This window comes from Rhizobium sp. A37_96 (assembly GCF_053521765.1).
The window spans coordinates 1-51,104 of record NZ_JBNWDS010000023.1; the positions used below are offsets into that span (position 1 = coordinate 1).

The 51,104-nt window shown below is 61.0% G+C and carries 48 protein-coding genes; 25 read left to right on the forward strand and 23 right to left on the reverse strand.

From position 1 onward, the window contains the following. The 7 genes from ACQZ6J_RS31125 to ACQZ6J_RS31155 all read right to left on the reverse strand — a co-directional run. Window positions 1-360: alcohol dehydrogenase catalytic domain-containing protein (locus ACQZ6J_RS31125; protein WP_449086854.1), on the reverse strand; the 360-nt coding region annotated here is incomplete at its 3' end. 48 nt (window positions 361-408) lie between these two features. Continuing rightward, window positions 409-564: a hypothetical protein gene (locus ACQZ6J_RS31130; protein WP_449086855.1), complete on the reverse strand. Its 156-nt coding sequence runs from the start codon at window positions 562-564 to the stop codon at window positions 409-411. 34 nt (window positions 565-598) lie between these two features. Next, a complete protein-coding gene (locus ACQZ6J_RS31135; protein WP_163994499.1) occupies window positions 599-1,285 on the reverse strand; it encodes an ABC transporter permease in 687 nt (228 codons plus the stop codon). 4 nt (window positions 1,286-1,289) lie between these two features. After that, window positions 1,290-1,997: an ABC transporter permease gene (locus tag ACQZ6J_RS31140; RefSeq protein WP_449086856.1), complete on the reverse strand. Its 708-nt coding sequence runs from the start codon at window positions 1,995-1,997 to the stop codon at window positions 1,290-1,292. 162 nt (window positions 1,998-2,159) lie between these two features. After that, window positions 2,160-2,957 (reverse strand): transporter substrate-binding domain-containing protein, encoded by a 798-nt coding sequence (locus ACQZ6J_RS31145; RefSeq protein WP_163994502.1) that lies wholly within the window; start codon window positions 2,955-2,957, stop codon window positions 2,160-2,162. 82 nt (window positions 2,958-3,039) lie between these two features. Further along, a complete protein-coding gene (locus ACQZ6J_RS31150) occupies window positions 3,040-5,004 on the reverse strand; it encodes a DUF2817 domain-containing protein (protein WP_449086857.1) in 1,965 nt (654 codons plus the stop codon). 151 nt (window positions 5,005-5,155) lie between these two features. After that, the gene (locus ACQZ6J_RS31155; RefSeq protein ID WP_449086858.1) at window positions 5,156-6,196 is read right to left on the reverse strand and encodes an aromatic ring-hydroxylating dioxygenase subunit alpha; all 1,041 of its coding nucleotides are present in this window, start codon (window positions 6,194-6,196) and stop codon (window positions 5,156-5,158) included. A 118-nt stretch (window positions 6,197-6,314) separates the two neighbouring features. Here ACQZ6J_RS31155 and ACQZ6J_RS31160 point away from each other — a divergent pair, with 118 nt between their 5' ends. Further along, a complete protein-coding gene (locus ACQZ6J_RS31160; RefSeq protein ID WP_449086859.1) occupies window positions 6,315-7,241 on the forward strand; it encodes a LysR family transcriptional regulator in 927 nt (308 codons plus the stop codon). 148 nt (window positions 7,242-7,389) lie between these two features. On the opposite strand, the gene ACQZ6J_RS31165 is transcribed toward ACQZ6J_RS31160, so the two are convergent. The 9 genes from ACQZ6J_RS31165 to ACQZ6J_RS31205 form a co-directional block, all read right to left on the reverse strand. Next, window positions 7,390-9,009, reverse strand: a complete 1,620-nt coding sequence (locus tag ACQZ6J_RS31165) for a GMC family oxidoreductase (protein WP_449086860.1) — start codon at window positions 9,007-9,009, stop codon at window positions 7,390-7,392. Next, window positions 9,006-10,535, reverse strand: a complete 1,530-nt coding sequence (locus ACQZ6J_RS31170) for an FGGY-family carbohydrate kinase (protein ID WP_449086861.1) — start codon at window positions 10,533-10,535, stop codon at window positions 9,006-9,008. Before ACQZ6J_RS31170 ends, ACQZ6J_RS31165 begins: the two co-directional genes overlap by 4 nt. Window positions 10,536-10,568: 33 nt before the next feature. Further along, window positions 10,569-11,411 (reverse strand): class I fructose-bisphosphate aldolase, encoded by an 843-nt coding sequence (locus ACQZ6J_RS31175; protein ID WP_449086862.1) that lies wholly within the window; start codon window positions 11,409-11,411, stop codon window positions 10,569-10,571. Beyond that, entirely contained in the window at window positions 11,384-13,132 is a 1,749-nt protein-coding gene (locus ACQZ6J_RS31180; protein WP_449086863.1) for an FAD-dependent oxidoreductase, read from the reverse strand. The genes ACQZ6J_RS31175 and ACQZ6J_RS31180 overlap by 28 nt, the downstream gene beginning before the upstream one ends. A 12-nt stretch (window positions 13,133-13,144) precedes the next feature. Beyond that, a complete protein-coding gene (locus ACQZ6J_RS31185) occupies window positions 13,145-14,140 on the reverse strand; it encodes an aldo/keto reductase (RefSeq protein WP_449086864.1) in 996 nt (331 codons plus the stop codon). Beyond that, window positions 14,137-15,141: a sugar-binding transcriptional regulator gene (locus ACQZ6J_RS31190; RefSeq protein ID WP_449086865.1), complete on the reverse strand. Its 1,005-nt coding sequence runs from the start codon at window positions 15,139-15,141 to the stop codon at window positions 14,137-14,139. Before ACQZ6J_RS31190 ends, ACQZ6J_RS31185 begins: the two co-directional genes overlap by 4 nt. 1 nt (window position 15,142) lies before the next feature. Continuing rightward, the gene (locus ACQZ6J_RS31195; RefSeq protein WP_449086866.1) at window positions 15,143-16,132 is read right to left on the reverse strand and encodes an ABC transporter permease; all 990 of its coding nucleotides are present in this window, start codon (window positions 16,130-16,132) and stop codon (window positions 15,143-15,145) included. A gap of 28 nt (window positions 16,133-16,160) precedes the next feature. Continuing rightward, on the reverse strand, window positions 16,161-17,705 hold the full coding sequence (locus tag ACQZ6J_RS31200; RefSeq protein ID WP_449086867.1) for a sugar ABC transporter ATP-binding protein: 1,545 nt from the start codon (window positions 17,703-17,705) through the stop codon (window positions 16,161-16,163). Between the two features lie 71 nt (window positions 17,706-17,776). Beyond that, complete coding sequence (locus ACQZ6J_RS31205; RefSeq protein WP_449086868.1) at window positions 17,777-18,808, reverse strand: substrate-binding domain-containing protein; 1,032 nt, start codon at window positions 18,806-18,808, stop codon at window positions 17,777-17,779. Window positions 18,809-19,231: 423 nt separating this feature from the next. Between ACQZ6J_RS31205 and ACQZ6J_RS31210 the strand changes: the two genes are divergently transcribed. The 3 genes from ACQZ6J_RS31210 (at window position 19,232) to ACQZ6J_RS31220 (ending at window position 22,890) form a co-directional block, all read left to right on the forward strand. Continuing rightward, the gene (locus tag ACQZ6J_RS31210) at window positions 19,232-19,447 is read left to right on the forward strand and encodes a hypothetical protein (RefSeq protein WP_163994529.1); all 216 of its coding nucleotides are present in this window, start codon (window positions 19,232-19,234) and stop codon (window positions 19,445-19,447) included. A 278-nt stretch (window positions 19,448-19,725) separates the two neighbouring features. Then, entirely contained in the window at window positions 19,726-20,439 is a 714-nt protein-coding gene (locus ACQZ6J_RS31215; RefSeq protein WP_163994531.1) for a CBS domain-containing protein, read from the forward strand. 78 nt (window positions 20,440-20,517) lie between these two features. After that, window positions 20,518-22,890: an HAD-IC family P-type ATPase gene (locus ACQZ6J_RS31220; protein WP_449086869.1), complete on the forward strand. Its 2,373-nt coding sequence runs from the start codon at window positions 20,518-20,520 to the stop codon at window positions 22,888-22,890. A gap of 274 nt (window positions 22,891-23,164) precedes the next feature. On the opposite strand, the gene ACQZ6J_RS31225 is transcribed toward ACQZ6J_RS31220, so the two are convergent. After that, a complete protein-coding gene (locus ACQZ6J_RS31225) occupies window positions 23,165-24,067 on the reverse strand; it encodes a LysR family transcriptional regulator (RefSeq protein ID WP_449086870.1) in 903 nt (300 codons plus the stop codon). Window positions 24,068-24,282: 215 nt separating this feature from the next. Here ACQZ6J_RS31225 and ACQZ6J_RS31230 point away from each other — a divergent pair, with 215 nt between their 5' ends. From ACQZ6J_RS31230 to ACQZ6J_RS31240, 3 genes are read left to right on the forward strand one after another with little or no spacing between them, the layout of a single operon-like run. Next, on the forward strand, window positions 24,283-25,398 hold the full coding sequence (locus ACQZ6J_RS31230; protein WP_449086890.1) for an acyl-CoA dehydrogenase: 1,116 nt from the start codon (window positions 24,283-24,285) through the stop codon (window positions 25,396-25,398). An 11-nt stretch (window positions 25,399-25,409) separates the two neighbouring features. Next, window positions 25,410-26,567 carry a CaiB/BaiF CoA transferase family protein gene (locus ACQZ6J_RS31235; protein WP_449086871.1) on the forward strand — a complete coding sequence of 386 codons (1,158 nt, stop codon included), beginning with the start codon at window positions 25,410-25,412 and terminating at the stop codon, window positions 26,565-26,567. After that, on the forward strand, window positions 26,560-28,224 hold the full coding sequence (locus tag ACQZ6J_RS31240; protein ID WP_449084016.1) for a 4Fe-4S dicluster domain-containing protein: 1,665 nt from the start codon (window positions 26,560-26,562) through the stop codon (window positions 28,222-28,224). The genes ACQZ6J_RS31235 and ACQZ6J_RS31240 overlap by 8 nt, the downstream gene beginning before the upstream one ends. Window positions 28,225-28,553: 329 nt before the next feature. On the opposite strand, the gene ACQZ6J_RS31245 is transcribed toward ACQZ6J_RS31240, so the two are convergent. Continuing rightward, window positions 28,554-29,087 (reverse strand): MarR family winged helix-turn-helix transcriptional regulator, encoded by a 534-nt coding sequence (locus ACQZ6J_RS31245; RefSeq protein WP_163991856.1) that lies wholly within the window; start codon window positions 29,085-29,087, stop codon window positions 28,554-28,556. Window positions 29,088-29,389: 302 nt separating this feature from the next. On the opposite strand from ACQZ6J_RS31245, the gene ACQZ6J_RS31250 reads away from it, so the two are divergent. Genes ACQZ6J_RS31250 through ACQZ6J_RS31280 form a run of 7 tightly spaced genes read left to right on the forward strand, consistent with a single transcriptional unit; the run spans window position 29,390 to window position 35,497 of the window. Then, the gene (locus ACQZ6J_RS31250; protein WP_449086872.1) at window positions 29,390-30,562 is read left to right on the forward strand and encodes an ABC transporter substrate-binding protein; all 1,173 of its coding nucleotides are present in this window, start codon (window positions 29,390-29,392) and stop codon (window positions 30,560-30,562) included. 15 nt (window positions 30,563-30,577) lie between these two features. Next, window positions 30,578-31,297, forward strand: coding sequence for an ABC transporter ATP-binding protein (locus ACQZ6J_RS31255; RefSeq protein ID WP_449086873.1), 720 nt, complete (start codon window positions 30,578-30,580; stop codon window positions 31,295-31,297). Further along, a complete protein-coding gene (locus ACQZ6J_RS31260; protein ID WP_163991862.1) occupies window positions 31,294-32,037 on the forward strand; it encodes an ABC transporter ATP-binding protein in 744 nt (247 codons plus the stop codon). Before ACQZ6J_RS31255 ends, ACQZ6J_RS31260 begins: the two co-directional genes overlap by 4 nt. Beyond that, window positions 32,037-32,921 (forward strand): branched-chain amino acid ABC transporter permease, encoded by an 885-nt coding sequence (locus ACQZ6J_RS31265; protein ID WP_163991864.1) that lies wholly within the window; start codon window positions 32,037-32,039, stop codon window positions 32,919-32,921. The genes ACQZ6J_RS31260 and ACQZ6J_RS31265 overlap by 1 nt, the downstream gene beginning before the upstream one ends. After that, the gene (locus ACQZ6J_RS31270) at window positions 32,921-33,982 is read left to right on the forward strand and encodes a branched-chain amino acid ABC transporter permease (protein ID WP_449086874.1); all 1,062 of its coding nucleotides are present in this window, start codon (window positions 32,921-32,923) and stop codon (window positions 33,980-33,982) included. Before ACQZ6J_RS31265 ends, ACQZ6J_RS31270 begins: the two co-directional genes overlap by 1 nt. A 17-nt stretch (window positions 33,983-33,999) precedes the next feature. Next, window positions 34,000-34,899 carry an MBL fold metallo-hydrolase gene (locus tag ACQZ6J_RS31275; protein WP_449086875.1) on the forward strand — a complete coding sequence of 300 codons (900 nt, stop codon included), beginning with the start codon at window positions 34,000-34,002 and terminating at the stop codon, window positions 34,897-34,899. A gap of 10 nt (window positions 34,900-34,909) precedes the next feature. Continuing rightward, window positions 34,910-35,497, forward strand: coding sequence for a cysteine hydrolase family protein (locus ACQZ6J_RS31280; RefSeq protein WP_449086876.1), 588 nt, complete (start codon window positions 34,910-34,912; stop codon window positions 35,495-35,497). Window positions 35,498-35,558: 61 nt separating this feature from the next. Here ACQZ6J_RS31280 and ACQZ6J_RS31285 read toward each other — a convergent pair whose 3' ends face one another. Further along, window positions 35,559-36,668 carry a histidinol-phosphate transaminase gene (locus ACQZ6J_RS31285; RefSeq protein ID WP_449086877.1) on the reverse strand — a complete coding sequence of 370 codons (1,110 nt, stop codon included), beginning with the start codon at window positions 36,666-36,668 and terminating at the stop codon, window positions 35,559-35,561. A 115-nt stretch (window positions 36,669-36,783) separates the two neighbouring features. On the opposite strand from ACQZ6J_RS31285, the gene ACQZ6J_RS31290 reads away from it, so the two are divergent. From ACQZ6J_RS31290 to ACQZ6J_RS31330, 9 genes are all read left to right on the forward strand, one after another. Next, window positions 36,784-37,554 (forward strand): SDR family NAD(P)-dependent oxidoreductase, encoded by a 771-nt coding sequence (locus tag ACQZ6J_RS31290; protein WP_449086878.1) that lies wholly within the window; start codon window positions 36,784-36,786, stop codon window positions 37,552-37,554. Between the two features lie 283 nt (window positions 37,555-37,837). Then, the gene (gene hisD / locus ACQZ6J_RS31295; protein WP_449086879.1) at window positions 37,838-39,166 is read left to right on the forward strand and encodes a histidinol dehydrogenase; all 1,329 of its coding nucleotides are present in this window, start codon (window positions 37,838-37,840) and stop codon (window positions 39,164-39,166) included. A gap of 4 nt (window positions 39,167-39,170) precedes the next feature. Then, a complete protein-coding gene (locus tag ACQZ6J_RS31300; protein ID WP_449086880.1) occupies window positions 39,171-40,172 on the forward strand; it encodes a zinc-dependent alcohol dehydrogenase in 1,002 nt (333 codons plus the stop codon). A gap of 35 nt (window positions 40,173-40,207) precedes the next feature. Then, the gene (gene hutC / locus ACQZ6J_RS31305) at window positions 40,208-40,939 is read left to right on the forward strand and encodes a histidine utilization repressor (protein ID WP_449086891.1); all 732 of its coding nucleotides are present in this window, start codon (window positions 40,208-40,210) and stop codon (window positions 40,937-40,939) included. Between the two features lie 22 nt (window positions 40,940-40,961). Continuing rightward, window positions 40,962-42,251, forward strand: coding sequence for a hypothetical protein (locus tag ACQZ6J_RS31310; protein WP_449086881.1), 1,290 nt, complete (start codon window positions 40,962-40,964; stop codon window positions 42,249-42,251). 4 nt (window positions 42,252-42,255) lie between these two features. Further along, window positions 42,256-43,413: an alpha-hydroxy acid oxidase gene (locus ACQZ6J_RS31315; RefSeq protein ID WP_449086882.1), complete on the forward strand. Its 1,158-nt coding sequence runs from the start codon at window positions 42,256-42,258 to the stop codon at window positions 43,411-43,413. Between the two features lie 128 nt (window positions 43,414-43,541). Further along, window positions 43,542-44,558 carry an ABC transporter substrate-binding protein gene (locus ACQZ6J_RS31320; protein WP_449086883.1) on the forward strand — a complete coding sequence of 339 codons (1,017 nt, stop codon included), beginning with the start codon at window positions 43,542-43,544 and terminating at the stop codon, window positions 44,556-44,558. A 23-nt stretch (window positions 44,559-44,581) separates the two neighbouring features. Then, a complete protein-coding gene (locus ACQZ6J_RS31325; protein WP_449086884.1) occupies window positions 44,582-45,442 on the forward strand; it encodes an ABC transporter permease in 861 nt (286 codons plus the stop codon). A gap of 1 nt (window position 45,443) precedes the next feature. Next, on the forward strand, window positions 45,444-46,226 hold the full coding sequence (locus ACQZ6J_RS31330; protein WP_163991888.1) for an ABC transporter ATP-binding protein: 783 nt from the start codon (window positions 45,444-45,446) through the stop codon (window positions 46,224-46,226). A gap of 59 nt (window positions 46,227-46,285) precedes the next feature. On the opposite strand, the gene ACQZ6J_RS31335 is transcribed toward ACQZ6J_RS31330, so the two are convergent. From ACQZ6J_RS31335 to ACQZ6J_RS31345, 3 genes are all read right to left on the reverse strand, one after another. Beyond that, window positions 46,286-48,247 (reverse strand): N,N-dimethylformamidase beta subunit family domain-containing protein, encoded by a 1,962-nt coding sequence (locus tag ACQZ6J_RS31335; protein ID WP_449086885.1) that lies wholly within the window; start codon window positions 48,245-48,247, stop codon window positions 46,286-46,288. Window positions 48,248-48,375: 128 nt separating this feature from the next. Beyond that, window positions 48,376-48,540 (reverse strand): hypothetical protein, encoded by a 165-nt coding sequence (locus ACQZ6J_RS31340; protein WP_449086886.1) that lies wholly within the window; start codon window positions 48,538-48,540, stop codon window positions 48,376-48,378. Between the two features lie 21 nt (window positions 48,541-48,561). Beyond that, on the reverse strand, window positions 48,562-49,170 hold the full coding sequence (locus ACQZ6J_RS31345; RefSeq protein WP_163991892.1) for a TetR/AcrR family transcriptional regulator: 609 nt from the start codon (window positions 49,168-49,170) through the stop codon (window positions 48,562-48,564). 77 nt (window positions 49,171-49,247) lie between these two features. Between ACQZ6J_RS31345 and ACQZ6J_RS31350 the strand changes: the two genes are divergently transcribed. Further along, window positions 49,248-50,042, forward strand: a complete 795-nt coding sequence (locus ACQZ6J_RS31350) for an inositol monophosphatase family protein (protein ID WP_449086887.1) — start codon at window positions 49,248-49,250, stop codon at window positions 50,040-50,042. A 34-nt stretch (window positions 50,043-50,076) separates the two neighbouring features. Beyond that, window positions 50,077-50,715, forward strand: coding sequence for an NADPH-dependent F420 reductase (locus ACQZ6J_RS31355; RefSeq protein ID WP_449086888.1), 639 nt, complete (start codon window positions 50,077-50,079; stop codon window positions 50,713-50,715). Between the two features lie 104 nt (window positions 50,716-50,819). On the opposite strand, the gene ACQZ6J_RS31360 is transcribed toward ACQZ6J_RS31355, so the two are convergent. Next, on the reverse strand, window positions 50,820-51,104 hold a 285-nt coding region (locus ACQZ6J_RS31360; RefSeq protein WP_449086889.1), incomplete at its 5' end, for an FCD domain-containing protein.

Genomic DNA, 51,104 nt, shown 5'->3' on the forward strand with positions numbered 1-51,104 from the left:
GTCCGGCATCAGGCCCTGGCCCTGGGTCGAGCGGATCGCCGTGCACAGGTTGGTCTTGCGCGACAGGCACGACGGGCATTCGCGGCATTCGGGCGTATAAAGCGGAATGACGTGATCGCCCTTCTTGACCGAGGTGACGCCCGGTCCGACATCGACGACGATGCCGGCGCCCTCATGGCCGAGGATGGCGGGGAAGAGACCTTCCGGATCGGCACCCGACAGCGTGAAATCGTCGGTGTGGCAGATGCCCGTCGCCTTCACCTCGATCAGCACTTCGCCGGCCTTCGGCCCCTCAAGCTGAACCGTCATCACCTCAAGCGGCTTGCCGGCCCGAACGGCAACTGCGGCGCGAACATCCATCTAAGTTTCCTTTCCATTGTTTTTGCAGTGTGCGCAAATATCGTCGCTTCAGGAGCCTATCCGCAGCTCCGGCAGCGCTTCCAAGGGGTCGGCGAGATGACCTTGCTGTTTTATGTTCAAAAGCTCGACACCCGACCCATCCGGCTTCGCTCGGATCTTCGCGTTGGGCTCAGCCACCAGCCGGACGGGGAGGAGAATTTTCATGGGATCTCCCCCATCGGCAATCGGTCGCTTCCGCCTAACGTCCTTCGTGCCGCATCAGGCGCCGCTCCAGTATGCGTACGAAGGTGATGAGCGTCAGATTGACAATGAGATAGATCGCGCCCGCGATCGCGAAGATCTCGAAGATCGCAAAGGTCTGGCTCATCAGGCGCTTTGCGTATCCGGTGATTTCGAGGACGGTGATTGTCGAAGCCAGGCTTGTGCCCTTGATAACCAGAACAAGCTCGTTTCCGTAGGCCGGCAGAGCCTGGCGAATTGCGAGCGGAAACTCGATCCGGCGGAACCGCAACCAGGCAGACATGCCGCCGGCCTTTGCAGCTTCCTTGAGGCCGGCGGGTATCGATATCAATCCGCCACGCAGGATTTCCGATGTATAGGCCGCAGTGTTGAGCGCGAGGCTCATGGCGGCGCAACGCGTCCCATCGCTGACAATCCACCATGCCAGGGCATTGTGCTTGATGAACGACAACTGTCCAAGGCCGTAGTAGAACAGGAACAATTGCACCAGCAACGGCGTCCCGCGGAACAACATGCTGTAATATTTCGCGGCACCCGCGACATATCGGTTCTCTGAAAGCCGCATCAAGGCGAGACCGAGGCCAAGATTGAAGCCGATCGCCACCGATACGACGGTGAGAGTAATGGTGACAAGAAGCCCCTTCGCCAGGACCGGGACAGCGAGCTCGATCAAATCAATGTCCATCGCCTTACTTCCTCGACCTGAGCCTGAGCGCACGCTCGACGGCATCGAAACCCGTTTGGCTCACCAGGGTGATGAGCATATAGACCACGGCAGCGATCAAGAAGAAGATCAGCGGCTGCCGGGTACTTCCCGCTCCGACGAAGGCAGCCCGCATGAGCTCCTGCAGTCCGACGACGGATACAAGAGCAGTATCCTTGATCGTCGTCTGCCAGACATTGTTCATGCCGGGGACCGCGATGCGAAGCATCTGTGGCAGGATTATCCTTCGAAAGATCCGGGTTCCGGGAATACCCAGAGCACGAGCCGCTTCGATGTGTCCTGCCGGAATGGATGCGAGCGCGCCTCGAACGACTTCTGTCGAATAGGCTCCTGATATCGTTGCGATCGCAATGACGGCAATGATGAAGGCATATCCGCTGTCGGCAATGCCCGCGTAGCCGAATGCGGTGGCAATCTCGGTCACGAACTCGACGGAAGAGAAGAAGAGCAGGTAAATGATAAGGAGCTCCGGCACTCCTCGCACGATTGAGGTGTAGACGTCGATCAGCAGCGTCAAGGGAAAGACGCGAGCCCATTTGACGATGCCGCAGGCAGTGCCGATGATTGCACCTGCGATCATACTCAGAGCGCCCACCGCGATCGTTGTCACGGCTCCGAGCATGATGGCTCTGAACCAACCATCCTGCCATATCTGGACGAGACCAATTTCCATCACATCCGCCTTGGGTGTTTGCATTCGCTGCCCGCAACCGGCCCGCATCGGGTCGCCGTGCACAGCATCTCATCGTCGCTGCGCATAGCCGCGCTGCTTCGACCGTAAACTCAACTGAGCAGGTAAACGCCCCGCGCGATGTTCGCGGGGCGCGCCAGGTCCTTAGTTGCAGGGCCGGGAAATATCGATCTTGAACCACTTCACGCTGGCTTTGCCGACCGAGCCGTCGGCCACGAGCTCACACAGCGCTTTGTCGATCTTTGCCTTGAGCGCCGTGTTTTCCTTGGCAATTCCAACACCGATACCCTCGCCCAGCGATGCGTCGAAGCTGCTCTGGATCTTGACATCGACGAACTGAAAGTCCTTGCCGTCTGGCTTGGCAAGAAAGTCCTGCAGCGCCGATGCGTCGGCAAACGCCGCATCGATACGTCCGGTCGCGAGATCGATCTGCATGTTGTCGAGTGTGTCGTAGGTTTTCAGGTTCACGGTTGGCAGCCGCTTTTCGATGAAGCGGGCGTGTGTCGTGCCGGTCTGGACGCCGACTGTCTTGCCGGCAAGGCCCCGCAAGAGAGGATCGATTTCCTTGAGGCCAGCCAGCTCCGACGTTTTCGGCACGACGAACATGTTGGCGAGCTCAGCGTAGCCGACGGAGAAGTTGATCTCCTTCTTTCGTTCCTCCGTGATCGACATTCCGGAGATAATGACATCGAACCGCTTCGCCTTGAGCGCCGGGATGAGGCCATCAAAGGCCTGAACGACGAAATGGCACTCCATGTTCAACTTCGTGCAGAGCAAATTGCCGACGTCGGCGTCAAATCCGGTGACGTTTCCTGCTGCGTCCGCCATGCTCCAGGGAGGGTAGGCGCCCTCGGTGCCGATGGACAGTTTACCCTCGGCTGCAAGGGCGGCGCTGCCGAAGCCGGCCAGCAAAGCTACCAGTGAGAAGACCTTCAGAATCATACGCGTATTCCCCTATTTTCGTTTTATGTTGGTTGCAGTTGTCTTGCGAAGCCGGAGCCTCGCGATTTCCCTCAGCATCTGGTTACAAAGTCCGGGAAAGGAACTGTCGCAGACGTTCCGACTTGGGATTTGTGAACAGTTCTGCGGGCGTACTCTCTTCCTCCACCTTTCCCTGGTGCAGAAAGAGAATCCTGTGGGATACCTCGCGCGCAAATTGCATTTCGTGCGTCACGAGGATCATCGTGTTGCCTTCTTCCGCAAGTTGCCGGATGACGCGAAGCACTTCCCCAACGAGTTCGGGATCGAGGGCCGAGGTCGGTTCATCGAGAAGAATGACCTTCGGTCGCATGGCCAATGTCCGGGCGATCGCGGCACGCTGCTGCTGCCCTCCGGACAACTGTCCGGGATACTGGGCATGCTTCTCCGAGAGGCCCACCTTTTTCAGCAGCTGGTGCGCGTGCTCGATCGCAGCCTTCCGGTCTTCACGCAGGACATGAACCGGCGCCTCGATGATGTTTTCCAGGACCGACATGTGCGGCCAGAGATTGAAATTCTGAAAAACCATGCCGACGCGGGCGCGGATGCGTTCGACCTGGCGCATGTCGGCGGGCGCGGAACGGCCGTCGCCCACGGACTTCATTCGTATTTCCTCGCCATCGACGATGATATGGCCGCCGCTCGGTTGCTCCAGCAGGTTGATGCAACGCAAGAAGGTGCTCTTTCCCGATCCCGAGGAACCGATCATCGATACGACTTCGCCTGGATGAGCGATCAGGCCGACGCCGCTCAGCACCTCATGCGTGCCGAAACTCTTGTGCAGGTCTCGAACCTCGACGGCGGGTCGCTCGTTCCTTTTCGCCGCTATGGTTACGGCGGGCGGCCATCCCGTATCCTGCGTCGCAACAGAAGCCTTTCGGCTCGGCGGCTGGGGGCTCAGCAAATTCAGTTCCTTCAAGGCGCGATCGAAGTATCGCAGGCTCGCCGTCAGACAGGTGCGCTGCCATTCGGGATCGTGGGGAATGAAAGCGAGCTTCAGCGTTTCCTTGATTTTTCGACCCTGAGCGGAATCGATCGAGCCATAGAGATGGAGCCAGTTGTCGGCGTGGACGGCGTCCATCACCACGGAACCTTCAAGGGTTCCGCACTCGACAACGAGAGTCATCACCCGCGCATCGGACAGCGCCTTGAGGACTGCTGCCGACAGATACCCTGTCGCCGTTGCCGCAATGCCGGTTCCGGTCGTAGCCTGCGCGCCTGTCTTGACGACGGAAAGCGCCGGTCCATACAGTTTCCTTCCCCAGTCGAGACCTGGATGTTCCCTCTCGGTTACGGAAAGAAGCGCGGGATAGCCGTAAGGGCCCGCGCCGGTGTGCAGATCGAATACGACGACGTCCGATGCCTGTTGCGCAAATGTGCGGAGAATTTCGTGCAGGGTGCGGTTGGACCAGACCGGGCCATCGCCGCCATAGAACATTCCATCGCGGAACTCGTACTGTCCCGCCTCGACGATAGCGGCAAGCCCGGCGTGCCCCCCGAGAGATTTACGAGCCGTCTCCAACAATTCGTCGGCGCGGTCACGCTCCGGCCCGATCCACTCGGGACAGACGAACGCTTCATGCACCTCCGCATATCGTGCGTTTCCGGGTGCCGTTTGCTCCCAGTCCAGAAAATTGCGGTTGAGATCGACATTGTCTTCGTTGACGCGACGGTTCCAGGCGGTGCCCCACGGATTGATCAGATGCACGAGAAGAACCGCGGTGTCCGCCGGCAACTGCCAGGGACAGTTTGCCGACAGCCATTCGGCCTGACAGCCGGAACCGAACTGCCCCTCCACTCCATGCGTACCGGAAATGATCACGAGCAATCTGGAGGCATTGCGGTCGCCGATATGTGCGACATCGGTATAGAGACGCTCACCGCCGGGACCGTGCAGCGGATGCTCATATTCAAATAGCGTCGCATCCGCCCGTCGCGCCGAGGCCAGGAACCTCTGGCGCAAGACGTTGTAGTCGACAGAAAAAAGCTCAGGCTGCCGTTCATGGCGCATGAGATGAAACTCCCGCTTCGCCAGTGGGCGACGGCCGTTCCGTCCCCCGCTGGAATTTGTTCCCAGGTTTTTTGATGTCCTCTGCGCCATCGCCCCGATGGCCGCAGAGGTGTCTTTATTTTGATCTGCTTAGCGCCACGGGGCGCACGGTTCATTCGGCGGCTTGAACGCGACTTGTATTCTCCGCCTCGATCAGCTGCGCCAGCTTGCGCCGGAAGCGGAGCGGCCCGACATCGATTTTAAGATCCAGATTTGGGGTCTGCTTGTTGGCCATTCCGCGGTGGACCGCCTCGAGTACGACGCGATCCTCCTCGAAGGCTCCGCGAACAGATGTTGCGAAACGCGCCGACACCTCGGCATCGTCGGGCGCGAAGTTGCGCAGCTGGAACCAGTAGTACTTGGTCCGGTTCTCATCGACCGGCGTCATGAAGTTGTAGCTGTCCATGAGGAATGTGCTGGACGGCGGCTCCCTGCCCTCGCCTCCGGTTCCCGATGGAGCGAAGATCGCCTTGATGATTGCGTTGCTCGGATAGCGAACCTCGTAGTGCTGCTTGCGATCCGTCTTGCCCTCGAACTGAAGGAAGGGCGCATAAAAGGGAGCAGGATCCGAATCGATCATCCAGCGCCAGACGGTGACCCCGTCGTCCTTGACGGTCGTCTCCAGTGGCGTCTCTTCGCATGCGGAGCTTGCGAACGAGCTCTGGTGGACCCAGGCGACGTGCGATGGATCGAGAAGATTGTCCGTCATGTACAGATAGTTGCAGTCGAGAACCATCGATTCCCCGCGATTGATACCCCAGGAGGGATCATCGAAGTGCTCGACGTGGAAAATCTCGGCCGGGTCGGCCTTTGCAGCGTCACCCATCCAGAGCCAGACCAGGCCGTATCGCTCCTCGGCGGGATAGGAACGAACGCATGCGACATGCGGTATGCGTTCGGCGCCCGGTACGCGCGTGCAGGTGCCGGAACAGTCGAAGGTGAGGCCGTGATAGCCACACTCCACGTCGTCACCCTTTATCCGGCCCATCGAAAGCGGCAGCTTGCGATGGGGGCATGCATCTTCAAGGGCCGCGAGTTTTCCATCCTGCCGGCGATAGAGGACGATGTTTTCGCCCAACATCGTGACGGGCGTAAGGTCTCGGCCGATATCGTGATCCCAAGCAGCGACATACCATGCGTTTCTCAGAAACATTGCATTCTCCTATCCCTTCAATAGGAGGAGTATTTTCGCTCCCACCCTTGCGTACAAGCTGGCCACCATTGCGTTCTTCTTTAGAAAAACTTAACAATGAGGCAAAGGAGATCCTGAGATGGCTACACCTCCACTGAACGCCCTCCAAGCGTTCGAAGCGGTCGGACGTTGCAGAACGATGAGCATGGCCGCACGGGAGCTTGGCGTCACGCCAAGTGCGGTAAGCCAGCAAGTTCGGAGGCTCGAGGACTGTCTTGGCGTCACCCTGCTGGAACGCATAGGACGACGTGTTGAGATGACCTCATGGGGAATGCTCCTGCATAAGGAGGTCACGAAGGGGTTCGCCCAGCTGGCCTATTCGGTGGATGTTCTGGAGAGGGCTCGAAGCCAGACCGGTATCGTTCTCACCGCCTTGAGTTCGGTCGTCAACAAGTGGATCGGTCGAAAGGTTTTCGAGTGGCAGGCGTTACACCCGGAAGCCAATGTGCGGATAATCGGCAAGGAGGATGAACCGCGCCTGGGCGATGGCCAGAGTGATTTCCGCATCACCTATGGAAGAAGAGCCGAGGTCCACACGCATTTCGCGGCGCTCTATACCGATTGGGTGGTGCCCGCGTGTTCTCCGCGGCTTGCGGAAACAAGAGAGCTTTCCTCGCCCGCCGACATGCTGAAGCTGCCGCTCTTGAACATAGAGTGGGAATCTCACTACAGCCGCCCGCCGCAATGGCATGAATGGGCGCAGCTTGTCAGCGGAACCCTCAGTGACAAGCTCGCTAGCCTTTACTTCGCCCTATCGAGCAGCGCCATCGATGCAGCGGTCAACGGCCGCGGTGCCGTGCTGGCGCAGGTATCGATGATTGAAGACGAGCTGCAGGCAGGGACGCTTGTCGTGCCCTTCGATATCCGCCTTCCCCTGTCCGAAAGCTACTATCTTGCCTGGGATCGCGCGGCGCTGGAAAAGCCTTACGGGAGAGAGTTTCACTCATGGATCATGTCCATAGCGCGAAAACAATCCGTGGCATCGGCACCGAAGCCCAACAACTGACGTTCATGACACAACGCCCGTCAGTCAATGGCATCGATCTGCCGACGCGATGCTTTCGCCATTTTCGCCGTCCGTTGCTTCAACCGGCTGGACAATCCTCGTCCAGCCGACCTGGCGGGCAGCTCGTTGTTTGTGCGGCCAGCCTTTCTTAACCGGTGATCATGGCGGCAGCCTTCTCGGCAATCATGATAACAGGCGAATTCGTGTTGCCCGAAACGATCGTTGGCATGACGGATGCGTCAACGACCCTCAACCCGCCCAGGCCATGCACGCGCAACCTGTCGTCGACGACCGCAAGGCCATCACGGCCCATTTTACATGTCCCGACCGGGTGGAATATTGTCGTTGCAATATCGCCTGCCCTTCGGACAAGTTCTTCTTCGCTCTGAAACTCGACGCCTGGCAGCATTTCCCTGGGTGCAAATCGCGATATTGCCTTCGTTTCCATCAGCTTGCGCGCATGGCGTATCGATCTCGCAGCGACGATGCGATCGCCATTCGTGGAGAGATAGTTCGGCCTTATCTCCGGCGCCGCCCAAGCGTTCGGGCCTGCCACATGAACCGTGCCCCGGCTTTCCGGGCGAAGATTGCATACCGAAACGGTGACGGCCGGGTAGCGGTGCAACGGTTCCCCGAGCCTGTCCGTGCTGAGCGGCTGAACATGGTATTCGAGATCGGCGGTCGCCAAGGCCGGATCGCTCCTGGCGAAAATCCCCAGCTGGCTCGGCGCCATAGAGAGGGGACCGGACCGGCGGATTGCATATTGAAGCCCCATGCCGGCGCGGGCAAAGAGGTTGTGGTAGAGCTGGTTCAGGGTCTTTGCGCCTTCGATGCGAAAAACCGTTCGAATCTGCAGGTGATCCTGCAGGTTCTCTCCAACGCCATTCAGGGAATGCACGACGTCGATGCCGGCGGCCTGAAGCACGCCAGGCCTGCCGATCCCGGAAACCTCCAATATCTTCGGCGAATTGATCGCTCCGGCGCAGAGGATGACTTCGCGGCGCGCGCGTGCCTCGTGAATGGCACCGTTCAATCGGAACTGGACACCATTGACGCTAAGGCCATCGAGCAGGAGCTTGCTTGTCTCCGCGTCGGTCAGGATCCGGAGATTGGGCCGCTTCATTGCCGGGCGCAAGAACGCCTTGGTGGTGTTCCAGCGCAATCCGCCGCGCTGATTGACTTCGAAATAGCCGGAGCCTTCATTGTCCCCCGTATTGAAATCATCCGTCTTCGGGACGCCCAGTTCCTCCGCAGCGTCGCGAAACGCATCGAGGACCGGCCAGGAGAGCCGCTGGCGCTCGACGCGCCATTCGCCGCCCGCGCCGTGCATCTCGGACTTTCCGCGATAATTGTCCTCGGACTTGAGGAAATACGGCAGCACGTCCTCCCAGCCCCATCCGGTATTGCCGGCCTGCTGCCATCCGTCGTAATCGGCCGCCTGCCCGCGCATGTAGATCATCCCGTTGATCGATGAGCAGCCGCCGAGCAGCTTGCCGCGCGGATAGGGAAGCGAACGGCCGTTCAAGCCGGCTTCCGACGCCGTCTTCATCATCCAGTCGGTCCGTGGATTGCCCATGCAGAACAGATATCCGATCGGAATGTGCACCCAGTGATACCGGTCGCTGCCGCCGGCCTCGAGAAGCAGGACACGGTTTGCCGGATTTGCGGAAAGACGATTGGCAAGAACGCATCCGGCCGATCCCGCCCCCACTATGATGAAATCGTAGGAGCCCGCATCGATGACTGCATTATCGGACGATCCTGTCACGCTGCCGCTCCCGCCGTACGTTCGACAGTTGACGAAAGGCGCCGCCAGATCGGCGCCAATGCCTCCGCAATGTCGCGATAGAGGCTATAGCGCCGCTCGTAGTGGCTCTCGAGAAGCCTGTTCGGAGCGTAGTTCCGCTCCATGCGCACCATGGACGCAGCACCCGCGGCGAAATCCGGGAAGACTCCCGCCCCGGTGCCGGCGGTGATTGCCGCTCCCAATGCGCCGGTTTCTCGCGATCGCGCGATCGACACCGGCAATCCCAGAACATCGGAAAATATCTGCGGCCAGATCAAACTGCGCGATCCGCCTCCTGAAAGCACCGCCTCGTCGAAAGCGGCTCCCGCGTTGCGCATGGTTTCGATATGCTGGCGGTGGCCGAAGGCGACGCCTTCGAGCACAGCCCTGACGAGGTGAGCCCTCGTATGCCAGCCGGCGACACCGTAGAAGCCGGCGCGGGCGTTGCCATTCTGCTGTGCGCCGTAAAGGAAGGGATGATAGAGCGGATCGTCGGCCGCCGGTTCGATGCCGGCGGCCAGCTCGCCGCAAAGATCAAACGGCGAGCGTCCGCCCGTCGAAACGTCGCCAAAGAACTCCCGAACGAGCCATTCGAGGTTTGCAGCCGAGGTAGCGCTCGACTCGATTGCCATATAGCGCTCGCGGTCGAAGGTGGAGGACATGAAGACCGGCCCGGCGAGTTGCGGCTTGTCGATGATAACCTGATTGATGCTCCACGTACCCGCAATGATCGAGGCGGCACCCGTTCGAGTGACGCCGGATCCGATGGCGGAGGCGACGACATCGAAGAGACCGCCGACAACCGCGGTCCCGGCCGCAAGCCCCGTCTGCCGGGCGGCTTCCTCGGTGAGGTATCCCGCAATATCGGAGCTTTCGATCAGCGGCGGCAAGAGCTGCATGCAGTCGCCGAGGCCGTAGGCCTCCATCAGGACTCGATCGTAGCGGCGATTGGCGACGTCGAGCAGTCCACAGCCGGTCATGTCGGACACCTCGCTGACGCGGGCGCCGGTGAGACGGTTGACGATGAAGTCCTTGCACAGGAAAACCGTACCGAGCCTGGAGAAGGTTTCCGGCCGGTGCCGTTTCAGCCAGGCAAGCAAGGTCGGCGTCTGCGATGGCCACGGCCTTTGCTGACCGATCGGGTAGGTTCGGTCGCCGACGCCTTGCTGCTGCCACTCCTCGACGAGGGCCGCCGCGCGCGTATCCAGCGATTGAATGCCGAGCAGCGGCTCGCCATTCCGGTCCAGTGCATAAAGGCCGTTTCCATGGCCGGCGCAACCCACTGCGATGATATCGCGAGGCGGGATCGCCGCCTGCTCGATGCAGGTGCGGATGACCTTGCGGGCATTCGTCCAGAGTTCGTCGAGCCCACGCTCGACGTGACCGGGGCATGGCATGCGACTATGCCCCTCCGCCGACGCGGCGGCGATTTCGTTGCCCTCCCAGTCAAAGATCACCGCCTTGATAACCGTGTTGCCGGCGTCGAGCCCCAGTAGATAGTCTGCCATGCGGAACCCCTCCCAAGGTTCTGGTCTTCACCCTCAGCCCCGCTGATAAAGCGCGAAAGCTTCCTCGCCGCCAGCATCGTCGTGAATGATTGCCATCAATCCGCGCACAACGGCGCTCGGATTGGCGTGCTGATAGATGTTGCGTCCATAGACCATGCCCACCGCGCCCTGCCGCATCAAGGCCGCCGATTTTTCAAAGACCACGCGAAGATCCTCCTTGCCGCCGCCGCGCACGAGAACCGGGCAGCGCGCCGCTTCCACGACCCGGTGGAAATCTTCGGCATGGGTGGTCGGATCGGCCTTGACGATATCCGCTCCCATCTCTCGGGCGAGCCGGGTCAGGGTGACGATCTTGTCCGCATCGCCGTCGACCATGTAGCCGCCGGCCTTGTCGAGTGCCTGCATCACAAGCGGCTCGATCATCAGCGGCATGCCGTATCTGTCGCAATCTGCCCGAACGCGGGCAATGTTCTGAACGCATTGCCGGAAGAGATCGGGTTCGTCCGGCAGCATGAAGAGATTGACGACGACGCAGGCGGCATCCATCTCGATGGCGCCGATCAGCGGCTCGGCCTCGTTCTGCAACACGGCCCACATGTGGCGGTGGCGCGTGCGGTTGTAGGGGTTGCCCATATCGACGCGCATCACCAGAGCCGGCTTGTTCTTGCCCGCAACATCCTGCAGCAGATCGGCCTGGCCGTAATTCATCTGGATCGCGTCGGGCGCCGCATCGACGAGGGCCCCGACGACGGCCTGCATGTCTTCGAGGCCGCTCAGAAAGGACGGCTCGTTGCAGACGCCATGATCGATCGCCACATCCAGGCAGCGGCCGGCGTCAAATAGCCGGTTCATCCGGACTTTGCTGTTGTTTCGCATTGCATGCTCCTTTGTTCGTTCCTTGCGGAAAGGGTGTTTTCGTCGACCCCGTGCCGGTCGCGCAGAAGGGTCAGAAAGCGGTGTCGCTCCGAAGAGCGTTGCGCCGGGGTCCAGGCCTTCTCGGTGGCGAGAAGATCGAGAACGGCATCCACCATCTGCAATGAGAGCTCGCCGGTAACGGCAAGCGTCGTGCGTCGAAGGAGCACATCGTCCAGCCGCTCGACCGCTTCATTGCGGATGAGAAAAAGCAGTTCACGCACCGAGTAGTCCGGATGCGGCATGTTCGTGTCTGGTCCGGCAGCGATGAAGCTGGCGATCGCCTCCGCCTCCGTGCCGTAACGGGCAAAGAGTGCTGCCATTCGCGTGGCCGGGATCCCTTTTTCAGCGGCCACCTTGGCGATCCAGACCGCACGATCGAGAGGGAATCGGCGGCCGCCGCCGATCGCCCGGTCGGCCGTGGAAAGCTTTCGCTCCTTGCCGAGCCGCTCGAGCGCGAGATCGGCGGCAAGTTCGCCGAACGAACGGAAGGTCGTCCATTTGCCGCCGATCATGCACAGCACTGCCGGCTTGCCGTCTCCGGCTTCAACGACGGTGCAAAAGTGGTCGCGCGGGATGCGGCCGGTAAAGCTGTCGGTGCTGGCCGGCAGAGGCCGCACACCCGAGAACTGGAAGCTGATGTCTTCCGGCCGGATCACGATCCCCGGCAAAACGAAAGAAAGCGATTGCAGGATGTAGTCTCGCTCGTCGACTTCACAGCGCACGGCTTCCGGGTTCTCGACGCGGATATCGGTCGAGCCGACAAGGACTTTCCCCAGATAGGGAAACAGGATGCAGATCCGGCCATCCTCGTTTTCGTAGTAGATCATGTGGCCGGCCAGCGCCGCATAAAGTTCCGCATTGTCGATGATGAGATGCGAGCCCTTGGTTCCGCCCATCAGGGATGCCGGCCGTGCCTCCGGCGAAAAAAGCGTGCTGTTGGTAATGTCGATCCACCCGCCCGTTGCGTTGATGATAAGCGTGGGTCTTATCGCTATCGAAGCGCCGCCGATCGTATCGCGGACGACGTATCGACCGGCGCGGTCGGCACTGATCTCGGCATAGTTCAGCGCTTGCGCCTGCGGTCCTGACGACAGACCGTCATCGAGCAATTCAATGCCGAGCCGCTCGGGATGGCTGACCCACGCGTCGTAATAGGTCGCCGAACTCCTGACGTCGGGATTGAGCGCCGGCCAGTTGGCGAGTGTCTTGCGCCGCCCGCGAAACTGGTGCTGCGGCATCATCGCCCGTCTGCGCGTCAGGAAATCGTAGATGCTGAGCCCGGCCTTGATCGCAATGGCGCCACGCCGGCTCGGCCGGCGCGTCAGCCCCAGGAAGCGGACGACACCGTTGCCGAGCCCGGAGACGATGTCGAAGACAGGAACGGTCGTCGGCAGGGGCGCGACGTAATGCGGAGCGTTGCGCAGCAGCCTGTCGCGCTCGGCCAGAGATTCCCGGACGAGCTTGAACTCGCCGTTTTCGAGATAGCGAAGCCCGCCATGCACCATGCGCGACAATGCCGCGCTCGCACCGGAGCAATAGTCATGCTTCTCGATGAGGAGGACGCTCACGCCCTGCAGCGCCAGCTCCCGGAAAACGCTGATGCCGTTGATGCCGCCGCCGATGACACACACGTCCACCTTCGGGCTCCGGCGAAGCCCGTCCAACGTCTCTTCACGATTCATGATGGTGATCCGTTACCTGTCCATATCAGTCAGTTTCGCTGAAATGGCTGCATCGATGGCTGATTGATCGTCCGCATCCATCCGGATGGTTCCAGCCCGGGCATTGTCGAGCGCCTGCGCCGCGTTACGAGCACCGCAAAGCGCGAAAGTGATGCCAGGTTGCGCAAGGGTCCAGGCTATGACGGTCTGTGCGATACTGGCCCCGTGTCTTTCGGCGACCGGCCGGATGGCCTCCGCAAAGGCCAACGTCTTCTCGCGGTTGGAAACGGAAAAGCGAGGATTGTCCCGCCGCTGGTCATCACCGGAAAAGACCCTGTCCGGACCGATGGCGCCGGATAGAAGGCCGAGCGCAAGGGAGGAATAGCTCAGCGTCGCGATGCCGTTTGCCCGGGTCAATGGCAGCAGGTCGGTTTCGATGTCCCGGTCGATCATGCTGAAGCGCTCCTGGATGGCATCCAGACCGCCGGCCGAAAGATAGTCCCGAAGTTCCAGAGCCCCCACGTTGCTGGCGCCGATTGCGCGGATCTTGCCGGAGGCCTTCAGGTCTTCCAGCGCCCGCATCGTCTCCTCGACCGGCGTTGTGGGATCCTGCCAATGGGTGATGTAGAGATCGATATAGTCCGTACCCAGACGTCGCAGGCTTTCCTCGATTTCGTGGAAGATCGCATCGCGGCCGAGATAGCGGTGAACCGGCCTGCCATCCTGGTCGAAGAAATGCCTGCCCTTGTCCGTATGCCACACGAGGCCGCATTTCGTGGCGATGACTGCCTTGTCGCGCCGGCCCGCAAGCGCCTTGCCGACGATCTCCTCCGACCGGCCAAGCCCATAGGCCGGCGCGGTGTCGATCAAGGTGACGCCGGCATCGAGCGAAGCCTGGATCGCGGCAACCGATTCCGCTTCGTCCGTACCGCCCCACATCCATCCGCCGATAGCCCAGGTGCCGAGGCCGACCGCCGAAGCGGTGACACCCGATCCGCCGATGTCCCGCATCAGTTGCCGCCCGCTCATATGCCGTGCTCCTTGCCGTTTGCCAGCGCGAGAACCCGAGCGCCCGTCGCCTCGTCGGTTACGAGCGTATCGAGGTGGTTGCCGCGCATGACGCTGAGGATCGGGCCGGCCTTGTTCGGCCCGCTTGCCACGCCGATCTTCGTCGGGATGGACGCGAACTCGGAAAGGGTCAGAGAGACCAGCGATCGGTTCAGGCTGTAGTCGCAGACGCTGCCCCGCTCATCGAGCAGATGGGCAAGCAGCTCGCATGAGGCGCCCGAGCGCTCGATCGCCGCGCGGTCGGTGCTGGAGGATGGATGCAGGTCGTAGTAGCTGGAGTCGTCGGAAAGGATCGAGCCGATGCCGACGATCGCGACCTTCGCCTCTCGCGCCCGTTTGAAGACGTCGGCGACGGAACGCATGTTGATGAGCATTCCGCGCTCGGCGGCACTGTCTGCAAAAAGCGGCGCATGGATCTGGAACGAACGTCCGCCCAATCGGTCGGCCATCATCGTCGAGACGTGGTTGACATCCGTGTAGTGCTTGCCCTGGACGCAGCCCGTCGCCGGAATGACCTCGACATCGAAGCGGCGTGGCGGCTGAAGGCCGGCAACCACTGCGCTGACGCCCTTGCCGCCCGTGATGCAGATGGTATCGCCATCGACAATTTCCTCGAGCAGCAGGCGGGCTGCCGCTTCGCCGACTGCCTGCAAGGCCGTCTGCGGATTGTCGGAAACGGTCGGCACCACCACCGCGCGGCTGATGCCGCCGAGCGCCAGCAATTGTTCTTCCATGTCCACGAGCGGCTCGACCGGTGACTTGATCTTGATCTCGACAAGCCCAAGCTGACGGCCGCGCTTGATCAGCCGGTTGACGGTCGCATGTGAAATTCCGAGCTGGTCGGCGATCTGCGCCTGGGTCAGCCCTTCCAGAAAATGCAGGACGAGGGCCTGATGCATCTGCCGGGCAATGACGATTTCTTCCCGAGGGACAGAGACGGTTTTCGGTTTTGCAATCGGCATGTCAGAGAGCCTTCCGCTTGTGCAGGAAATGATCGATGGAAACGGCGGCGAGCAGTATGCAGCCCTTGATCATGTCCTGCCAGTAGACGGAGACGTCGAGCAGGATCAGCGAGCTTGTCACCACCGACAGGAGGGCGATGCCGAGAATGGCGCCGAGGATCGTACCGGAGCCACCGCTCAGGGACGCACCGCCGATGACGGCCGCGGCAATGATGTTGAGTTCCATTCCGACGCCGAAGGTCGGCGTCGCCGCACCGAAGCGCGACATGTAGATGACACCGGCGACGCCCGACAGCGTTGCGCACAGGACGGTCACCCAGAACTTGACCTGATTGGTCTTGATCCCGGAATAGAGCGCCGCCTTCTCGTTGCTGCCGGTATAGAAGACCTTGCGGAAGGCCGTTGCGCGGCGCAGCAGGAAGTCGAAGACCGCAACGATCGCAACGAAGATCAGGATCACATAAGGGACGCCATAGAAGGTGCCCTGCCCGACTGCCTTGAATGACGGCGGCAGCGTGAACAGCGAAAGCGGCGTTCCCTTGGTGATGATCAGACACACGCCGCGCACGATGACCATCGCGGCCAGCGACGTGATGAAATGGTTCAGTCCGATCACCGTGACGAAAAAGCCCATGGCGCAGCCGATCAGCGCGCTGGCGAGAATGCCGACGAGCGAGGCGCTCCATGGATCCATTCCCATCAGAAAAAGCGAGCCGGACAGGACCATCGAAAAGCAGACCACGGACCCGACCGAGAGATCGATACCGCCGACGATAAGAAGGATGGTCATTCCGACGACGACGATGCCTTCCACGGAAAACGACATCAGCATGGCCCTGAAATTGCCAAGCGTCAAAAAATGCGGAGAAGCAGAGCTCATAAGGACGCAGAGAGCAAGAATGATCGCAATCAACCCTGCTTCCCGCATCGTCGCGAGCCGTCTCCACGAGGAAGGACGCTCCCTCGTCACCGCCAATGCGTGATCTGTCATTGCCAGGTCTCCCGTCCCTGTTTTCTCTTCAGATGGCATGTTGCGATGCCTTCAATGGATTGTGTTTCTGCGCGGCAATGCCGGATGCGAGCCGCATGATCGCTTCTTCCGTCATCGCCGCGTCTTCGAGTTCGCCAGCCACCGTACCCTCGCGAATGACGATGGCCCGGTCACAAAGGCCGAGAAGTTCCGGCAGTTCCGACGTGATGACGAGGATGCCGATGCCGGAACGCGCGAGGTCCCGCAGCAGGCGATGGATTTCGGATTTCGCCCCGACGTCGATGCCACGCGTCGGCTCGTCCATGAGAATGACCTTCGGATTGACCGCCAGCTGCTTGGCGATGGCAACCTTCTGCTGATTGCCTCCCGACAGCGATGAGACCGGCATGTCGATGCCTCCCATGCGGATGCCGAGACGTCGCGCGAGGTTTTGTGCCCGCTCTGCCTCGATTTTGGTGTTCAGCAGCCCCAGCCGTCCGGTCAACGCTTTCAGATCGAGAGCGGTAATGTTCTGCGCGATCGACAGATCGAGAAAAACCCCGGACCCCTTGCGATCCTCGGAGAGGTACACGACGCCTGCCCGCACCGCATCCGCATAGGAGCCGACCTTAAGCGGGCTGCCCGCGAGAGTAACCTCGCCTTGCGTCGTCTGGCGCAGTCCGCAGATACCCTCTGCGATTTCGGTCCGGCCGGAGCCGATCAGGCCGCCGATGCCGAGGATTTCGCCCCTGCGCAATTCGAAGCTGACGTTGCGAAACCGCCTGCCGTCACCCAGGTTGCGGAGCGTAAGGATGGCCTCGTCGGTGCGCTCGACCACGGACTGCTTTTCCGGATAGAGCTGGGTGATCTCGCGGCCAACCATGCTGCGCACCACGTCCTCCGCCGTTATATCGGATATCCTCTCGGTCGAGACATAGCGTCCGTCGCGGAAGACGGTGACGCGATCGCAGAGGCTGAAGATCTCTGCCATGCGATGGCTGATGTAGATGATCGATATGCCATGCGCCTTCAGATCCCTGATGATGCCGAAGAGGACCTGCGCTTCCGCTTCCGTCAGCGCGGCGGTCGGCTCGTCGAAGATGAGGACGCGGCAGTCGAGCGTCAGCGCCTTGGCGATCTCGACCAGCTGCTGGCTTGAAATCGGCAGCTCGCCGAGCTTCTGGCGGACATCGATGGGAGCAAGGCGGTTCATCACCGCCTGCGCCTCCCGCTCCAGCCTGCCGAAATTCATGAAAGGCAGGCGCCGCCGGTTCGTGGCCGCCATGAACATGTTCTCGGCAACCGTGGCATCCGGGCAAAGAGCGATTTCCTGGTGGACGAGGCCGATTCCCAATGCCTGGGCAGAGGCCGGAGACCCAATCTCCACGGGGACGCCGTCCACAAGGATTTCCCCTTCGTTCGGCTGCAGCACGCCGGCGATGATATTCATGAGCGTCGACTTGCCCGCGCCGTTCTCGCCGCAGAGCGCATGCACTTCACCCTTCTCGAGGCTGAAGGTCACATCCGTCAGCGCCTTGATCGCGCCGAAGCGTTTGCTGACATTGCGTATCTCCAACACCGGCACCGGCATCATTGCCCCTCCCCCTGCATGGTTTGCGTCGGCCGTCCGGGATTTCCCGATCCCGGACAGCCATTTTGCGGAGCTTATTCCTCGATACCCTTCGTACCGCGACGCTTCAGATACTTGTCCCAGTAGAAATCGTCTGCATTGGCGGCCGTGACGATGGACAAGCCGTTGTCGACGAAGGGTATGCTCATCGGATTGAAACCGGAGCGCTTGGCGTCGTTCATCGGGTCGATCAGTTCCGGATGCTTGGCAAACCACAGCATCATGAAGCCCATATAGCCCTGCATGCCCTGATTCGGATTGATCGAACCGAACACTTCGCCGGCCTTGATCATGTCGAGGATGTTGGCATTGACGTCAGCGCACATGACGAGAATCTTGCCGCCGCTTTCCTTGTTGGCCTGCGCTGCGCCGATCGCCGAATTCGCCTCCGGCATGAACACGGCGTTGAGGTTCGGATGTGCCTGCACCAGGCTCATGAGACCTTGATAGGCCTTGTTCGGATCCTGGTTCGACGCTGCTCGCCCGACAAGCTTCATGCCGGGATATTTTTCCTCCATGCGGGCGATGAAGGCCGCGATGCGCTTGTCGTGGTTGTCCTGTCCCGGATTTTCCAGAACCGCGTACTCGCCCTTGCCGCCGAGCTTTTCGGCGATCGCATCGGCGGCATAGGTGCCTTCGCGCGTGTTGTCCGAAGTGATGAAGGATATGCGCTTGGAGAGCGGCGAGTCGGCGGCAAACGTGACGACTGCCGTGCCCTGATCGATCGCCCGGTTGATGGGCTCGATGAATGGATCCGAATTCATCGGATGAACGAGAATGCCGGCCGGGTTCTGGGCCAGCGCCTGGTCGAAGGTCGCGATCTGCTTGTTGACGTCATATTCCGGCGTGCCGGTATAGGCGGTCTCGCAGCCGAGCTGCCGACCTGCCTGCTTGAACATTTCGTAGACCGGGAACCAGTATTCGACGCCCGAAACCATCACGTTCATCACGTATTTTTCGCCGGGCTTGCAGCGAAATGGATTTTCCGTCTCAGCTGCCGAAACAGCCGTGCTCAAAGTGGCGGCGGCCAAAACGGCCAACGCGGTCGTGCCTAGAAAATTGCGCAAAGTTCCTCCTCGAGGCCGAAGCCCCTCCCCAAAAGCCGATGGCGCAGCTTGCGCCCTGTTCGTGAAACCGGATTTCCTCCTCGAACCCCGGTGATGGCAGTTAGCGCAACAAAAAGCGTCAAGTCAATATAATTCATGATATGAAATATATTTCATTCAACCGGGCTCGCGGGGGGGCTGAGCCGCAACGCGATCACCATCTCCGCTCGCGCTTCAGCGCCGGCCAGAAATCATCCAAGGCTTATAAGGGTGGGGTGCGCTACCTGAATCAGTGCGCGAATATGTGGTGTTCGTGACCTCGACCGGTTATCCCGGTCGAGCGGCATCGGATCCTGCCAAGTCTCGCGATAAAAACTTCCATCTTACAGGTGAAGGCCGCAAGAGCTATCTTCGCAAGTGACCGCATATCAAATGGAGAGTGCCATGGAATTGCATGAACGCCGGAAGAGCTACGAGCGTAAGATTGTCGAACACCGCGAATATCTTCGGTCGATGGAAGAAAAGGCCATCCGGCATTTTCGCCAGGAAGGCGACGGACCGCTCGCGGAAGTGACTGAAGAGATCAAGGCGGAATATCATCGCCACATTGCCACCTATGCGGCTCTTATCGCGGAAATCGACGCGATTTTGGGAGTTTGAGGCGGTTCGCAAGCAATCCACCCTGCGCCGTTTGTCCTTTGGGCGGGGCGCAAACCTTCATACGACCGCTTCGCCATGTCATGGTAAAACCTGCCATGCGGGGCATGACAAAAATAATCGGTTATTTGATATGCCTCAACAGGAGTTGATGGGGCGCTGATAAGTAATGGAACCGGCCGCCTGCTTCTGCAACCGAACTCTTTTCTGTTGCCGATCGGCGGTCCGGCTTCGGGGCTGCGACCCGACAAGAATTACCGCCATCTACATGGAGTATCGTCATGCGTGTTGCCGAAATCATGACCTCACCGGTTGTGGGCATCGAACCTTCCGCTTCAGTCACCGACGCCGCCAAGCTGATGCTGGGCAGCCACTTTAGCGGTCTGCCAGTCGTCACCAGCGATAAGCGTCTTGTCGGCGTGGTGACCGAGGGTGACTTCTTGCGACGCGGAGAGCTCGGCACCACGCAAAAGCGACCGCGATGGCTGGAAATTATCGTCGGCTCCGGCAAGAAGGCCGAAGAATATGTCCAGACGCATGGTCGCAAGGTCGAGGAAGTGATGTCGCCCGAGCCGGTGACGATCTCCTCGGAAGCCTCGCTTGAGGAACTGGTGGAGCTGATGACGGCGCGCAAGATCAAGCGCGTCCTCGTGGTCCATGAAGGCAAGCTTGTCGGCATCGTCGCTCGCTCCGATCTCATGCGAGCGATGTTGCGCGCCCTCCCCGCTTCGGCATCGGTGGCGAATGACGACGAACGCATTCGACAGGCGATTGTCGACGAGCTCGCTAAGCAGGATTGGTCTGGGACGATCCGCGTCAAGGTCGCTCATGGCATCGCCGAGCTTTCCGGCGCGATCTTCGACGAGCGTGCGCGGCAAGCCGCCCGCGTTGCGGCCGAAAACGTCGAGGGCGTCAAGGGCGTGACCGATCAGCTCGCCTGGATCGAGCCGCTATCCGGCATGTACATCCTGCCCGAAACCAAAGGACAAGCATAACGCTTCGCCATCCGGGACTGCGGCTGCCCGAAGACGGGCGCCGACAGACCTCCCGACGTCGAGCGCGGGAGGTGCCGCATGAGTTCAGACACGACTGTTCAGAATCCGTTGTCGCCCGGAGCCGGCAGCGATGTACTGCCAGCCGGCCTTTCGCAGGACGAAGCCGCGCGCCGGCTTTCGCAAGTCGGCGCGAATGAGGTGGCCTCCGAAGAGGAACATCCGCTTCGCCGGATGCTGCTCCATTTCTGGTCACCGGTGCCCTGGATGCTGGAGATCACCGTCGTCCTGCAGCTGGCGGCCGGCGAGCGGCTCGAAGCCGCCATGGTGGCTCTGCTGCTGCTCATCAATGTCGGTTTGGGTATCCTTCAGGAGGGCCGTGCCAGCGCCACGCTTTCCCTCCTGCGCCAACGCCTGGCACCGAAAGCCCGCTTGAGGCGTGACGGCGTATGGAGCGATGCGCCGGCCTCAGTCCTGGTACCCGGGGACGTCGTGCAGCTTTCGCTCGGCTGCATCGTGCCTGCTGATATCCGCATCCTGTCCGGATCGGTGCTTCTCGACCAGTCGATGCTGACGGGTGAATCCGTCGCCGTCGAACAGCAGAGCGGCGCCATCGCCTATGCCGGCGCCCTGGTCCGGCGCGGCGAGGCAATCGCCGAGGTGACCGCGACAGGTTCCGGGACGTATTTCGGAAGAACGGCCGAACTGGTGCGGTCAGCGGATGTCGAAAGCACGGAACAGAAGGCCGTGCTTGGCGTCGTCAAGGCGCTGACCGCCGTCAATATGGCGATCGTCGTCGCCATGGTTGCCTATGCCCATACCATCGGTATGACAGTCGCGCAGATCGTGCCGCTCGTATTGGCCGCCCTTCTCTCCGCGGTGCCCGTGGCCATGCCGGCCGTCTTCACATTGGCTGCGACGGTAGGCGCGCGCAAGCTGGCCCAGGAAGGCGTGCTTCTCGCAAGGCTGTCGGCCCTGCAGGAAGCGGCGATGATCGACGTCCTGTGCGTCGACAAGACCGGGACGCTGACGGAAAACAGCCTGGGCGTCGGCCGCGTCATCCCGTTGTTCGAAGATATGAGCGCGGCCTTCGTTCTCGCCCGAGCCGCCGCGGCGAGTTCGGCGGATGGCCAGGATCCCGTCGATGCCGCGGTGCGCTCGGCTGCGTCCTCATCCGGGGAGACCTCGCTGAACGTTCTGCGCTTCACCCCCTTCGATCCCGCCGCAAAGATGGCCGAGGCCGTCGTCGCCGCGCCGGACGGCAGCGAAATCCGCATTGCCAAGGGTTCGCCGATCGCGATCTCCGCGCTTGCGCCTTTGAAGCCTGAAGCCGAGACAGCTATCGCCTCGCTCAGCGGCGAAGGTTATCGCGTCCTTGCCGTCGCGGCAGGCGCGCCTGGCCAGATGGCCTTGATCGGATTGATCGGTCTCAGTGACCCGCCGCGCGCCGACTCCAGGCCGTTGCTTGGCGAGCTAAAGGCACTCGGCATTGTACCTGTCATGATCACAGGCGATACGGCCCAGACTGCCGCCATCGTCGCCGGCGCCATCGGATTGGACGGAGCGGTCTGCCCACCAGGCCAGATCCCGAAGCAGGCTGCGCCTCAAGACTACGCGGTCTATGCCGGGGTCTTTCCTGAGGACAAGTTCAAGCTGGTGCGCGCCTTCCAGAACGAAGGCCATGCCGTCGGCATGTGCGGCGATGGCGCCAACGACGCCCCGGCGCTGCGGCAGGCGCAGATGGGCATTGCCGTCTCGACCGCGACCGACATTGCGAAGTCGGCGGCCGGGCTCGTTCTCACCGAACCCGGCCTTCGCGGCATTCTCGCCTGCATCGCCGAAGGTCGTTCGGCCTTTCGTCGCGTGCTCACCTTCACATTGAGCACGATGGTCAACAAGGCGGTGACCCTGATCGTCATGGGAGGCGGGCTGGTCATGACTGGCCACGCGGTGATGACGCCGCTGCTGCAGGTGCTGTGGATGCTGACGAGCGACATTGCGATGATGTCGCGCGCCGGCGACCGTGCCAAGCCCACACCCTATCCCAACGCCTGGCGCATCCGTGAGCTGACCCTGGCCGCCCTGCCGCTGGGTGCCGTAAAGCTCACCTACGCGATGGCGGTCCTCGCGATTGGCTGGTTCTGGCTGAAATTCGACGCCGAGACGATGCGTACCCTTACCTTCCTCACCCTCGTTCTGGCCGGCCAGGCCACGAGCCTGGTCCTGCGCGAGCGCGATCACGTCTGGCGCTCAAGGCCCGCCGCGATCCTGATCGCTGCGATGATGGCGGCGGCGATCGTCGCCACGAGCTTTGCCTGGTTAGGCTGGCTCATGGCGCCGCTGCCTGGATGGCTGGTAGTTTCTCTTTATTGCACAAGCGCCGCATTCGGCTTGGTCCTGGATGCCGTGAAGGTCGCCATGCTGAAGCGGCTGCCGGTGGACCGACGGCCCTAACCTTGATCTCTCAACGTCTGCCGAAAGCGTCGAACATGCCGCCCTGCGAACCAAAACCCTGATCGCAGATCGGGGTTGCGACGCAAGTTCTTCGGAAGGCTCCGGCCGCCAAAGGCATCGCCCCCATATTCATCGAGCCGAAGTTGGAAGAAATAGCCTTAGGGAGCTCCGTGACACTCAGCGACAAACAAAAACAGGACGCGCGCGACGACCTCGCGACAGGAACGAACATGTCGGACATCGCCAAGGCCGGCGGGGAGCCTCCCCGCGATCTTCATTGATTTGTGATGCCCCATGGGCTCTCGCTTACGACCTTCGCCAGCCACAAGCGAAAGGAAACGAGTGGCGGGTAATTGACACGGGACTTTGGCCACGCGAGCCAGTAGGTGCCCGAACCGGCGACCGAAGGGTTCAATAAAGGAACAAGCCGCCCTTCCTGGATTTCGTCCTTCGCCAGATAGTCGGGAAGAAGCGCCACGCCCAGTCCCGCGATGGCGGCCTGCGTCATGGTTGCGAACTGATCGAAGAGCATCCCGGTGGCATTGCGATGCTTGATCCCCTGCGCTTCGAACCATATCGCCCACGCGTCCGTGCGGGTCTCCAGCTGAAGAAGCGGAAACTCCAGCACCTCGTCGACCGATCTGTCTCCCAGCAGTGCCGGTGAGATACACGCCGTCAGGCGTTCGTCGAAGAGCTTGAGGTGATCGGCATCATGCCAATCCGCAGCGCCAAAATGTATTGCCGCGTCAAACCCCTCGGCAGAGAAATTGAACCGCTTCAGGCGGGTCGCCAGATTGACGTTGATCCCCGGGTGATCCTTGAGAAAGCCGCCCAGCCGCGGGGCCAGCCACCGGGTGCCGAAGGCGGGCAGGATCGCAAGCGTCAGCGTGCCGCCGCCTGGATTGGCGGAAAACTCCATGCTTCCCCGTTGGATGAGGTCGAGCGCGCGGGTGATGTCGCGACCGTAGGCCTGTGCTGCCTCGGTCGGCACGAGACGCTGCTTGTACCTCTCGAAAAGCGTCCGGCCCAGCTGCTGTTCCAGCGTCTGGATCAGGCGGCTGACCGTGCTCTGCGTCAGGTTCAGCTCGCGCGCCGCCGCCGCAGCGGAGCCGTTCCGCAACACGGCCTCGAAAGCCGAAAGATGGCTGATATGGGGGAGAAACCGTCTCTGGCGCATCCGTATCCTATGCATGGCATGCATCAACTGATGTGGAAATATAGCTTTCACGGACCTAAAGCAATCGCTATACGCATCAATTCGAATGGAACAGATATCTTTGTCGTGAGGGTCGCTTGCCAAATATCGCCAACACAGCTTCCAGAGCCTCGTCCAGCGCATTCGTCTGGAACGATCCCTTCCTGCTTGACGATCAACTCGTCGATGAAGAGCGCATGATCCGCGAAACGGCCGCCGCCTTCGCGCAATCTGAACTGGCTCCGCGCGTCCAGGAAGCCTATCTCGGAGAAACGACCGAGCCGGAACTGTTCAAATTGATGGGCCAGACGGGCCTGCTGGGCATCACATTGCCGGAGAAGTACGGCGCCGCCAATGCCTCCTACATCGCCTACGGCCTCGTCGCCCGCGAGATCGAGCGCGTCGATAGCGGCTACCGCTCGATGATGAGCGTCCAGTCCTCGCTGGTCATTTACCCGATCTACGCTTACGGCTCCGACGAGCAGAAGGAACGGTATCTGCCCGGCCTCGTCTCGGGCGAGCTGATCGGCTGTTTCGGCCTGACCGAGCCGGATGCCGGTTCCGATCCGGGCGGCATGAAGACGCGTGCCGAAAAGATCGCGGGCGGCTACCGCCTGCGTGGTTCCAAGATGTGGATTTCCAACGCGCCGATCGCGGACGTCTTCGTCGTCTGGGCGAAGTCGGAAGCCCATGACAACGAGATCCGCGGCTTCGTACTCGAAAAGGGTATGAAGGGTCTCTCGGCGCCGAAGATCGGTGGCAAGCTGTCGCTGCGCGCCTCCATCACCGGCGAGATCGTGCTAGACGGCGTCGAAGTCGGCGAAGACGCGATCCTGCCCAATGTTTCCGGCCTGAAGGGTCCCTTCGGTTGCCTCAACCGCGCCCGCTACGGCATTTCCTGGGGCGTGATGGGAGCCGCCGAAGATTGCTGGTTCCGTGCCCGTCAGTACGGGCTCGACCGCAAGCAGTTCGGCAAGCCGCTCGCCGGCATGCAGCTCTACCAGAAGAAGCTTGCCGACATGCAGACCGAAATCGCACTCGGCTTGCAGGGCTCGCTCCGCGTCGGCCAATTGATGGATCGGCACAGGATGGCGCCTGAAATGATCTCCATCGTCAAGCGCAACAATTGCGGCAAGGCGCTGGATATCGCCCGCCAGGCTCGCGACATGCATGGCGGCAACGGCATCCAGATCGAGTTTCACGTCATGCGCCATGCGCAGAACCTGGAAACGGTCAACACCTACGAGGGCACGAGCGACGTCCACGCCCTCATCCTCGGCCGTGCCCAGACCGGTGTTCAGGCATTCTTTTGAGGGCTGGCGAAATGGAGACACCCCTCGCAGGAATCAAGATCGTCGAACTCGCCCGCATCCTGGCCGGCCCATGGGCGGGCCAGACCCTTGCCGACCTGGGCGCGACGGTGATCAAGATCGAGTCGCCGGACGGCGATGATACGCGGCACTGGGGACCGCCCTTCGTCGAGGCGGAGAAGGAAACGACGGCTGCATACTTCCACGCGTGCAACCGCGGCAAGCTGAGCATCGTTGCGGATTTTAACGTTCCGGCCGATCTCGATCATGTCAAAGACCTGATCCGGGAAGCCGACGTCCTGATCGAGAACTTCAAGGTCGGCGGGCTCGCACGCTTCGGATTGGACTACGCTACACTGAAAGAACTCAATCCGCGCTTGATCTACTGTTCCATTACCGGGTTCGGGCAAACTGGACCATACGCCTCCCGGGCAGGCTATGATTTCATTGTTCAGGGCATGGCCGGTGTCATGCATCTGACCGGCGAGCCGACCGGCCAACCGCAGAAAATTGGCGTGGCGTTCGCCGACGTCTTCACCGGCCTTTATTCGGTCATCGCCATCCAGGCGGCCCTGGCGCTGCGTGAGAGGACGGGGCTCGGGCAACACATCGACATGGCGCTCTTCGACAGCATGGTTGGCGTGCTCGCCAATCAGGGGATGAACTACCTCGCCTCGGGTATTTCCCCGAAAAGGCTGGGCAATGCGCATCCGAATATCGCGCCCTACCAGGTTTTCCCGGTCGCCGATGGCGATATCATCATCGCCTGCGGCAACGACAGCCAGTTCGCCAAGCTCACCCGCATATTGCAGGTTCCCGAGACGGCCACCGATCCCAGGTTCGCGTCCAATCCAAGCAGGGTTCTCAATCGCGATGCTCTGACCGCAATACTTGAGCAGCAGACCAAAAGATTTGAGCGCGACGCATTGCTCTCGGAGCTGGAGCGTGCGGGCGTACCCGCCGGCCCGATCAACGATCTGAACGACGTCTTCAACGATCCCCAAATCCTGCATAGGCAAATGGTGCTCGAAAACGACGGGGCGCCGGGTATCCGTACGCCCATAATGTTCTCGGCAGCGTCGCTTGATACCTCCCGCCGCTCACCTCGATTGGGAGAGCATGACAACCTTTTAGCCGGCGGATGGCCGGAGGAAAACAAGCAACATGACTGACGCGATCGAGTTGCCGGAGCGGGAGAGCATGGAATTCGACGTCGTGATTGTGGGTGCGGGTCCTGCGGGCCTGTCGGCTGCGATCCGGCTGAAGCAGATCAATGCGGATCTGACTGTCGTGGTGCTCGAGAAGGGGGCGGAGGTCGGCGCGCACATCCTGTCGGGCGCCGTCGTCGATCCGATCGGCATCGACCGCCTGCTGCCGGACTGGCGCGACGAGGAGGATCACCCGTTCAAGACCAAGGTGACCTCGGATCACTTCCTGTTCCTCGGGCCTGCCGGCTCCGTCCGCCTGCCGAACGTCCTCATGCCGCCGCTGATGAACAATCACGGCAACTATATCGTCTCGCTCGGCAATGTCTGTCGCTGGCTGGCCGAAAAGGCCGAGGCGCTCGGCGTCGAGATCTATCCCGGCTTTGCCGCGAGCGAAGTGCTCTACAATGACGAGGGCGCCGTCATCGGTGTCGCCACCGGCGACATGGGCATCGAGAAGAACGGCGAGCCCGGCCCGAACTACACGCGCGGCATGGCGCTGCTCGGCAAGTATGTGCTGATCGGCGAGGGCGTGCGCGGCTCGCTTGCCAAGCAGTTGATTGCGAAGTTCGATCTGGCGCGCGACAGCGACGTGCCGAAGTTCGGCATCGGCATCAAGGAGCTCTGGGAGGTCAAGCGCGAGAACCACAAGAAGGGCCTCGTGCAGCACTCCTTCGGCTGGCCTTTGGGCATGAAGACGGGCGGCGGCTCGTTCCTCTATCATCTGGAGGACAATCTGGTCGCCGTCGGCTTCGTCGTGCACCTCAACTACAAGAACCCCTATCTCTATCCCTTCGAGGAGTTCCAGCGCTTCAAGACGCACCCGGCGATCCGCGGCACGTTCGAGGGCGGCAAGCGCCTCTCCTATGGCGCCCGCGCCATAACCGAGGGCGGATATCAGTCGGTGCCGAAGCTGACCTTCCCGGGCGGCGCGCTGATCGGCTGCTCGGCCGGCTTCGTCAACGTTCCCCGCATCAAGGGCAGCCACAATGCGGTGCTGTCGGGCATGCTGGCGGCCGACAGGATCGCCGAGGCGATCGCCGCCGGCCGCGGCAATGACGAGGTGATCGAGATCGAGAACGAATGGCGCCAGAGCGACATCGGCAAGGACCTGAAGCGGGTGCGCAACGTCAAGCCGCTATGGTCGCGGTTCGGCACGGCGGTCGGCGTGGCGCTCGGCGGCCTCGACATGTGGACGAACCAGCTGTTCGGCTTTTCCTTCTTCGGCACGCTGAAGCATGGCAAGACCGATGCGCAGAGCCTGGAGCCTGCCGCCCGGCATCAGAAGATCGACTATCCGAAGCCGGATGGCGTGCTGACCTTCGACCGCCTGTCCTCGGTGTTCCTGTCGAACACCAATCACGAGGAGGACCAGCCGGTGCATCTGCATGTCAGGGACATGGCGCTGCAGGTCTCGTCGGAGCACGATGTCTTTGCCGGCCCGTCGACGCGCTACTGTCCGGCCGGCGTCTACGAATGGGTGGAGAAGGACGGCAAGGAGACCTACGTCATCAACGCCCAGAACTGCGTCCACTGCAAGACCTGCGACATCAAGGACCCCAACCAGAACATCAACTGGGTCCCACCGCAGGGCGGCGAGGGACCAGTCTATCCGAATATGTGAGGGGTCAGATGCTTGATTCCCGCATCTGATGGCACAACCTTCTCACCGGTCCGGAGAGATCGGCCAGAGCTTTTCCGCTTTTCCTCGAATCGCAAAAACGCTCTATCCTTTTGTTTTTACGCAAGGCCGCACGGAGCAAGCAAAACATCCGCGGACCAACGGCTAAGGTCGAGCGAATGAACCGGTGCAAGTGCTCGACGAAGGAGCCTGAAAGGTTTGGGCTCGATCCGAACCATCAGATGCCGGAACCTCTGGTTTGCATCCTGCCAGACGCGGAACCCGCTCCGGCGGCTATCGTTGGCATCGAGTAGAAATGGACGTGCTCTGGGTTACTCGATCATCGCATCCACGCCGTCTTCGGCGGCGACCGGAATGCCGACGGCGGTGAGATTGTCGTAGGCTTTCGCCAGCACGCGCATGGCAACCTCGATATCGGCGCTGCTAACGCCGTCCAAGGCGTCACAATTGGCGTTGATCGCTGCCTGGAGCGCCGGCTCCTCCATCCGCCGACCCTTCTCCGTCAGCGAAATGATGTATTTGCGCTTGTCGCTGGAATGCCGGCGGCGGGTGACGAGACCTATGGCGAGAAGCGCGCGGACGGCAATGACCATGGCGGGGCCTGCGATGCCGGATTTCTGGGCGAGTTCCACCTGGGTCAACCCATCGCTGTACCAGAGTGTGCGCAGGGCATACCATTGGCCAAGCGTGATGCCGAGCGGGGCGATCCGCGCACCGAGGTCGCGCTGGATCAGCCGGTTGACATGGCGCAGGCTGTTGCCGAAGCTCTGCGACATCGGCAGGATCGACGGCGTCTTGATCTCGGACATGTCCTGCTCCGTGGCCTTGGGCTTGCTATCCGCCATTTTGCTCCTATCGGGCCGTTGGTTTGCCAGATCGCGCTTTTGTCTGGTGCCTAGACTCTATTGCACGCCAAGGCAAGCAAAGCCGCTGGCCGGCACATATTTTAAACCTAAACAAATTGCGCCGACTATCTTGTCGGACGGTCGGAAACGCGCTAGCTTAAAATCGTTCATATATTAACGAACGTCTTTTTGGCTAGGTCGGCGTGCTTCTTCTGTTCCCGTGATGACCACCATTTTCCATGACGGTCCGCGGCAGCAATCGGGCGACGGCTCCCCATCGAGACGACAAGGGGAACGACATCATGAGATCCATCTTCCGCTTCGTGGCATCCGCGGCCGCGGGCCTTGTTCTCAGCGGCACCAGTCTCTACGCCGCCGATCCGATCAAGATCGGCTTCGTCATGTCCTATAGCGGCTGGTTCCAGCCGATCGACGCCAGCACCGTCAACGGCGCGCTGCTGGCGGTAAAGGAAATCAATGCGGCCGGCGGCGTGCTGGGCAGTCAGATCCAGGTCGAGACCTTCGACAACAAGTCCGAGCCGGCACTCGGCGCCGACGGCGCGACCGAGATGGTCAGCAAGGGCGTCAAGGCGATGCTCTTCCCGAGCGACTTCGACTTCGGCGCACCCGGCGCCTTCATCGCCCAGCAGAACAATATCATCGCGCTTTCGGGTGCTTCCGACCCGAAGTTCGGCGTCGCCGGCATCGGTCCCTACGCCTATTCGATTTCGAATGCAGCGCAGGCCCAGGGCGCGCTCCTGGCCGAGTGGGCCTTCCAGAAGCAGGGCTGGAAATCGGCCTATGTCCTGCTGGACAACACCATTTCCTTCACCAAGTCGCTCTGCGGCAGCTTCAGCCAGCGCTGGAAGGAGCTTGCCGGCGACAAGGCCCTCCTCGGCGACGACACCTTCCTGAACAACGACCCGAGCATCGCCGCTCAGGCCACGCGGATCAACAACCTGCCCGCCAAGCCGGACTTCATCGTCGTCTGCTCCTATGCCCCCGGCGGTCCGAGCGCCATTCGCCAGCTACGCGAAGCAGGCTTGAACCAGCCGGTCCTGACCGGCGAGTCCATGGACGGCGACTACTGGGCCGGCACCGTGCCGAACCTCAGCAATTTCTACGTCGCCGACTACGGCTCGGTCTATGGCGACGATCCCGATCCGACCGTCAACGACTTCTTCAAGCGCTACCAGGCCGAATACAAGCAGCGCTCCGACGCCTCCTATTCGTTGCGCGGCTACTCGCTGATCCAGGCTTGGGCAAAGGCGGCGCAGAAGGCAGGCTCCTTCGACGCCGACAAGGTCGCCGCCGTCCTCGACACGTTCAAAGACGAGAAGCTCGTGATCGGCCCGACGACCTACACGCCGGAACTCCACATCGAAACGAGCCGCCCGATGACGATCGTCCAAAGCCAGGGTGGCAAGTTCTCCGCCGTCGGCAAGTTCTCCGCCACGACCGTGCATCTGGATTAGGCTGGACGGCAGGCAATGCAACTCAGCGCAACTGACATCAGCGTGCGTTTTGCCGGCGTCCGTGCCATCGACAAGGTATCGATGGCACTCGACCGCGGCGAAATCCTCGGCCTGATCGGCCCGAACGGCGCCGGCAAGACAACCATGGTCAACGTTCTCAGCGGCTTCCAGAAGCCGCGCGAAGGGAGAGTTGCGATCGAGAGCGTGGACTGCGCCGGCCGCTCGGCCGCCTGGTTCTCACGCCACGGCGTGGTACGGACCTTCCAGGCCGTGCGGCTCTTTAAGGATCTGACCATCAGCGAAAACATCGAGGCCAGCCTCAGCAGCCTTGGCATCAGCCGCTTTCGCGCCCGCCGCAGGGCCGCCGAGATGCTCGACTACATGGGCATCGGCGACAAGGCCGATCGCCGCGGCGGAACGTTGAGCTATGGCGACGAGCGGCGCGTCGGCATCGCCCGCGCCCTGGCGCTCGCCCCGAAATTTCTGCTGCTGGACGAGCCGGCGGCCGGACTGAACATCGGCGAGGCGGAATCGCTCGCCGACCTCATCCGCCGCATCCAGGGCGATTTTTCCTGCGGCGTGCTGCTGATCGAGCACAACATGACTTTGGTCATGACCATCTGCCGGCGCCTGCACGTCATGGCAAGCGGCCGCACCATCGCGACCGGCACCCCGGCCGAGGTGCTGGCCGACCCGCAATTCAAGTCCGCCTATCTCGGCACGGGGGCAGCATGACGGCGACCTCCTCTCCCCTTCTGGCGATCGAGGATCTTTTTGTCCGCTATGGCCGTATTGCCGCCCTTTCGGGCGTCCGGCTCCATGTCGACGAGGGCGAAGTGGTTTCGATCGTCGGACCCAACGGCGCCGGCAAGTCCTCGCTGCTCGGCGCCATCGCCGGTCTCGTCCAGCCGGCCGGTGGAAGCATCACCTTTGCCGGTGAGCCAATCACGCCGCGCGGGCTGGAGCGCACCGTGCGCCGCGGCATCGCGCTGGTCCCGGAGGGACGGCATGTCTTCGGCGGCCTGAGCGTCCTCGAAAACCTGACCCTTGGCGCGACCGTCCGCAGCGACCACAACCAGGTCAAGGCGGAGATAGCCCGCTTCTTCGACATTTTCCCGATCCTCGGCGAACGCCGCAACGAAGCCGCCGGGCGGCTGTCCGGGGGCGAGCAGCAGATGCTCGTCATCGCCCGCGCCCTGCTTGCGAAGCCTCGGCTGCTAATGCTCGACGAACCGTCGCTCGGCCTGGCGCCGAAGGTGACCGATCGGGTCTACGAACTGCTGGCGGAAATCCGCGCTCAGGGCGTCACCATTCTTGTCGTCGAGCAGAACGCACCGCGGGCGCTGAAAGCGGCGGACCGGACCTATGTGCTGAACGGCGGCCGTGTCCGGCTTGCCGGCGCGTCGGCGGCGCTCGCCGCCGATCCGGATTTCGAAGCCGCCTATTTCGGCCTGCGCACGGAGGCGGCACGCTGATGCAGATAATCATCCAGGTTCTGGTCGATGCCTTCAGCCTCGGTGGCCTCTACGCCCTCACCGCACTCGGCATCGGCCTCATCTTCAGCGTGATGCGGCTTGCCAATTTCGCCCATGCGGAATTCGTCACCGTCGCCGCCTACGTGCTCTTTGCACTCTCCGGCCAGCCGATCGTCATCGGCATCGCCGCTTCGGTGCTGGTCACGCTGGCGCTGGCCGTTTTGACCGAGCGGCTCGCCTTCCGGCCGCTGCGCAATGCCGATCCGGCGACCATGCTGATTTCTTCCTTTTCCGTCAGCATGTTTCTGCAGCGGCTTCTCGTGTTCCTGGTCGGCTCGCGCATCAAGACGCTCGATCCCCTGCCGATGCTCGGCCAGGCCGTGACGATCGGCGGTGTGCAGGTCAGTTCCCTGAAGCTCGTCACCATTCTCGCCTGCGCCGTGCTGCTTGCGGCTCTTACCCTGTTTCTCAAGAAGACCCGCTTCGGCCTGCAGATGCGCGCGGCGGCGGAGAACTTCACGATGTCCCGGCTCGTCGGCGTGCGCGCCAATGCCGTCATCGCCGCCGCCTTTGCGCTGAGCGGCGTCCTGGCGGCGGTCGTCGCCTTGCTCTTTGCGGCGCAGACCGGCTTCGTGCAGCCGCGTTTCGGCGTGCAGCTCGTCATCATCGCCTTCGTCGCGACGGTCATCGGCGGCCTCGGCAATCTGCTCGGCGCGGCCGTCGGCGGCTTTCTCGTCGGCGTCGTGTCGATCCTGCTGCAGGCCTTCCTGCCGCCGGAACTCAGGCCCTTCCGCGAGGCCTTCCTGTTTGTCGTGGTCATCCTGGTGTTGCTGGTGCGGCCGCAAGGGCTTTTTCCGGCACGCGGCCTGAAGGAGCGCGTATGATGAACGAGCTGATACGCGATATCCTCCGGCGCATCGGACCGCTGATCGCATTGATCGCATTCGTGCTCCTCATCACCTGGCTTGCCGGCTTTGCCGGCATCGTACTGCAGCGGCGCGTGACCTTCGGCCTCGTCAACCTGGTCGCGGTCGTGGGTCTCTATATCTATATGGGCAATTCCGGATTGCTGAATTTCAGCGCCGTCGGCTTCATGGCAATCGGCGCCTATACGTCCGCGCTGCTGACCATGCTGCCGACGATGAAGCACACCTTCCTGCCCGGCCTGCCGCCTTGGCTGGCGGCGGCGCATGTGCCGCCGCTCGCGGGCGCCTTTGCCGGCGGCGGCGTCGCCGCCATCGTCGCGCTCATCGTCGGCTGGCCGCTGATGCGGCTGACCGGGATTGCGGTCGGCATCGCGACGCTATCGTTGCTGATCATCGTCTATATCGTGCTCGGCAACTGGACGGACGTCACCGGCGGCCAGCAGTCTCTCATGGGCCTCCCGGCCTATGTCGGGCTGTGGACCGCTGGTCTGTTTGCCGCCGGCGCCATCCTCGTCGCCTTCGTCTACCAGGAGACACGTTTCGCCATCGCGCTCAGGGCTGCCCGCGAGAATGAAGTCGCCGCACGCGCCAGCGGCGTGCATGTGCTGCGCGAGCGGCTGACAGCTTTCGTGCTGGCAAGCTTCGTTTCCGGCGTCGGCGGCGCCCTCTTCGGCCATTTTCTCGGCACGCTGAGGGTCGAGAGCTTCTATCTCGACCCGACCTTCCTGTTCATCTCCATGCTTGTGGTCGGCGGAATGCGCAGCCTGACGGGCGCCGTCGTCGGCACGCTGGTGATTTCCGTTCTGACGGAGCTTTTGCGGCTGGCCGAAGCCGGCGTGTCCCTGCCCTTCACCGCGACGACGATCGCGGCTCCCGCGGGGTCGGGCGACGTGATTCTGGCCGCGCTCACACTGCTCATCATCCTCTTCCGGCCGCAGGGCATCACTGCCGGCCGGGAGATTTCCCTTGCCTTTTCAAGGCGCCGGGCCGTCCGAAAGCCCGCACCGCCCGCATCCTAAGAAAAAGAGGACCGGCCATGACCGAAACCGCCAACATTCCGCCCGCGCCGATCGTCGATGCCTCGGCACCGAAAGAGATCGCCGACGGCATCTTTATCATCGAAGATCACCGCATTCCGCTCGTACCCAATATCGGCATCGTCCTCGGCACCCACTCCGCCATGGTGGTCGACAGCGGCATGGGCCGGGCGAACGGCGAAGCGGTGCTTGCCGCCGCCCGAAAGCTGGCCGGCGATCGGAAGCTTTATCTGACCATCACTCATTTTCATCCCGAGCACGGCTATGGCGCGGAGCCTTTCAAGGGGGCAGCCGAGATCGTCTACAATCGGGCGCAGGCTGAAGAACTCGCGGCCAAGGGCGAGGCTTATCTCGGCATGTTCAAAGGCATGGGCCCAGCAGTGGCGGCCGCACTTGAGAACACCAGGCTCGTCGAAGCCGACACGCTCTATGACGGCACCGAACACACGGTCGATCTCGGCGGCCGCACGGTCCTTCTGAAGACCTGGGGCCAGGCGCATACGCAGGCCGATCAGGTCGTCTTCCTGCCGGCGGAAAAAATTCTCTTCACCGGCGATCTTGCCGAGGAAAAGACCTTTCCGATCTTCCCCTGGTTCCCGCCGCACGACATGGACATCGATGCGGGCAATTGGCTGCAGGCCTTGGACGACTGCATCGCCTGGAATCCTTCGGTCGTGGTGCCTGGCCACGGCGATCTCCGCGGCAGCGACATCCTTATCGACGTGCGCGACTATATCCGCGACGTCGGCGCGCGCGTGGCGGCCGCCAGGGCGGCCGGGAGAGACGAAGACGAAATGGTCGAGACGCTCGCGCCCGAGATCAGGGCCAAGCATGCGGACTGGCATTTCCCGGAATGGATCGATTTCGCCATCCGCTATTTTGCCGCGCAGCAGCAGTAGGAGCAAGACAATGCGCACCGTATTGGTCGCCATGCACTATCAGAACGAAGTCCTGCATGCGGCCGGCAAGATCAAGGTCGGCATGGCCGAGGATGCGGACAACCGCAGCGCCGTCGTCGCCAATGCCGGCCGCCTTCTGGGCTTTGCCCGTGACAACGGCATTCCCGTCGTCTCGGTGCGCATCGCCTTTCGTGCCGACCACGCCGACGTCATCCAGAACTGCCCGATCTTTCGCAACGTCGTCGCCGGCAAGGCGATGGTGGACGGCAGCTGGGGGGCCGAATTCCACGAGGGGCTCGAGCCCCTCGCCGGCGAATTCGTCGTCAAGCACAGCCGCGTCAATGCCTTCTACGGCTCGCAGCTCGAAGAGGTTCTCCGCACCTTGAAAGCCGAACGGCTGATCATGGCGGGCGTCGCCACCAACTCGGTCGTCCTCACCTCCGTCGCCTGCGCCGCCGACATGGGCTACGAGGTCATCGTCGTCGCCGACGCCTGCTCCTCCGGCCGCGCCGACCTGCACGAATCGTCGCTGGAAAACATGAAATTGGTGGCAGACGTTATTTCACTAGACCGCCTCATCGAGCTAACCACACGCTAGAACTAACAGGAGCGCATGCTCTCGAACCAGCTCGGACCGCTGTTCGGTAACGGCATATGCCCTAATCCTTTATGACGATATCCAACGCGTTCAAAAACTGGTCGTTTTCCGCGACGGATCCGATACTCACGCGAATGAACCTTGTGTATCCAGTCTGTTTCCAGGGCTTCACGATAACCCCGACCGCCAGAAGCTGCTCCGCGAAGATGGAGGCATCCGTTTCACAGTCGAAGAAAACAAAATTTCCTTTGGATGGCGCGACCTTCAGACCTCTCTTCATCAACGCTGAACTGAGACGTGCCCTTTCCGATATGGCAAGTGCGACCGTTCGCGCGAGATGATCTTCGTCGCCAAGGGCGGCGATGGCAGCAGCCTGAGCTATCGAATTGGTATTGAATGGCGTCCTGACACGGTTCAAAAAATCGCAAAATCCCGCGTTCGAGGTAACCCCGAATCCGATCCTCAGTCCTGCCAGACCATACGCCTTTGAGAAGGTGCGCAGGATAACCCAGCTTTTGTTGCTCGATTTCAGTATGTCCATCGTCGCCGGATAGTCGTCACCAGAGGCGTATTCGGCATAAGCCTCGTCGATAACGAGTAGCGTGTCGTCGTCGATAGCGTCGAGAAATCGTTTGAAGTCATCCTGCCCGAGCCATGATCCGACCGGATTCATGGGATTTGCAAACAACATCATACGCGGTTTGCGATGAGCGGCAGCGATCAATCCAGCAATATCGATCGATAAATCCGGCAGGACTTCGATCCGCTCCACCTTTCCGCCCATAACGGCCGTGTAGTCCTCATGCAGCGGAAACGACGGGTAAAGAGTGGTCACAATATCATTGGGCCGGACTACCGCCTTGCAAATGACTGCAATCAGGTCCTCCGAGCCGTTGCCGAGGATGATACGGGAGGCGTCGATTCCGAAGCGCTCCGACAGTGCTTCGCATAATGCTCTCCCTTTGGGATCGGGGTAAAGGCGGAGCAGATCTTGCAGATCCTGCTGGAACAACAATGCGTTGGGTGATGCGCCGAGCGGGTTTTCGTTCGAAGCAAGTTTGGCGATCACCGCCGGTCGATAGCGCTCGCGCACCTCGTTCAAAGTCAGTCCGGAATTGTAAGGCGGTATCTCGGCGACCTCGTCGCGAATGTGTCTTTTGCTGTCCGACATCGTTTGCCCCTTTCTTCGGTGAGAGAAAGCATAAGAAGGAAAACTTCTTTTGTCGATACATGTATAGACAACACCGATTGGACGTGTTTTGATTGCGAAAAACAAGGGGATCACAATGGCAAAAGCAATGTTCGATCTTTCAGGTAAGGTGGCGGTGGTGACCGGCGCCAGTCGCGGATTGGGGCAGTGGATCGCCGTTTCGCTTGCGGAGGCGGGTGCCGACCTTTGCATCACTGCCCGCGACGAAAAATCCTTGGCCGATACGAAGCAAAAGATCGAGGCCGTCGGCCGGTCTTGCGTAACGAGCGCCCAGGACGTGACAGACGTTTCCTCCATTGACGCAACGCTGGCGAGGTTCGCGACCATCAGCGGTGCGATCGATATTTTGGTCAACAACGCCGGCTACGAGGAAGTTTCGCCATCCTTCGACGTCGATGAACAGCTCTGGGATAGAATTATCGGCACCAATCTCAAGGGAGCTTTCTTTTGGTCGCAGGCGGCGGCCCGGACGATGGCAACGCAGCCGGAAGGCGGTAGCATCATCAACCTGTGCTCGCTGACCTCCTATGTCGGCATTCCAACCGCCGTTCCTTATGGTTCTTCGAAATCCGGTTTGCTCGGCATGACCAGGGCGCTTTCGGCGGAATGGGCGCAATACGGAATCCGGGTCAACGCAGTCGCGCCAGGCTATTTTCGCACAACGATGACAGAGGGCTTTTACCAGGACGAGGACTGGGCAGCGAAAATGCTCGACAAGATTCCCCAGAAGAGATTTGGCAGGGAATCCGACATCGGCGGTGCGGTTGTCTTTTTGGCAAGCAGCGCGTCTGGCTATATTACCGGTCAATGCCTTCCAGTCGACGGTGGCTTCCTGGCTTCCATCTGAAAAAAGCAAATGAGGCTTGACAGGGTGGGTTTGATGTTATTGTCTATAGATGTATAGACATCTATAGACAAATAAAAAACGGGAACGAAGTCGTAGACTTCCTGGGATCTAGCCGGATAACCATCCGGTATCCTCGATGCAAATAGTCTGCAGGGACATGCGTTGGCGAGCAGGAACTGTACCGCCTCCCGGCATCCCTTGCAGGAAAGATGGATCGTTGCGCGGCAAACGCGACGACGGTTGCGGCTATCTGCGCCTTTGCGCACCAACAGGGATGTGAGCAATGACCAATGTCACCTTTCATGAATATTCCAGGCTCGGACCGGACGAAAAGGCCGCGCTGCTGAGACGATCGGAAACGGACATTTCCGGCTTCATGGAGAAGGTGGCGCCGATCCTGGACGCCGTGCGCACGGAAGGTGATCGTGCTGTCGCCCGTTTCGGCCGCGAGCTCGACAAGGCTGATGTCACGGAAGCGACCCTGAAGGTGACAGAAAGTGAATTCGACGAGGCGTTCAAGCTCGTCAGCGAGGACGTCATCGAAGCCATCACCTTCGGGATTGACAATATCCGTCGCTTTCACGAGGAGCAGAAGCCCGAGGCGATGTGGCTGAAGGAAATCAAGCCGGGCGCTTTCGCGGGCGACCGTTTCACACCGATCAAGTCGGTGGCGCTCTACGTCCCGCGCGGCAAGGGATCCTTTCCCTCGGTCACGATGATGACCTCGGTGCCAGCCGTGGTCGCAGGGGTTCCCAATCTCGCGATTGTCACACCCCCTGCCCCGGATGGTCGCGTCGATGCGGCAACACTCGTGGCGGCACGTCTGGCCGGTGTCGAAACTGTCTATAAGGTTGGCGGCGCGCAGGCCGTTGCGGCCGTCGCCTATGGAACGGAAACGATCAAGCCGGCCCTGAAGATTGTCGGGCCCGGAAGCCCCTGGGTCGTCGCGGCGAAACGCAGTCTGGCCGGTATCATCGATACCGGCCTTCCCGCTGGTCCCTCTGAAGCCATGATCTTTGCCGACGACACCGTCCATGGCGGGCTGGCAGCCCTTGATCTGCTGATCGAGGCCGAACACGGGCCGGACTCTTCCGCATACCTTGTCACCCACAGCCGGCGGGTAGCAGAAGAGGCCCTTGCCGCACTGCCCGAGCATTGGTCGCGGATGACCGAACAGCGAGTCCAGTTCTCAAGCGCCGTCCTTTCCGGCAAATCGGGCGGCATCGTGCTGACGTCGTCGATCAAGGAAAGCTACGACTTCGTCAACGCCTATGCGCCGGAGCATCTCGAAATCCTGTCGCAGGATGCCTTTGCTCATCTCGGCCACATCACCGAGGCCGCCGAAATTCTCCTGGGACCTTATACGCCCGTCAGTATTGCCAACTTCTGCCTTGGCCCGAATGCGGTCCTGCCGACCAGCCGTTGGGCACGCACCTATGGTCCATTGTCGGTCACCGATTTCGTCAAGCGTAGTTCGATCGGATATGTGACGGCGCCGGCCTATCCTGAGTTTGCCAAGCGCGCTCACAAGCTGGCGGAGTACGAAGGTTTCTCGTCGCATGCCCATGCCGTCTCCGCGGTGCGAGATGCCTATCTTCCGAAACGGAGTTGAACCAATGAGGGCCGTGCGGCTTTACGATGCTCTCGACCTTAGGGTCGAGGACATCGAAACTCCAGGCCCGCCGCCGACGGGCTACGTGACGATCGATGTTCGCGCGGCGGGAATCTGCGGCTCGGACGTTCACAACTTCCGGACCGGTCAGTGGATCAGCAGGCGCCCGTCGACAGCCGGCCACGAGTTCTGTGGCCGTGTTTCCGCTGTCGGCGCCGGTGTCGAGAATCTCGCGATCGGCGATCTCGTCGCAGCCGACTCTCGTTTCTACTGTGGTCAGTGCGACGCCTGCACATCCGGGCGCACCAATGTCTGTGAACATCTGGGTTTCGTTGGCGAGGTCTGCGACGGTGGCTTTGCGGAACGGACGAACCTGCCTGCCCGTCTGGTATTCAAGCACGAGCCTTCGCTGGAGCCGGCAGTCGCGGCGATGGCCGAACCTCTGGCCGTCGCGCTTCATGCTGTCCGCCGACTTCGTCCGCCGCCTGGCGAGCCGATCCTTCTTATCGGTTGCGGAACGATCGGTGGCCTCTGCGGGCTGTTGCTTGCGCACCTTCATGATGGGAAATTGATGTTCTCCGACCTCAACGCCGATCGCGCCGCGATGGTTGCCGGGATTTGCGGCGGTTCGGCAATAGAGCTGGACAAGGCGGCTCTCGGCGGGACGCGTTTTCGCTATGCGGTGGACGCTACCGGGAGCACGAAAGCCATCGCAAAAGGACTAGAACTCCTTGACGGTGGCGGCGCCTTCGCTCTCGTGGGTATCAGCCACGAAAAAATCCATCTCGACCCGAACGTGCTTGTCGAGCGGGAAATCGCCTTGCTTGGCTGCCACGCTTTCGAAAGCGAATTCGCCGACGCTATCGCGCTATTGCCAAAGCTGCAGTCCTCACTGCTGCAGTTTAGCGAGGTGCTGACTTCGCTGGATGAGGTTCCTGACGCCTATCGCCGCTTGATGGACGGTCGTTCAAGCAAACTGAAAACGATCATCCGGATAGCCGATTGATCAAGCACACGCCTCGGCGTGAGACGGAGAAGGAATTGCCCGGTCTTTCGAATACCGCGCTGCCACTTTACGAGAAGATCAAGGACTTCGTCCTCGACAACATCGGAAATGGCAATTGGCCGCAGAACGAGAAGGTCCCGTCTGAGCACGAGTTGATGGCAACGCTCGGCGTCTCTCGAATGACGGTCCACCGCGCGCTTCGTGAATTGACGGCCGAAGGCCACCTGCGCCGTGTCCAGGGGGTCGGCACATTCGTTTCTCCTCCCAAGGCGCAGTCAACCCTGATTGAGATCAGCAACATCGTCAGCGAGATCAAGGCGCGCGGGAGCAGGTATCGCGCGGAGGTGATCACTCTGGAACGGATAAAGCGGCCCGATCAAGCTCTTCTCGCCTCCTTCGAATTCAAAAAGGCGCAACCCGTAGAGCATTCGCTGATCGTTCACTACGAAAACGACGTACCGGTCCAGCTGGAGGAGCGTTACGTTAATCCGGAACTGGTCAAGAACTATCTCGACCAGGATTTCACGTCGGCCGCGACATATGACTACCTGCAGCACAGCACCCCCTTGACCGAGGTAGAACACCTGATCAGCGCCGTTCCCGCCACCGAACGCCATGCTCGGCTTTTGCACATTCGCGAGCATGACAGTTGTCTGGTCCTCAACCGCAAGACCTGGACGGGCCAAACGGTGGCAACCGTCAATACCTTCACCTATGTCGGCAGCCGCTACACGCTTGGAAGCAGGTATCTGCCGCCGGCAAAATAACAAGCCTGGATTGGATCAAACGATGGCCCAACAAAATAGTCGGACGGCAGCGATCCGCGAATATGCCAAGCGGCGTGACGGCAGCGCCGAAGCGTTGCTGACCGATCTCTTGCGGGATCTCTTTCAGGTCGACGCCCGCCATTTGGCGATCAACCACGACCAGTACAGTCTCAACTCGCTGAACGGCTTCTTCGAGGCCGGCGGAAAGCCGTACTTCTTCAAGTTCCACCAGGAGGAAAACGAGGAGGAAATGAGCGGCGAATATTATCGGGCGGATATTCTTGCCAAGGCCGGTCTTCCTGTCGACCAGCCGGTTATGATGTCGACACTTCCTGGCGAACAGATCCTCGTCTACCGCCGCAGGACAGATCCACGCTTCTCAGACGTTCTGCGGGAACTCGACGGGCTCGGAGATCAATCGGCAATCACTCAGGCCGTGGAAGCAGAACGCCGCCTCAACGAGGCAGTGCTGGCCGTATATTTGAAGACGCTTCACCCCGTCACGCCCGAACAGGTCATGCGCGAGCCGGTTCATAGGCTGTTTTACGACCGGCTCGTGACCGCGCCGCAGGGATCCTATCCCGGCGGCCGCCTCGCAAGCTACTACGTCGGCAAGGACTTCCAGTTTCCCGGAGCGGCCCTTTCCTGGGATGAGCTTTCTCGCGCCCGTTTCGTCATCAACGGCATCGAATACCGTGAAACGCTCGGCCAGTTATTCGACGCCTCCCATGAGCGGCTAGCCCCGGCACGGCTTGCCGATGGCGGCGGCGTAACGGCGCATGGAGATGCGCACAATGCCAACGTCTGGTTTGAACGGCAGCCCAATGGCGCCACTCTTTCCTTCTTCGATCCGGCATTTGCGGGCGAGCACATCCCCACCCTTCTTGCCGAAGTCAAGACCACGTTCCACAATATGCTTGCGCATCCGTACTGGCTTTATGATCCCGGCCTTGCCGAACAGACCTTCGACGCGACAGCGAGCTTCGAGGACGGACGTCTCCTTGTGGATTTCGACTGGACGCTGAGCCCGGTCCGCGCGGCGCTCCTCGAGACGAAAGCACAGTCGATGTGGAAGCCGCTATTGGCAGCTCTCAAGCAAAAGAGCCTGCTCCCGGCGGACTGGCGGCGGGTCGTTCGCCTTGGACTTTTCCTGTGCCCGACACTCGTCATGAACCTCAGAGCAGGTGCTGCAAACCATAATCCAACCTCGTCGCTGATCGGCCTGTCGATCTCGACGATGGTTGGTTCTGAACCGGTTTCGGGAGCGGATCTGATGACCCGGTTCCTCGACGCCATTGATCCCGACAGGTGAGACTATGACGGTCGTCAATATCGATGATCTGCGAGAAGCAGCCAGCCGGCGATTGCCGAAGCTGTTCTTCGACTATATCGATGGTGGCTCGTTCGCCGAGGAGACCTATCGGCGAAACCGGGAGGATTTTTCGCAACTCTCATTGCGCCAGACAGTCCTTGCCGACAGTGCGGAGCCGGATCTTTCCACCGATTATCTCGGTCATCGCCATGCACTTCCCTTCATGCTCGGCCCGGTCGGCTTCCTCGGCCTCTACTCCCGAAACGGCGAACAAAAGGCGGCACGGGCTGCCGATGCCGCACGCATTCCCTTCGCCCTTTCGACTTTTTCGATCGCCTCACTGGCGGACGTGCGTCGGGCGTCGAGCGGGATCCTGCACTTCCAGCTCTATGTCCTCGACGATCACGAGCTCGCAGAGCAATTTTTGCGCGCGGCGGAGGATGCCGGCGCGGAAGCGCTCTATGTGACCGTAGACACAGCGATCACCGCTATTCGCGAACGGGATGTGCGAAACGGTTTCCGATCGCTGACGCGCGTCTCGCCGCGCCTCTTCGCCAGCTTATGCGGGAAGCCAGCCTGGTTGTTCGACATCGCCCAAGGCGGGATGCCATCCGTAAAGGCGGTCGAGCATCGCCCGGATTTCGGATCCGGAGCACTCGAACAGGCCGCCAATCTCTCCCGACGTATCGACAAACGCCTGGCCTGGCGCGATATCGCCCGTCTTCGCGATCGCTGGAAACGGAAGCTCGTCATCAAGGGCATCCTGTCCCCGGACGACGCCGAAAAGGCGAAGGCAATCGGTGTCGACGGTGCGGTGATCTCAAACCACGGCGGCCGGCAACTGGATGGCGCGACGAGCACCATATCCGCACTGCCCGGGATACGGGCAGCGGTTGGACCCGACTTCACATTGATGCTGGATAGCGGGATCCGAAGGGGAAGCGATATCATCAAGGCGCTTGGATCCGGTGCTGACGGCATCATGCTGGGACGTGCGTATACTTACGGTCTCGCAGCGGCAGGCCAGTCGGGAGTGGCTCAGGCTATCGAGATCCTTCGCCAAGAAATCTCGATCACCTTGACGCTCATGGGGTGCGGATCGATCGACGAACTCAAAAGCAAAGGCCCGCACTTTGTCTTGAAAACGAAACCGTCAGCGTGAGAGGAGATCGCCCACGAAACACTCTAACCTGTATGGATACGCCCACCATAGAGCTTGATGTTCGGGCGTGAAACTTGAAATGATGCAACGCTAAACCATTCGCTGAACTATCAAAAAGAGGGGTTCCAATGAACTACAAATCCATCAGCAAGCAGTTTTCCCGCGCAGCACTCGCACTCGGTATCGTCGGCATCCTCGCCGCGACCCAGGCAAACGCGCAGGACCAGATCCCGTCGAAGCCCGAGGCAGGCGCCTTCAAGATCGGCATCGAGCCTTGGCTCGGCTATGGCCAGTGGCATGTCGCCGCGGACAAGGGCCTCTTCAAGAAGGTCGGTCTCGACGACGTACAGATTGTCAACTTTAGCGAAGACAAGGACATCAACGCAGCCCTTGCCAGTGGCCAGCTTGATGCGGCCAATATCGCCACGCACACGGCCATGGGCATGGTTGCCGCCGGTTTGCCCGTGAAGATCGTCTCCCTCCTCGATTTCAGCCTGAAGGCTGACGCAATCCTCGCAGGCCCCGACGTCAAGAGCGTCGCCGATCTGAAAGGCAAGAACATCGCCTTCGAGGAAGGAACGACCAGCGACATTCTGCTGAACTACGCCCTTGCCAGCAACGGCATGACCATCAACGACATCGTCAAGGTCCCGATGCCGGCAGCGGACGCCGGCACGGCACTGATCGCCGGTCGTGTTCCGATCGCAGTCACCTACGAGCCCTACATTTCCACAGCGCTTGCTCAGAACAAAGACATCAAGCTGCTATTTGAAGCCGGCAAGGATCCGGGTCTCGTATCCGACGTTCTGGTCGTCCGCGAAGATGTCCTGAAACAGAAGCCGGGGCAGGTCCTGGCCATGATCAAAGCCTGGGACGCGGCCCTTGCCGACTATAAGGCCAACACGGATGCAGACCGCGCCGTCATCGCCAAGGCAGTCGGCGCCACGCCGGATGATCTGAAGACGGCATTCGATGGCGTTCAGTACTATAGTTCCGCGGAAGCCTCCAAGGCTTTCGATGGCGATTTCAAGACCAAGACCTTCGCCGATGTACTGAAGGCGGCCAAGCAGGCCGGCCTCGTTACCCAGGATGTTTCCGCCGACAGCATGATCGACGCATCCTTCGTCAACGCCGCCAACAAGTGACCTCAGGCTCCAATGGGACTGTAATGTCTAGCTCCGAACTGTCTTCAACACCAAAACAAGGACCCCGCGCGCGTTCGCGCGCGGGTGTCGGCAGGCCACCAAGTGCCTTTCGCATCGGTGATCCGATAAGCGGCCAGGCTTTCTTCCTCATCGCTGTCGCGGTCTTCCTGGTTCTGTTTGCGATTTGGTGGCTTTCCACCGCCACCGGCTGGGTGAAGCCGATCTTCCTGCCCTCCCCCGCAGCCGTGTGGACGAAAATGGTCGAGCTTGCCATGGACGGAACGCTGTGGACGGATGCTGCGATCAGCATCTATCGCATGCTTGTCGGCTTTCTCATCGCATCTGCGTTGGCGATCCCGATCGGTATCATGATCGGCTGTTTCAAGACCTGGGAAGCAGCGATCGAGCCTTTCGTCGACTTTGTTCGCTATATGCCGGTTGTGGCATTCGTACCCCTGACCATTTTATGGGCCGGAACGAGCGACGTACAGAAATTCGTCATCATCTTCATCGGGACCTTCTTCCAGCAGGTGCTGATGGTGATGGATAGCGTCAAGCGCGTCCCATCCGATTTCGTTGGTCTCGGTCGCACGCTTGGCATGTCGGAAACCAGGATCCTCCACCGCATCGTGCTGCCGTCCGCACTCCCTGGAATATGGGACACGTTGCGCATCAGTCTCGGCTGGGCCTGGACCTGGCTCGTACTTGCCGAGCTCGTGGCAGCGACCTCGGGTCTGGGCTATCGCATCGTCGTGTCACAGCGTTATTTTCAGACGCAGACGATCATCGGATACATCCTGCTCCTCGGCTTGCTTGGTCTGATCACCGACCAGAGCATGAAGGCCCTTGAGCGCGTCTTCTTCCGCTATGCTTCGAGGCATTGACATGAGTGAACCCAAACTCAAAATCGAGGGCCTCAACAAATGGTACGGCGGCAGGAAGAGCCGTGTCCACGCGCTGAGCAACATCGATCTGGAACTTGCGGACAACGAGTTCGTCTCACTCGTCGGGGCATCGGGCTGCGGCAAGAGCACGTTGCTATCGATCGTCGCCGGCCTGCAGGGTTTTGACAACGGCGTACTGCTGACGGACGGCGCACCGATCGTCGGCCCCGGACTCGATCGCGGCGTGGTGTTCCAGTCCTATACCCTATTGCCTTGGTTGACGGCTCAGCAAAATGTCGAGTTCGCGCTTCAGGCTGCAGGGCTTCCGACGGCTGAATGCCGTGATGTCGCCCGCCACCACATCGAGCTCGTCAAACTGACCAAGTTCGCCGATGCGTTTCCGTCGCAACTGTCCGGCGGCATGAAGCAGCGCGTCGCGATTGCGCGCGCTCTGTCCTACCGCCCGAAAATGCTGCTGATGGACGAACCGTTCGGTGCGCTCGACGCCCTGACGCGTCATCAGATGCAGGAACTCCTGACGCAGATCTGGGAAGAGCACCGGCTGACTGTTCTCTTCGTCACCCACGACGTCGAAGAAGCCGTCTATCTTTCGGATCGCATCGTAGCAATGAGCATCAATCCGGGCCGCATCAATGCGACCTTTCATGTTGGGCTCGCTCGGCCGCGCAACCAGGATATGATCGCGACCGCAGAGTTCATAGCTCTTCAGAAAGAGGTTCTCGCGGCCATACGCGCCGGATCGCAGGGCGAAATGGAACATTGATCGGCTCACGGCGGCACCGGACCGCGTGTGCCGCCTTCCAGGGTCCGAAGTCCTGATATTCAGCTGAACCTCGAAAGCAGATTCCGCATGATGCGTCCGACGTCGTTGTCCTGGCCCGCTTCAGGCAGTGCGCCGATCCAGGCCACCGACGACACCGAGAAGACGATTCCGCCGCCGTCGTGCCGATAGACCGTCATGTCAGCGCGGCGTAGGGAATTACGCTCCGCCTCCCCGCCAGCGATCCAAAGGTCAGGTCGGACCTGGAAACTGTCGTCAAAATCATCGGCGACGGCGAGCCTGACGAGGGTGTCGGGTGTTTCTTCCGATTGAAGGACGGCATCGATCTCATAGCCTGCGGCGGCGCCGAGAACACGGCCCTCGCTTCCTATGGCTTCCGATCCGACCCCCTCGAAAAGCCACGCATATTCGCCGGAATAACTCTGTTCCAGGCGGCGATAGGGCCGAGAGCGTCCGAAGCTCATGATCACGTAGGTAACCCCGACAAGCGCCTGCGGATGATTAAGACCGCGGTCCTCCCAATTGCCGCCCGGTTCTCCGGTGAACGAAAGATGGCTCTCACCCGGCCGACCTGCCCAGATATCGTTCTTTCCCCGTCGCAATTCCATCAGATCGTCCTGAAATGCAACAACCCAATAGAAACCGTTTCCGCCGAGATAGGCGAGGCTGCCGCCAGAGCCCAGATAATCCTTGAGGCCGCTCATCATCCGTGAGGACCAATATTCCGGGTGGCTGCCCGTCATAAGCATTCGGTATGGGACAAGCGCGTTTTTGCCCTCCCGATCGAGGTCATGGTCCGTTAAAATATCGACGTCGATTGCGCTGCGAGCGAGAAATTTCAGAAGCTCGAGATCTACGGATAGAAGATGCGGCGAGTCGGAAAGCGGATAGTGATAGTCTTCGCGCAATGTCGCCCGCGGGCGGCGGCTACTCGTCAGACTGACACCGCTCAAATCGCCATGAACATCATAAAGGCTCAGGAAGTTATTATCGATCGCGAAGCGGTGAGCCCTATCGGTGCCATGCCAGGGATATCGTTGCGGAGGCAATTGCTCGTCGGCGTAGGCGAGATAGGTCGCCGTCGGCAAGAGAAGAGCAACAGAAGCTTTCGGAACCGCCGGACGGACGAAGAATGGAATTTTCTCGACGCCAACTCGCGTTTCAATGGCAACGGCGTATATGCCGGATCTACTGCCTGGGGGCACCGCAATCCTGAGATCAGGCTGCCAATGGAATCCGCCAAAGTCATCGTCATGAAGATGAATGGCATCGAATTGATCCGGAGCAAGCCGTGGGTCGTGAACCTCGCCATTGAACCGGGGCGAGGCTACGCTGAACGTAGGGGCGTTGCGAATGGCAAGCGCCGGTCCCTGACCGCCGATGGGGACAAGTTCTCCGATATTTCCTTGTGCCGGAAAGCGCCATTCGAAACTGGAATTCACCGACTGGAAAAATATCCGGCCGATCCGTGCGTTGAGTGTCGCACAAAGGTGGGTTGGTTCAGCTCCGATAAAAACCCGGTCCGGCTTTGCAACGCCGCCCAGGGTGAGTTCAAACGCTTTACCAGTTGCCGGCTCGACGATGCTGACCCTTGCGACGTCGGGCCCGACCAAAACCGATAGCCGATACCAACGCTCGTTTCGCGCACGCATCATGCTCTCCCCGTTAACATGAATGTCTCCGGAACTATCGATCGTTAGGCTGAACCCGGACCAGGTGATGACGGGCTTCGTATCAGCGTTGCGCGTGAAAAGAACCTCAACGGCGAACTCGCATGTCGGGCCGTCCAAAACTATCGGAAGTTCGATCCAGGATCCGAGATCGTAGGCCCGTTCTTGAAATGCGTCGGACAATCTCTCCAGGGGCCAAACCAGGCTTTCAGCCTGATCTCTATCCAGCTCCATAACTGAAACTCGGGCACCAGGGTCGCAGCATGATATGAACGCTTCGATATTGCTGCCTGCCTTCACGCTCCATGGCTCGACGAAGCCGACGGCAGCCATTGCGGAGTGGTCCAACTTTCTTCGCATGCATCACTCTTTTCCGCTTCCGTTCGGGCGATTTCGACAATACCGCCGTCGTGATTTGTTACTCAACGCGATCAGATGTCCATGGGTCACAGGTGGAACGGCTATGTCGACGCAGATTTGCTTTCCTGCGCCGCTTCGATAACAAGACCAAGCTTGTTGGCCACCTGTTCCGTGCCGGCTGGCCTGTCGGTCGGCAGGGTGAATGAGAACCTTTCGCGACTGGCCATTGGCTCGATACGACCGGAGCGGCGGCCGTCACCGTCCAAGATCTGCTTCCTCCAGGGTTTTCAGAGGGACAGGTAGCCGAAAACCGCGCGGTTGACGCGCTCAAGCAGTGCCGTGCTGTCTGTCTCGCCGCGCCTTCCGGCGGCATCGACCATCCCCCGGATGATCGCGATCAGATCGCCCACCGCTTCGGCGGCGCGAGCCGCAGGCGGCAGATCATCGGCAGTGAGGCAGCGCCGGAATAGCCCGTCCATCTCGTCCCCCATCTTTTCGACAGCCGCATCCGGCGGAAGGCGTGCCTCTTCCACATCGAGCAGTCGCGCCAAAACCGGGCGCCGCAACTGATTGGCAACGGCTGCGGCAACCATTCGGCCGAGGCAATCACGCCCGATCGCACCTGCGGCCGCACCTTCCACATCCCTCAGGGCCTGTTCCATTTCTCGCACGATCAAGGCACGCGTGATCGAATCCTTGTTCGGAAAATACTGATAGAGCGAGCCGATGCTAACCCCTGCAAGTTCGGCGACCCTGTTGGTCGTATAACCCTCGAAGCCCGCATCCTCCAGAATGCGAGCAGAAGCTTCCAGAATGGCCGAAACGGTTTCGGCGGAGCGCCTCTGACCCGGCTGTTTCCGGGGTTTTAGGGGATCGGCAGCAGCTTTGCTTTTCATGGGTGAATGCGAGTAGCCAAAGTGAGCTTTTACTCACATCATAAAGCCATCGATATTCGTTTTCAACAGGCACTCCGATGACTGACCTCGAACTTCTTCTTGCCCCCGTGACAGATGCGGTTGAAGCCGCTGGCAGAACCCTGCAAAAACGGTTCTCGACCGCCTCCCGTCCCGGCGACATGGCGACGCTTCTTAGCGAAATCAATGCGAACGACGCAGCCGTCACGGACGGTTTGCGCAGATCTCTTCTGGCACTCCTGCCCGGTTCGAGCTGGATCGATGACGAAGAGGAGGGCGGGCCGCTGCCGCAGGGCGACTGGTGGGTCACCGATCCTGCAGAAGGCAATGTCAATCATGTTCACGGCCGTCCACAATGGGGCGTCTCCGCGACGCTGGTGCGAGACGGCGAGCCCGCCCTGACCGTCGTCCGCCTGCCGATGACCAATGAGACATTCACAGCCACACTGGATGGCGGAGCGCGGTTGAACGGCACTCCGCTGTCCACCTCCAGGAAAACCGAGCTCGGCGCTGCGATCGTCGTCACCGGTCAAGGCAAGCCTGGTGAAGATGGTGATATCTACAGGCGCGTCGGACAGGCCGTGACCGCGATGCTGAATGCCGCCCTGCTGGTCCGCATGTCGGTGCCATCGACGTTGGAACTGGTAGAAGTCGCGGCCGGCCGCCTGGATGGCTTCTGGCAATACAGCCAGGTGCGGTCGGGACTTGTCGGCGGCGCCTTGCTTGTTCGGGAGGCAGGCGGCGTCGTGACCGACATGAGTGGCAGCCCGTGGACACTTGCCAGCACGGGTTTCATTGCCGCCTCGCCCGGCATCCATAGCGACATCGTCCGAACGCTTTCCCCGATTGCCTGATCGAATTTCTCGATCAATTTACCTGGAGATCCATATGACTAGACTTGCAATCCTCGGCGCAGGCCGGGTTTCGACCGTGCTTGCCGCCAAGCTTGCCGCTAACGGACATATCGTAACGATCGGCGTCCGCGACCCGTCGCGAACAAAAGACAACTGGAAAGGGCCGGAGCTTCGGATCTGTGCCATGGCGGAGGCCGTCGAAGACGCCGACATCGTCGTCAACGCCCTGCCGGGCGATACGAGCCTCAACGTGCTTTCTGGCCTGAGCGGACACCTGTCGGGCCGAATTCTCATGGACGTTGCCAATGCAACAAAACGCGGGCCTGACGGAATGCCAGCCGGACTTCTTTATCCGGACACCAGCCTTGCGGAAGAATTGCAACGGGCACTACCGCAGACGCGCGTGGTAAAGACGCTCAACACCATGCTTTCTACGATCATGGCGGCCCCGGACGTCCTTGCACAGACGCCGACTGTCTTCCTCTCGGGCGATGATGCGACAGCCAAGCAGACCGTCAGGGCGTTGCTTCTCGATCTTGGCTGGGCCGACGATTGGATCGACGATCTGGGACCGCTCGCGAGTGCGCGCGGCACGGAAGCATTCGTGCTGATCGTCCCATTCGTGCTCAAAGCGAAGGGCTTCGCGCCGTTCGCCCTGACCATGGCACGGTGAGTTTCCGGCCCCGCCGGGTATCTATAGGCAGAGGACGTTCCATTGTGGCACCCTCCTCGCCTGCCGTTCGAAAGTCGGACTATATACCCGCCCTACTCTTCCCGTCAGCGTCGCCTGGCGGGAAGATGGTGCAGCAGCGAGCGGCACGCCTGCATGATGTGGTCCGTCAGGAACGCGGCCGCCTGTTCCACATCGCCGGTCTTGCAGATCGCCAGCAATTCGCGATGCTCGCGATCGGCCGTCTCCTTGCCGTGCGACAGAGTGAGCTGTACCCGCAAATAGCGCTCGAGCCGGTCGTTGACCGAGCGGATCGTGCTGACGAGATAGGGTCTCTGCGCGTCCTCATAGAGGCAGCTGTGAAATTGCCAGTTGAGCTCCGACCAGCGCGC

Bases quoted from the DNA above. Each gene is read 5' to 3' on its own strand.
- ACQZ6J_RS31285 (WP_449086877.1), bottom strand. From the start codon at position 36,668: ATGTCGGACAGCAAAAGACACATTCGCGACGAGGTCGCCGAGATACCG.
- ACQZ6J_RS31310 (WP_449086881.1), top strand. From the start codon at position 40,962: ATGGCCCAACAAAATAGTCGGACGGCAGCGATCCGCGAATATGCCAAG.
- ACQZ6J_RS31270 (WP_449086874.1), top strand. From the start codon at position 32,921: ATGAACGAGCTGATACGCGATATCCTCCGGCGCATCGGACCGCTGATC.
- ACQZ6J_RS31135 (WP_163994499.1), bottom strand. From the start codon at position 1,285: ATGGACATTGATTTGATCGAGCTCGCTGTCCCGGTCCTGGCGAAGGGG.
- ACQZ6J_RS31355 (WP_449086888.1), top strand. From the start codon at position 50,077: ATGACTAGACTTGCAATCCTCGGCGCAGGCCGGGTTTCGACCGTGCTT.
- ACQZ6J_RS31145 (WP_163994502.1), bottom strand. From the start codon at position 2,957: ATGATTCTGAAGGTCTTCTCACTGGTAGCTTTGCTGGCCGGCTTCGGC.
- ACQZ6J_RS31155 (WP_449086858.1), bottom strand. From the start codon at position 6,196: ATGTTTCTGAGAAACGCATGGTATGTCGCTGCTTGGGATCACGATATC.
- ACQZ6J_RS31215 (WP_163994531.1), top strand. From the start codon at position 19,726: ATGCGTGTTGCCGAAATCATGACCTCACCGGTTGTGGGCATCGAACCT.
- ACQZ6J_RS31265 (WP_163991864.1), top strand. From the start codon at position 32,037: ATGCAGATAATCATCCAGGTTCTGGTCGATGCCTTCAGCCTCGGTGGC.
- ACQZ6J_RS31195 (WP_449086866.1), bottom strand. From the start codon at position 16,132: ATGACAGATCACGCATTGGCGGTGACGAGGGAGCGTCCTTCCTCGTGG.
- ACQZ6J_RS31180 (WP_449086863.1), bottom strand. From the start codon at position 13,132: ATGAATCGTGAAGAGACGTTGGACGGGCTTCGCCGGAGCCCGAAGGTG.
- ACQZ6J_RS31280 (WP_449086876.1), top strand. From the start codon at position 34,910: ATGCGCACCGTATTGGTCGCCATGCACTATCAGAACGAAGTCCTGCAT.
- ACQZ6J_RS31185 (WP_449086864.1), bottom strand. From the start codon at position 14,140: ATGAGCGGGCGGCAACTGATGCGGGACATCGGCGGATCGGGTGTCACC.
- ACQZ6J_RS31225 (WP_449086870.1), bottom strand. From the start codon at position 24,067: ATGCGCCAGAGACGGTTTCTCCCCCATATCAGCCATCTTTCGGCTTTC.
- ACQZ6J_RS31235 (WP_449086871.1), top strand. From the start codon at position 25,410: ATGGAGACACCCCTCGCAGGAATCAAGATCGTCGAACTCGCCCGCATC.
- ACQZ6J_RS31275 (WP_449086875.1), top strand. From the start codon at position 34,000: ATGACCGAAACCGCCAACATTCCGCCCGCGCCGATCGTCGATGCCTCG.
- ACQZ6J_RS31160 (WP_449086859.1), top strand. From the start codon at position 6,315: ATGGCTACACCTCCACTGAACGCCCTCCAAGCGTTCGAAGCGGTCGGA.
- ACQZ6J_RS31345 (WP_163991892.1), bottom strand. From the start codon at position 49,170: ATGAAAAGCAAAGCTGCTGCCGATCCCCTAAAACCCCGGAAACAGCCG.
- ACQZ6J_RS31255 (WP_449086873.1), top strand. From the start codon at position 30,578: ATGCAACTCAGCGCAACTGACATCAGCGTGCGTTTTGCCGGCGTCCGT.
- ACQZ6J_RS31260 (WP_163991862.1), top strand. From the start codon at position 31,294: ATGACGGCGACCTCCTCTCCCCTTCTGGCGATCGAGGATCTTTTTGTC.
- ACQZ6J_RS31150 (WP_449086857.1), bottom strand. From the start codon at position 5,004: ATGCGCCATGAACGGCAGCCTGAGCTTTTTTCTGTCGACTACAACGTC.
- ACQZ6J_RS31170 (WP_449086861.1), bottom strand. From the start codon at position 10,535: ATGGCAGACTATCTACTGGGGCTCGACGCCGGCAACACGGTTATCAAG.
- ACQZ6J_RS31240 (WP_449084016.1), top strand. From the start codon at position 26,560: ATGACTGACGCGATCGAGTTGCCGGAGCGGGAGAGCATGGAATTCGAC.
- ACQZ6J_RS31300 (WP_449086880.1), top strand. From the start codon at position 39,171: ATGAGGGCCGTGCGGCTTTACGATGCTCTCGACCTTAGGGTCGAGGAC.
- ACQZ6J_RS31315 (WP_449086882.1), top strand. From the start codon at position 42,256: ATGACGGTCGTCAATATCGATGATCTGCGAGAAGCAGCCAGCCGGCGA.
- ACQZ6J_RS31350 (WP_449086887.1), top strand. From the start codon at position 49,248: ATGACTGACCTCGAACTTCTTCTTGCCCCCGTGACAGATGCGGTTGAA.
- hisD (WP_449086879.1), top strand. From the start codon at position 37,838: ATGACCAATGTCACCTTTCATGAATATTCCAGGCTCGGACCGGACGAA.
- ACQZ6J_RS31325 (WP_449086884.1), top strand. From the start codon at position 44,582: ATGTCTAGCTCCGAACTGTCTTCAACACCAAAACAAGGACCCCGCGCG.
- ACQZ6J_RS31245 (WP_163991856.1), bottom strand. From the start codon at position 29,087: ATGGCGGATAGCAAGCCCAAGGCCACGGAGCAGGACATGTCCGAGATC.
- ACQZ6J_RS31140 (WP_449086856.1), bottom strand. From the start codon at position 1,997: ATGGAAATTGGTCTCGTCCAGATATGGCAGGATGGTTGGTTCAGAGCC.
- ACQZ6J_RS31290 (WP_449086878.1), top strand. From the start codon at position 36,784: ATGGCAAAAGCAATGTTCGATCTTTCAGGTAAGGTGGCGGTGGTGACC.
- ACQZ6J_RS31200 (WP_449086867.1), bottom strand. From the start codon at position 17,705: ATGATGCCGGTGCCGGTGTTGGAGATACGCAATGTCAGCAAACGCTTC.
- ACQZ6J_RS31220 (WP_449086869.1), top strand. From the start codon at position 20,518: ATGAGTTCAGACACGACTGTTCAGAATCCGTTGTCGCCCGGAGCCGGC.
- ACQZ6J_RS31230 (WP_449086890.1), top strand. From the start codon at position 24,283: ATGATCCGCGAAACGGCCGCCGCCTTCGCGCAATCTGAACTGGCTCCG.
- ACQZ6J_RS31320 (WP_449086883.1), top strand. From the start codon at position 43,542: ATGAACTACAAATCCATCAGCAAGCAGTTTTCCCGCGCAGCACTCGCA.
- ACQZ6J_RS31210 (WP_163994529.1), top strand. From the start codon at position 19,232: ATGGAATTGCATGAACGCCGGAAGAGCTACGAGCGTAAGATTGTCGAA.
- ACQZ6J_RS31330 (WP_163991888.1), top strand. From the start codon at position 45,444: ATGAGTGAACCCAAACTCAAAATCGAGGGCCTCAACAAATGGTACGGC.
- ACQZ6J_RS31335 (WP_449086885.1), bottom strand. From the start codon at position 48,247: ATGGCTGCCGTCGGCTTCGTCGAGCCATGGAGCGTGAAGGCAGGCAGC.
- ACQZ6J_RS31190 (WP_449086865.1), bottom strand. From the start codon at position 15,141: ATGCCGATTGCAAAACCGAAAACCGTCTCTGTCCCTCGGGAAGAAATC.
- ACQZ6J_RS31175 (WP_449086862.1), bottom strand. From the start codon at position 11,411: ATGCGAAACAACAGCAAAGTCCGGATGAACCGGCTATTTGACGCCGGC.
- ACQZ6J_RS31250 (WP_449086872.1), top strand. From the start codon at position 29,390: ATGAGATCCATCTTCCGCTTCGTGGCATCCGCGGCCGCGGGCCTTGTT.
- ACQZ6J_RS31130 (WP_449086855.1), bottom strand. From the start codon at position 564: ATGAAAATTCTCCTCCCCGTCCGGCTGGTGGCTGAGCCCAACGCGAAG.